The sequence below is a fragment of the Pseudoalteromonas sp. MMG013 genome (assembly GCF_018100885.1).
Taxonomy (GTDB): Bacteria; Pseudomonadota; Gammaproteobacteria; order Enterobacterales; family Alteromonadaceae; genus Pseudoalteromonas; species Pseudoalteromonas aurantia.
In genome coordinates this window covers 1-57,671 of the sequence record NZ_JAGJEE010000006.1, presented here as the reverse complement: position 1 = coordinate 57,671, position 57,671 = coordinate 1, and the positions used below count along the sequence as shown (strand labels likewise).

The following is a 57,671-nucleotide window of genomic DNA, read 5'->3' as shown; positions in this document are numbered from 1 at the left end:
TAAATAATGCGCGCGTGCGTTTACCAATAACCGTTTCTGAGAGTGCGCCCATTGATTTGCCTTTATGGCGCGTACTTGCCCATAAAGCGCCCATATCATGCACGCCAGCAAAGAAAATTGTGCCTAAAACAACCCATAAGACCGCGGGTACCCATCCCCAATACACCGCTATCGCAGGCCCTACGATAGGTGCTGCTCCTGCCACAGACGTAAAATGATGCCCCCATAAAACAACTTTGTTGGTTGGCACATAATCAACACCATCGTTCAACTCATGGGCTGGAGTGACAAAGCCATCATCCATTTTAAATATTTTTTCAGCAATGAACTTCGAATACACAAACCATCCAAATATCATTCCAGCAATACCAAACAGTACAATCATAATCGATTGCATAGTGGGCTCCCGTTAATTATTATTTTTTGTTAACTTTACGTTATCATAAATACAGCCCACAGCACTTATCTTTTAGTCTAAATCAAATAAACCGAGTTGAGGTTGGCTGTGCTTTGAATCTAATAACCCAATCTGAATACCGATAAGCCGGACGGGTTTGTGTCGATAACGCGCCAATAACTCATTCAATAAGTTGCACAACACATTGGCATCTAACACATCGAATTGACACTCTTTGCTGACTTGTTGAAAATCGAAAAACTTAACTTTCACTCCTAACTTAGCAATACCCCGCTCTTGAATATGCTTGACAGCTCGACGATTGAGCTCTGGTAATAAATCATTGACTAAACGTGCTTTTAGTATTTCAAACTCACTCGTATCTTCACTAAATGTGGTTTCTACTCCTACTGATTTTCTTACTCTATGGGTCTCGACACCACGCTCATCAATCCCCTGACATCGACGCCATAACACGCCACCAAACTTGCCAAAGCGCTGAGTTAAAAAATGCTCTTCACACGCTTTGATGTCTTTTCCGTACGCCAACCCCATCGCTTGTAGCTTTTGTTGCGTCACCTTACCAACACCAGGTATTTTTTTAAGCGCGAGTGTATCAATGAAATCGCCCACCTCTGATGGGGTGATCACAAACTGTCCATTGGGTTTATTTTCATCACTGGCTATTTTGGCTAAAAACTTAATTGGGGCAACACCAGCAGAAGCCGTTAATCCGGTTGCATCAAAAATATCTGCACGAATTTTTTCAGCAATTAACGTCGCACTGCCAGCGCAGTGCCGACTGTCAGTCACATCTAAATATGCTTCATCTAACGACAGCGGTTCTATCAAATTTGTATATTTTGAAAACACCGCTCTAATTTGCACCGAAGCCTCTTTATAAACAGGCATTCGCCCCGGAACAATGACTAAGTTTGGACAGAGTTTCTTAGCCTGATAGTTAGACATAGCAGAACGAACACCAAACTCTCTTGCTAAGTAATTTGCCGTTGACAAGACACCTCGATGACTATTTCCACCAATAGCCATAGGCACATTTGCCAGCTCAGGGTTGTCTCGCATTTCCACCGCAGCATAAAAGCAATCCATATCAATGTGTATAAATTTACGCATCACAAACTAAACTGTATTTATATACAGTTATTATGACCCTAAATTTCCTATTTATGCAACTTTTCCTATTCCCTTATTTACACTACAATGTTAACTCTTCAGACTTATCACAGTCACTTCAATAACAACAAGGAGTTAGCATGCAATTTAGTCGTTTAGGTCGCAGCCAACTTAATGTCTCTCGCATCTGTTTAGGCAGCATGACTTGGGGTTTACAAAATAATCAACATGACGCCGATGAACAAATTAATTATGCATTAAGCAGAGGCGTAAACTTTATTGATACTGCTGAGATGTATGCTGTCCCCCCATCACCGCAAACTTATGGTAAAACAGAAGCGATTATTGGTAACTGGTTAACTCGCCACAAAGAGAAGCGTGACCAACTCATCATCGCCACTAAAATCGCAGGCCCAGGGCTCAGTTGGGTTAGAAATGGCGCACCTATCTCTGGCCAGTCTATTATCGAAGCCGTTGATGATTCATTAGCGCGCTTGAATACAGACTACATTGATGTGTACCAACTACATTGGCCCAACCGCAGTACACCCCACTTCGCCAAACACCAACCTGGTGAAATCAACTTTTCAAACGTGAATTCTGAGCAAGAAACTGCCGATATGCTGGATATTTTACAAGGGCTTGCACACTGTATTGAAGCCGGAAAAATTAGGCACTGGGGTCTATCCGATGACACAACATGGGGCATAAATACATACCTTAGACTTGCACGTGAACACAGCTTACCTGCGCCAGTATCTATTCAGAATGAATTTAGCTTATTACATGCTAAAGACTGGCCGTATCTCATTGAAAACTGTGTTCACGAAGATATCGCCTATTTACCATGGTCACCTTTAGCAGCCGGCATGCTGACAGGGAAATACATCGATGGTGCTCGCCCTGCTGGTAGTCGATGGACTTTGATGCAACGGCAAGGGCTATTTAGAGATACTGAATATAGTAACCAAGCGACGAAACTTTATGTCGATATCGCGAAAAGCCATGGATTAACGCCGGCTCAATTGGCGCTGGCATGGTGCAACCAAGTCGATGGTGTCACATCGACCATTATCGGTGCAACCAACATGTCACAACTCAAGGAAAACTTAAACGCGTTCGAGCAATCACTGGCGAGTGAAGTACTCGAAGAGATAACACAAGTATTTAAACAATACCCAGCACCGTTTTAAACCGCTACACGTCCCGACCAAGGAAAAAACACAACATTATTTTTTCCTTGGTTTTGTATCTGGCATCATTTTACGTATAATTGCGGGCTTTGTGATCATCGGCCCGTCTCTTTTTATGCGTAGTTTAAACTCAACCCCCGTAAAGCCTCTGCTGGGGACCCAATTTACCCGCCAAACAACGCGGGCTATCGTGCTCGATGGTGATAAAATATTACTCTTGTATACGGCTAGGTATGACGACTACACCCTGCCTGGTGGTGGCGTTGACTCTGGTGAATCTATCCAAGATGCGCTACTTAGGGAATTACAAGAAGAAACGGGAGTGAGGCAAATAACCCAGATTGAAGCTTTTGGCAGATATGAAGAGTATCGACCTTGGTACAAAAACGACTTTGATGTGATTCACATTGTTTCAGATTGCTACATATGTGATATTTGCGGTCACTTTGATACACCGAAAATGGAAGACTATGAAACCGCTAACGGTATGTCTCCAATGTGGGTTGATATAAGTACGGCAATCGAGCACAACAAAAAAACCCTCGCAAACAGTCAAAAGCAAGGCCTATCACTTATTAGGGAAATCTCTCTACTTGAGCAAATCAAAGATCACTATATGACAAGCAGCCATAGCAAATAGTGGTTAACGCCTTAACATAGAAATTCAGCATCGATACTTTATCGACCATAACAAAGGCTGTTTATTCAAGGTTCACAACTATGACTGGTGTAGGTTATGAGTAAAGCCCTTTGTCTAAAAGGAACTTTCTAGACACCTATTTGTCATAACGTCACTTTTGATATTGGGGTTTCTACGTGCAACTTACTATAAAAACAGTGCTTTACTCTGCTGTATTACACATTGCCGTTTTATACTTATTCAATTCACAAAACCACATTACGATTCCCCATTCGATAACCCCGGTGCTAAAAACTTATTTAGTTATAGAGACTAACAATAGACTTTATCAAGAAGAAAAAATAAAAAATATTGATACTTATCAAAACCTTAACATAGAAGCATCAGCACCATTCAAAAAAAGCCTCACACCAGATCCGAATAAAACACGTCCCATACCGACATCGCTCAAGCCAGTATCAGACTCCCAGCCTCATACCCCAAAAACCACAAAGATACCAACAACAAAATTTGATATTAATCCACGTAAGTTTCTACAACACGTTAAAGCTCAAGGTCTGGCGCATACGACCCCTCTTTCTTCGAGTCCACACAACCGTAAAAATAAACGCATCATCACACACACCCTAAATACGCTAAATAAGCAACCAAAAGTCATCGCAAAGAACCACACATTCACTGAATACCAGCATAATAATACGTGCTATAAAGTATTTAATGGTGACGTTAACAATCGCGTTGCAGACTCAGGGTTAACCACACAATGGCAAAGTTTACCTTATACCTGTAACAACACCAAGATAACTCAAGCATACGACAAAGTAATGAATAAATGGCTTAAAAAAAAGCCATAACACTTGCATTAAAAACAAGTAAACAGCTAATAAATAAGAACTTTAAATTAAAAATAGAATTACCTCTATCCCTTCACGATTAAATTCCCTACAATCAAAAATCAATATTGAGGAGGTAGGTGTATGCGCAGTACTCTTTATATTTTCATTTCCTTGCTTTTTCTCGAGGTAAAGCTCAGCTATGCGCAACCACTCGTATTTGTTGCTGAAGATTTACCTCCTTACCACTTTTCCGATAAAAATGGTAATGCTGCTGGCGCGCTCGTTGACATCACTAAAGCCGTCTTACATGAAGCGCAATTACAGGGGCAGTTTGAAATTATGCCGATGGCACGGGCTTATCATGAGTTACAAAGCAACCCCTTAGCATTAATGATGTCCCTACTTAAAACCTCCTCTCGCGCATCAAAATTTACTTGGCTTGGACAACTTTATTTCGCTGATGCTTATCTGGTTAGTTTAAAAGGCTCCCCTCATCATGTTTCTACGCTTAATGATGCACAACAATTTAGGGTCGGCACAATTAGAGGGTATTCTAGTGCGCGATATTTACAAAGTTCAGGCTTTGTAGAAGATAAAAATCTTCTTCTTGCCAGTCACTATCAACAATTATGGCATGTGTTATTTAAGCGCAGAGTTGATTTTGTGATGACAAATACCCTTACACTTGAAAAAGAGTTAAAAAATTCTGGGTATAGTGCCCTCAAAGTCGAAAAAAAGTTACATATTACCCACTTCCCTTCCGCTTTACATTTGGTAGCCAATCAGCAAATACCCAATAATATCTGCCAACGCCTCGCCACAGCACTGCAAAGCATAAAAAAGAAAGGGCTTTATCAACAAATACTGGCTAGGTGGAAACTCAAGGTCCCCCCCCAAAAAATGACTAATCCGCCAAGTAATACTCAACACTTGTTACAACCCGTACCAATTTAATATGTGGTGTATTACTGTCTCTATCACGAATACTAAATTGCCCCTGTCGAGCCGATTTAATTTTTCCTAGTTGAGAGTCTGAGTCTTTCGCAAACTTCAACGCAACTTCTCTCGCTTTTTGTGTCGCCAACTGCACCATCTCAGGTTTAATATCATTGAGCTGGGTAAACATATACTCTACCCTATTTTGATAATCATCTTGGGTAATAGCAATGCCCTGCTTTGCGAGCTGACTTAGCTGAGAAAATGCTGTTTTTACCTTATCTGGCGTATGACTAAATACGGTCATGCCTGCTTTGGCGACATAGCGAAAACCACGCTCGCTCTGGTTATATTCTTGTGCATATTTATCAACAATAGAAGGAGCAGACACGCTAATCTCTTCATCATCAAAACCTTGCAGTACTAGAAATGCGCGAATCGCCGAGTTTTTCTCATCAACACGCGCCATTAATGCATCTAGATTATTGTCTGCATCTTTGTAAAATACAGGCCAAATAACAGTATCCGCTGACACTTCATGCTCGGCTAACCCCTTAACCTGAACCGTTCTTTCCATTGCTTTAATATCAGCAATGGTATTGATGATCAGCCACGTACTCACAATAGCTCCCAAAGCCAGAACTATCGAAGCGCCTATGTGCTTTGTCATATCTACAGGCATGTCACTTTTCCCCTAAAATAAGTTGTCAGATCAAAGTCTAACCTTAATAGGCTAGATCGTCGCTAAAAAAATGATAGAGTGATACCTAACCGATGAGCCTAAGCTGAACTTGAATTATAATAAGGAATTCTTTTATGAGCGTGAAACGCATAAGCCAGTTTTTTTCCCCTCGTTCAGTTGCAGTGATTGGTGCCTCAAACAATCCAGGCCGCGCTGGTTATATCGTCATGAGAAATTTATTACAAGGGGGCTTCAAAGGACCTATTATGCCTGTCAGTCCCAAGCATAACGCTGTCCATGGAGTACTCGCTTACCCAAGTATTGAACACTTACCACATGTACCTAGCCTTGCTGTTATTTGCACGAATAAAGCCACTTTAAATACAGTGATCAGAGAGCTTGGCCGCCTTGGCTGTCAACACGCGATCATCATAGCAGCCGGCCTAAATACGCAGCAAAAAATATCTTTAAAGCACACAGCTAAATCAGCGAATGTAACACTACTTGGGTCTAACTGCCTTGGTTTACTAATCCCTCATTTGGGATTAAACGCAAGTTTTTCTCATACTGTTGCTCAGTCAGGTAGACTCGCGTTTGTTTCACAATCAGCCGCAGTGTGTTCAACTATTTTAGATTGGGCCAGAAACAAGCGTATTGGATTCTCTTACTTTGTCTCTGTTGGGGATTGCATTGACATTGACTTTGACGAGCTGCTCGACTTTTTAGGCCGAGACCCTAAAACCAAAGCAATTCTCTTATACATCGATAATATCGAAGATGTCAGACGGTTTATATCTGCTGCGCGTGCTGCTGCATTTAGTAAACCCGTCATCGTCATTAAAACAGGACGGACTCAAGCTGGTGCAGAAGCCGCTTTCATTCATACCGGGGGCAGCACTTCGGACGACGCAGTCTATGACGCTATGTTTCAGCGCGCGGGTATGCTGAGAGTGAATGACTTGCGAGAACTCTTTGCAGCGACACAAACATTAGCACTTCATCCCAAGCTCTTACAAATCGAACAGTTAACCATACTCACCAATGGCGGAGGCCCCGCAATTATGGCCGTTGATACGCTGTTACAACATTCAGGGAAGCTAACTCAGCTGTCTCAACAAACGCGAGATGCACTCAATAAAGTGATCCCACAATCGGATATGACATCAAATCCTGTCGATATTTTCGGAGATTCATCACCACAGCGTTATCAAAAAGCGTTAGATATTTTGCTCAAAGCACCTGAAGTAAGAAACCTACTCATAATACACACGCCTTCAGCTTTAGCGCCTAGTGAAGATTACGCAGAAATAATTGCCACGACACTCGATAAAATACATAAAATGGCTCGACCATATGTCATAACAAACTTTATGGGTGAAGAGGCGGCATACGAAGCACGATATGTATGCGCAGAACACGCTATTCCAACTTATCGGACACCCGAAGGCGCCGTAGGTGCATTTATGCACTTAGTCAGTTATCGTCGTAACCAAAAGCACTTAACACAAACTCCTGAGTCCACCAGCGATGATGATCAAATCGACAGTCAAGCTGCCAAACTACAGGTTGAACATTTCATATCTCACGGTTTTTCACACCTATCAACCCATTTAGCAAGCAAAATTCTCAGTCATTACGGGGTGCACTGCATTGAAACGCTCATAGCGCTCACACCCAGTGAAGCAAAAGAGCAAGCTCAAGCGTTAGGCTTTCCAATTGCACTTAAATTGATCAGTGCCTCGATCCCTTCAAAATCTGAAGTCGGTGGCGTAGTGTTAAACTTAAATGATGCGCATGAGGTAGAGCAAACCGCTTTTGCAATGCTGCTACGCATCAAAGAAACATATCCACATGCCGAAATCGAGGGGTTCTCCTTACAAAGGATGGCACCCAGAGCTGGTGTTCAAGAGCTAAGAATTGCCGTTAAAACAGAGCAAAACTTTGGCCCCGTTATTTTGCTAGGAGAAGCGGGTACTGGGCTCGAGTTTTCCCAAGCAGCCGTTGCACTTCCCCCATTAAACATGAATTTAGCCAAATATCTAATCGCTGCGGCTCACGATAAAGGGGTATTAAAAGAGCGCACATTACCCGATAAAGTTGATAAATATCGCCTATGTGCGCTATTAACCCGAGTCTCGCAGCTGGTTGTTGATCAACCTGACATTCACAGTATTGAACTAAATCCCATTTTGGCCAGTTCTGGCCAATTTCTTGTCTTGGATGCTGATATCACACTACGACCATACCAGCCTAAGCTTGGCAAAAAAAGGCTGGCAATTCGCCCTTACCCAAAGGAGCTTGTCACCCAAATCACACTTACAAACAATACCCATGCAATCCTCAGACCGATAAAACCTGAAGATGAGCGCACACACCAAGAATTTGATCAATCCCTCACGAAAGAGGATAGGTATAAACGGTTTTTTGGGGAGTTACCGCAGTTTAACCATGAACAACTCGCGAAGATGACACAAATTGACTATGATCGCGAAATGGCCTTTATAGTTTCTCAGCCCTATAAAAGCACATATAGAACACTGGGCGTTTCGAGAGTATTGATGGATCCAGATAACCACAATGCTGAATTTTCAGTTATCGTTAGGTCTGATTGTCAAGGACTTGGGCTTGGCAGAGTTCTTATGCAAGCGGTGATAAAACACTGCCAATCCATCGGTGTTGAAATGGTTGTAGGTATTACATTACCAGAAAACATAGGTATGATTGAGCTCTCAAAAAAATTAGGCTTTACTGTCACTCGTGATTTTTCTGAGGGTACAGTAGACATGCGATTAGAAATCAGCAAACTATGATGACAACATACAGAGAAAAAGTGGCTGCGCTGCTTGCAGGTCGCCGCCCCTATCAAAAAATGGGGGGATATTTAGATTTTTTTTTAATAGCGCTTATCATGATCAATGTGGTCGCTATTGTTTTAGAGTCGGTACCAGAGCTCACGGCACAGTATTATCACTATTTTTTACTACTTGAAGTCATATCTGTGGGTATTTTTAGCATTGAATATTTACTGAGGTTATGGTCTTGTGTCGATAATATTGATGCTAAACAACTTAGCGCCTCAAACTTAAAGAAGCGGCTAGCATACATTTTCTCTCCGCTCGCATTGATTGACTTAATGGCTATTTTACCCACTATTTTAATGATGTTCATTAGCTTTGACCTACGCTTTTTAAGGGTAATTCGGCTCTTCCGTATTTTTAAGCTCACTCGCTACTCAAGAGCAATGCAATTATTACTTGCCGCATTTAAAGAGGAAGGTAGTAGCTTACTCGCCGCATTTTTTATCATGTCTGTGGTATTAATAATGGCATCGTGCGGCATTTATTTATTAGAGCATGACGTACAACCTGATAAATTTGGTTCAATCCCTGATTCTATGTGGTGGGCAATGGCAACTCTCACTACCGTTGGCTATGGAGATGTCGTACCAATAACGCCTATTGGTCGCTTTTTTGGTGGTGTAATTACATTATTAAGTATGGGAATGGTCGCCATCCCCACAGGCTTATTAGCGTCAAGTTTTGCTGAACAACTCAGAAAGCGCAGAGATGCATTTAATGAAGCGGTTTTACACAGCCTACATGATGGCGTCTTAGATGAACAAGAGCGACAACATTTAGAAAGCTTGAGAGTAGAGCTTGGGCTCAGCCCAAGTGAAGCCAGCCAAGCAATAAAACTCATGAGTAGTCAACGCGCTTACGCGACATACTGTCGCCACTGTGGCAACAAACTCTAAAAGCGATGTTGCCAAGTCAAAGTAAGTAAATCTGCGATTTTCTCTCCCAGTATTGGCTCACTAAAATGTGAGCCTTGAAAATAATCACAACCAAGTAAGCGTAAAAATTTCATCTGGGTTTTATTTTCTATACCATCAGCAATGCATTGAATACCTAAGCTATGTGCCAGTGACAAAATAGAATGAATGATCACTTCGTGTTCATTATCTACACCTATGTCTTGAATAAAGCCTTTATCAATTTTAAGCACATCAACCGGTAACTTTTTCAAATACGTTAATGAGGCATAACTTGTACCAAAATCATCCATAAACAATCGACACCCTAATACCTTCAACTGGTACATTCGTTCCAACGCGTGAGGAATATCAGTCATCATCACAGGCTCTGAAATCTCAAAGACCACATGCTTCCCATCAACTTGCGTTCTTTTTAACGTATCCCCTATTTTGCTTATTAATTCTGGGTATTGAAAATCTAAAGGTGATAGGTTCACTGAAATATATAATTGCGGAGCGAACAAATGCCACTGTTTCAATTCAATTAATGCACGCTCTAAGGTTTGTAACATCAACTCACTAATTAACCCTGATTGCTCTGCTGCATCGGTCAATTCATCTCGCCGGTAAAGGGCATCTGTAGGCCAGTGTAACATCACCTCAAATCCATCAATGACTTTACTCGTACCATTGATAATAGGTTGGTACAAGTTGCAAAACTCATTCCGTTGATTCGCCAGCTCAAGCATTTTGCTTATTTCAATGCCTTTTTGCACCTGCAGGTTTAGCTCAGTTTGATAAAACTGATAGTGATTACCATAATGTTTCATTGCGTGGTTTAACGCTATTTTTGCTCGGTCACTTAATGTAAACGCATTTAGGGCATCTTCAGGATACATAGCCACGCCAATACTTAACTGTATATTACAACTATGTTCTAGTACTTTAACAGGAGGTTCAAAACGGTTCATCAGACAGTTGATATAGCGGGTAATTTGCGATATATCCTCTATTTGTTCCATTAATACGTAAAATTCTTGGCTCACTCCAATAGCCAGACTATCGTGATCTCGAAAACAGCACTTTAAGGTATTTGCCAATTGCTTAATAAGTACATCATAAAAATCGCTATCATAGCTATCCTGATAATGTTGTAAACGCTTAAACTTAATAGCCAGTACAGCCACTGGTTGCGTACCATACATTTGCTCTATTGCATGCTCTGTTCTGTCAATAAATAACGCTTTATTCGGTAACCCCGTCAAGGTGTCATAGTTTGCAAGTTGATATAATTCTTGCTCCGTTCGTTTTTGTGAAGAAATGTCAGTTAAAACGACCACATAGTTATGCAGTTCTCCATTCACACCTTCTACCGCACTTATCTTGATCAAAACATGGCAAATTTGACTATTTGCTAAAATCAGTTGATCTTCAGCACTTATGTGCTCACCCATTTTTAAATCGGTCATGCGTCGTAAATAACGCATTCTCGTCTGACGACTTAACCCCAAGTGTAAATTCGTACTCGACTTTGGCTCTGCTTCAATATTAAATGCTTGCTGTAATGCTGTGTTGCACGCTTGAATGCGTAAATTTTTATCTAGTATAAACACCCAATCTCGCGTTTTCTCAAACGCCGCACCAAATAGCCTAGCGCGCTCTTCAAACATACGTTCACGTGTCAAGTTGGTATAGGTACCCGTAACTCGTTCTGGGGTGCCTTCTTGCCACGCCATTACTTTGCCAAAATCTTTATACCAGCGCCAATGTCCCTTCGCATGCTTTAAACGATAAGTACAGTCAAATACACCTTTATTTGTGGAAACAAATTCAAGCCACTCTAATCTAAAAATAGCTCTATCGCTGGGATGGATAAGTTGTAAATAATCATCCAAACAAATATTATTCTGTGCGTATTCCAATTCAGAAAACAGCCTCGGTTGGTAAATTAGTTGGCTGTGCAGGTGCCAATCCCAAACGCCAGAGCCGCTACTTTCCAGCGCAAGTTTTAAACGTGCCTCACTGTTTTGAGTTTCTTTATGGGCAGCAATAATCATTTGCTCAATTCGGCTTTTTCGATAAAGCCAAAGGCCAAAAATAAACAAAACAAGCATCAAGTATATGGCTAAAGCAATAGGAGAGCGCCACATCGGATACCTCACACGAATGTTCAATTTCGCGGGTTGAGTGTAATCACCAGTTAAAGGGTCTTTGGCCCACACTTTCAGCTGGTAATTACCTGGATTAAGTTTAGGGAACGTCACTCGATTATTACCTCGAGTTAAGATTTTCTGACTCCCTGATATTTGATATTCATACACAATACTTTGTTGATAATTGAAGACCATGGCTGAAAAAGCCACCTCCAAACCAATATCATCATGGTTTAACACTATATCCCCAAACGTTTTCAAGCCATATGAATGCAACTTTCGTGACATGAGCTCTACTGAGGTAATATTTATGCGTGATAATAAAGGTTGCTTAGGGCGGTTTTCTCTTGGACTAAAAATAGTAAAGCCCTTCAATGAGCCATATACAACTCGACCATCTGATAACTTGATGGATGATCCGCCATTAAACTCATTAGTAAAAAGGCCATCCTTCGTCGTAAACTGCTGCAAATGCAAATTATCTGGGTCTAACCGCCAAATCCCTTTGTGAGAAGACATCCAAATCATATCCGCTCTGTCTTGGTGCATACCGTACATAGGAGTACCAAGATTAAGCTTTTTTAGATCAATTGTATGGATCACTTCAAACCCATCAAGCGATAAACCCACCAGACCAAAATTAGAAAAAGCCAACCAAAGCACGTTGTTTTTATCGACGGTGTAAGTGAGTAATGACACTGGTAAGTTTTCGTTAGCATCTGGCACTGCGTATATTTCTGTTAACTCAGATGTCTCTGGATTCAAGCGATATAATACCCCACCGGAGTAATAAAGCGGATATGACGGTTCATCTGGTAAAGGGGCTAGAAACGCATAGGATAAAAATGGGTTGCGCGCTGCAATGTCACCTTCAAGTTGTTTAAGTTCTTTATTATCAATATCATAATAATAAAAACCTTCACTAGGGTGAATAAAGTACAACCTCCCATTAGGCATTAGTAACATGCCATATAAATAGTCTTCAATCACTTTTTGGTGGGCTGCGGTTTGCACTTGAGGACGACTGACTTCATACGTATTCGGATCGAATACAAATAAACCTCGGCTCGATTCTAGCCAAATTTTATCTTTATATAAATAAGACCTTGATATAGAGAATTCAGGCATCACAGCCTCCCCCATATACCCTTTTAAATAAGTTTTTGTTTCATTTGTGCTTAAATCATAACTGGTTAATCCGTCATTGGTGCTCGCCCATATTACTCCTTTGTATTCTAACAAAGACCACACCGTTGAATGAGAAAACCCAGTACCTTTTACTGAACCATTGTTTACATTATGAAAATGTGTTTTTCGCTTGGGAATGTAAAAAGCACCATCTCGCTTAGTTGCAACCCACAATGCTCCGTACTTGTCTTCAAGAAAATCAATGATACTATTATCGGTCAACGTATAACGGCTTTTTGAGATCCGCTCATCTCTTGTCAATACACCATCTATGGTATTAAAGTGCATCAAACCTTTATCAGTGCCTAGCAATAATGAATTTGGTTTAACCACAATTTTCCAAATATTTAACTCTTTGATTAAATGCTGATTTTCCCATTGATAATTTTCATCTGTAAGATCACCCAATTGACTAATATCAACTTGATATAGGCCATTTACAGCGCCAATTAATAAAGTATTCTCCCCTTGCAGCGCAAATGATTTAGTATGTAATTGTAAATTGTGCTCTGGTGTATCAACATGGGTTATTCTTTTCAGTATTTTTGAGTCTAAATGATAAACGAACGCGCCTTCTGAGGTTGCAATAAACAAATATTCATTCTTGCGTAACAGTTTTCTAACGTGCCCAGATTGCTTATCTATTGGCAAATGAACCTCAATAGACACCTTACCGGTAGAAATGTCGAGCAATGCAACGTTATCTCCGCGCCCTAACCATAATTGCGTGTCACTTTTGGACAACATTTGATTCACCGACTGCTCAAGCATCTCTTCTTGCGACTGTGCGACTTCCAAATATTTTTGATATTTATCATGCTCGGGATCATAGCTGTAAAGCCCTAATCTACGAGAGGCTATCCAAATCCTATTTAATGGATCTTGATAAATACGATCAATCATCACCTCCTCAAGCTCTCCTTGAGGCCCTTTAACGCGTAAGACTTGATAACCGTCATAACGGTTTAGACCACCTTCGGTAGATAGCCATAAATATCCCTTATTATCAATAACTAAAGTATTAACATAACTTTGAGATAAGCCTTCTGAAGGAGATAATCGCGTGACTTCAGATGCCAGTATATTGGAAGGGAAAAGGCTCGAGGATATTAATGTAATTAGGATAAATATCAAATATCTCATAGGTGTTAACGATTGATTATTTATAAATACACATCGCCACAATATCACGTTTTTGTCTAATATAATTAGAGAAACTTACGGATAAGTGATGTGGTAAGTGAGGACTATATTCAAACCCCAACTGGCGATAAAAGCCATCTAGCTTTCTATATGCAAATGTATACAAGACTTCATTTTGAGATTGTAATACGCTTGTGAGCAAGCTCTTTGCAAAGCCCTGAGAACGATATTCAGGGTGAACAAATACCGTTGATAAGAGTAATGCATCGTCTTTACTTTGTATTCGACAGCCAGCAATTATCTCCGTTGATTTAACAACCCAGCACTGATCTTGCTTAGTCGCACGTCCTCGTACAGAGAATTGTTGGTAAAACTTATTTATCAGCGGAACAGACATTGGCGTGAGTTGTTTAACAACATACATTTTCTAACCTGCAAGCATAATACTAAGATAATACTCAAACCGCTGCTTTAAAACTGCCTGTTCAGATACGGGACGACTGTTAATTGTATCATATACCGTCTCTCGAGAACGTTTTCCTCGCTTAATTTGGTATGCCCAAAATGACGATTCATAGTCTAATTGAATTTGATACTTTTCATGTCGAGGTAATTTGCACAGATTAAAACTCATAGGTACATTATTGTGATTGTAAACGTTTCCCTAGTGTAACATAAATTATTAATTTGCTAGACTGACTTGAGCACCTTACTGAGAACTTAATAATTAATAAAACAAATATAGGATCTCCCATAATCATGCCTGTTATATATACGCTATGTTTTTTATTCTTTAGCTCGTTTGCATACAGTAATAATACATTGATATTTAATCGTCCTGTCGACACACCGCAATCTAGGTATGTTATTGAGCTAACACGGCTTGTGTATAAAAATATCGGTTATGATATAAAAATTATCGACTTTAACTATCAAAGTGCATTGGTCGCCGCAAATGCAGGTGTCTTAGATGGGCAACTTGGTCGGGTCGATGGCGCGTCACAGCAGTATCCATCACTCATAAAAGTGGACTTCCCGTTACTTTCTTTTAACCTTCAATTCTTGAGTCATTGTCAAACATGCTCAATACTAGACGCCCAATCGATTGTAATACAAGCATCACATTTGGCGCCAAAAGCGTATTTAGGCAAGCAAAATTACTTAGGTGAATTGATTCAAGTAAAAAGCAACTCTACACAGCTCAATTTACTAACCCAAAAAAAAGTCAGCGCGGCATTGGTAATCGGATTTCATATCAAAGAATACAAAGAAAAACTCCAGAAGCTCGGGATATTTAGCACAACACTAGATAAAATTAACCTGTACCACTATTTACATGAAAAGCACGCTCATCTAGTACCACGTATTATGACATCATTAATTGACTTAGATAAAAAAGGCACGGTATCCATGTTAAAAAATAAATATGGTATTTAAAAGTCCAACTGCTGCTGGTCGTCGGCTCCACTTTTTGGAGAAGTATTTGCGGTCTGCTTTGCCAAATAACGTTTATAACGCTGCTGGCATAAAGTAATAACATGCTTTTTTTGTTGCTCTGTCAATTGCCCCCATGCAAAACGCTCCTCCCTGCTGCGGTAACACCCTTTGCAATAACCCCGAATGTTTACTTCACATATGCCTTTACAGGGATTGGGGATCTCAAATATTTCAATTTGTTCCACATTAGCTCACAGTTCGTCTAGTCAATTCAGTGCACACATAGCTACATTACTTATTTGAAAGTATAACGATACGTATGTAAAAGATTTATCGTCTCTGATCAGTATAAACCTATTTTGAATAACAAATCATCTTCGTGAATTATCGCAAGCCAATCAAAACAAAAAAACGCCACTAAATAGTGGCGTTTATACTTCAACTCGTTTACCTATAACGCTTTACGTTTGAGCGGCTCTGCATACATAGCTAATACCTGTTGCTTAAGCTCTTCAGGCACTGACTCTAAACGTCCCATGAAATCCTGTTGCTCCTTAGGCGATACCTGTTGCTTATCTCCTGCCGCAATATAATTACTTGGATGTAAGTAATACTGCCCAATAATTTGTTTATCAATGGTTTCCGCTAACATCTCTGGCGAATCACACTCACCCTGAATTGGCTGACCAAAAGAAATATGTACATGGCCTTTATCAGAACGGATCCCTTCTAAAATGCTTTTTATGTCTTCACCATCCGCTTTAACATAGCTACCATGAAGCTGTTTATGTACAAGTTCTTTAGCTTTAGCAACGGCACATGGCTCATATTGATATGAAATCGAAACTGGCACTATCTTGAGCTGCTTAACGTACTCATCAAACGAAAGCTTCTGTTTTCGCCCATATAATTGTAGCATTTTCAGCAAAGCCGGATCGGTTTGATCGACCCCATCTTTTGCCCGCCCCTCTTTTTGGGCAATCCAAATTGATTGACCTGAGCTCAATGAATCAAAAATATAGCTTGATAAATGTGTTAGTGCTCTTAACATCTCTTTTGGCGCTTTTGCTGAACGCTTAACTATAAAGCTCTTATTGAGTCGCATTAGCTCAGTAATATAAGGCACTTGCAATAAGTTATCACCTATCGCTATACGTACGGTATTCATATTATGACTGTGCAAGCCCCAGTTCATTAAAGCGGGGTCCAACACAATGTCTCTATGGTTTGAAATAAACAAATAGGCCGATTCTTTATCAAGTGTCTCCAAGCCTGAGTAGGTCACTTTACTCGTCGTTTTTTTTACTAGCATATCAAGGTAACGTGCGACTTCGTCTTGCACCTGCTTAACAGAATTAAAACGACCCCATTTTCGACGTAACTTATAACGTACAAATGGACGGCATAACATAGACCATTTACTCAGCCACTCTGGCAAAGTGTATTTTACAATCACATCAATGAAGCTATTGTCAGCTACTAATCGACCTAAGGCCGATGCAACTTCTTCATCATTGTACGGTCTTATATCTGCGTATTTATCCACTAAACTGCTCTTTTTGTTAAAAATTAAACGAAATAACGGGACTATTTTATCGCGCTATTGACTGTTAAGCTAAGATTAACAAGTCTGACCACCCTGCTACTAACATTAAGCGATTGATGCTTTAAGCTTTTTGCTAATATCAAGCAGCACTAATCGTAACATCAATAAACACAATAATACGCCACTGAGAGTTGATATCCAAGTCGGTAGTATATCGTGCTGCATTGCCACCGCCGTCTTCACATTAAAGTCATACGCCATAACTAAGTAATCTGTTAAATAACCGAATAGGATCGCAACCCCTATGACACCGATTAAATAAGCAATCACCGCTCGTCGACCTAGCTCTTTGCCAACGACCCCTAATGTCGCAATATTCGTCGCGGGTCCAGCTAACATAAAGACCAACACAGCGCCTGGAGAAACGCCCGCCATCAACAAACCCGCAGCAATAGGCGTTGAGGCGGTAGCACAAATATACATAGGGATACTCACAAGAATCACAGCCACCATTGCCATCATGCCACTCCCCCATTGGCTTAAAAATGATGTAGGTAAAAAGGTCTGCACAAGTGCAGCAAAAAACAACCCTATTATCAGCCACAACATTGTATCTGATAACAGTTTATTACAACTAAATTTAATTGCTTGCCACACTTTACCTAAAAATTGCATTTTTTCTGGTTTTGATGAAGCACAACAGGTACTTTTCTTTTCGACCTGTGCCTGCTTAGGCGCGCAACAACTATCATGCACATGTTGTTGTGTGTCATGACAGTGTGATGAGTTAGACGGCTCATGCACAGGAGGTGCAATATCTGACTTATCTCTTCCAACTAGTACGCCTGCAACAACCGCACTGCACACAGCCGCAACAGGCCTAATAATAGCCATAAATGGCCCTAATAAAACATACGAAATAGATACTGAATCAACCCCAGTTTCCGGTGTTGATACCAAAAATGCGGTCGTTGCACTTTTTGATGCACCAGCGCGTCTAAGACCAATCGCTGCGGGTATTACACCACACGAACAGAGCGGCATGGGGGCACCAATGAGGGCAGCCTTCAAAGTTGTCCAAAATCCTTCTTTACCCAAATGACGCTGCAGAAAATCTGTCGGAATAAACACATTTAATATTCCAGCAAGTAATAAACCAAGCATCAGCCAGGGCGCTGATACCAGAAATAATGTCCAAAAGTTATTTATAAGTAACATCTATATCCTCCAATGCTGTCAATATAGAACAATAGTCCGCACTCTCTTTACCGCCGCAGCAACGATTTGCCAGTATTGTGAGCGACTGCTCAAAGCGTTGTAAGTCTGAAATTTTTTGTCGTACCAAGTCACGTTTTTGTAGTGTAATCGCTTTTACTTCTTCACAACGGCGCTGCTGTTTTTCAATTTTTATTTGCAGCAGCTCCTGAATTTCTCGCAAACTAAATCCGACTTCTTTAGCGCGTAGGATAAAGTGCATTTGCTTTAGGTGGGTCTCATCGTACAAACGATACCCAGCGTCGTTTCGAGAAGAAGGCGTTAACAAACCATGCGTTTCGTAATAACGTAACGTGTCTGTCGTTACGCCTAATGCGTTAGATAATTGACCTATTCTCATATCTTTCTCCTTACTGTGGTACAGTATAAACCTTAGAGTAAACCCCAAGGTCAAGCATAGCAAAGGTCGTTTATGAAAATTGTGCTATTAGATGCGAAAACACTCGCAAATAACTCTCTGTTACCGCTAACGGTGCTCGGTGAATTAGTGACTTACCAGAACACGCCACTCGAACAAATAATTACCCGCTGCATTGACGCAGATGTGATAGTCAGTAATAAGGTTGTCATCAACAGTAAGGTACTCGCCTCACTGCCTAAATTAAAGTTAATTTGCGTTGCCGCCACAGGCACTAACAACATAGATTTACGTGCGGCCAAAAAACAAGGCATCGCGGTGTGTAATGTTGCTGGGTATTCAACTTCGGCGGTTGTCCAACACACCTTTACACTGCTGGGCAATTTAATGGGTAATATGCATCGATATATTGCTGATTGTAAAAATGGACAATGGCAAAGCAGCGATATATTTTGTCGTTTAGACTATCCAATAAAAGAAATCGCAGCCAAGAACTTCGCTATTATTGGCTATGGTACACTGGGCAAAGCCGTTGCAAACGTGGCTCAGGCTTTTGGTGCACACGTGATCATAGCTGAACGACCCAATGCGCGTTCAATCCGAGCGGGCAGAGTGGCATTCAAAGATGCCATTAAATCTGCTGATATCATTTCGATTCACTGTCCTCTCAATGATGAAACGAAAGATCTATTTAACGCATCCGTGTTGGCACAACTAAAACCTTCCGCCGTACTTATTAATACAGCTCGCGGTGGCATAGTAAATGAACTCGCATTAGTCAGTGCCTTAAATGAACAGCAACTTGCTGGTGCTGCGCTAGATGTACTATCCATTGAGCCCGCCCAAAAGAATAACCCGCTATTTGAATATTCAGGTCATAACCTACTACTAACGCCGCATAATGCGTGGGCTGCTGAAGAGTCTATTGATAGATTAATCCATTCTCTTGCTAACAATATCAAGTGCTTTTTAAATGGTGAACATATCAACCGTGTAGTATAAAACACTAATAAATCATCAAATTAACCATTTTTTGATTTCTATATAAATTCCTTTTAATAAAGAAAACTGTAAGCCTTTGATTTTTAATGTTGAAAATAATTGGCAAATTATTTGCAATTAAAAAAACACTATCTATCCAGGAACAAATAAAAATGAAGAAATTACTTATAGCCGCACTACTAACAACACCTTTCTTAAGTGGCTGTATTGTCGCAGTCTCAGATGGCGAAGCTGAACACAGCTGGGCTTCTGACTATAGCGGTTCTGGTTGGCAAAAACATCAGAAGTCTAATAGAGATAAAATTACCGGATTAAAGAACGGCGTTGCATATCAAACGGTTCTACAAGAATTCGATACGCCTGAGTTTTCTGATTTAGTCAATAAAGGTGATAACGTGTATCAAGTCTTGTATTTCGCCACAAACAGCAAACATTCAGACGGTAAAATTACCAAAGATGAATGCACGCCATTGGTATTTAAAAATGGCAAACTGGTTGGGTACGGCGCAAGTGCGGTGTCTGAATACCTTTAACTAGACGTCAAATAAAGCCTTGAATACGATTAATCAATAGGTGAGGATTTACCTATTGATTAATACTATACGTTCTTGATGTTGATGTGCCTGTTGTAAGGCGCTATCCGCTAACTTAAATACTTGCTGTTCATTGTCATTAAAGTTTGTGGTGATATGTACAATGCCGATACTTATACTTAAGTGAGCACAAATGGGCGACGTGCTATGGGTTATTAACAGGCTATCAACTGCATCATGCATCTGAGATGCAACTTTTTCGGCGCTGTCACTGGTACTTTCTGTAAGTATGGCCGCAAATCGAACGCCATCATAGCGCGCCACAAACCCTAGGTGCTCAATAGTCACATGCTCAAGTGCGCGTGCTACTTTAACCAAACACTCATCACCAGCAGAATAACCATAAAATTCATTAAACTCTTTGAAATAATCAATATCAATCAACAATAAGCTCAGCGTTTTTTCATATTCCGCACACATCTGGCAGTTTCTAGCCAGTGTTTCATCCAATAAACGTCTATTCGGAATCTCTGTCAAACCATCAATCGATGCTAACTTTTCAAGTAAATCATTCTTCTGCTTAATCGCTAGGTGGTTTTTCACCCTTGCTTTAACGATAAGCGGGCTGAATGGTTTAGTAATATAATCCATTGCTCCCATTTGTAAGCCTTTTGCTTCATCATTATAGCTATTACTTGCAGAAATAATAATGACTGGAATTGCGTAAGTATGTTGCTGTGTTTTTAGTTTTTCTAATAAATCATAACCAGACATCCCTGGCATCCGAATATCTGAAATAATGAGATCTATCTCATGACTAGATAGAAACGCCAGCGCCTGCTCTGCACTTTCACATTGTGATATTTGATAATCTTCAGATAACGTGTTGTCTAGAACCACGCGGTTAAGCGGATCATCATCAACAATCAAAATACGAGCAATCTTTGGCATTTAATCCCCTAGACTTCCTATCGTTAAAAATAACTCAACTTGCTGTAATCTCATTTTTAGATCTGTAACAAGCACCTCATCTGGTATTTTATTCAAGGTTTTTATATGTAATTCTAGTACCTTAGCTGCCTCGGCTAATCGGCAAAACCCCAACCCTGCAGCTGCGCCTTTGATACTATGAGCTAATAATGAAACCTCTTTATGACTTTCACAATTATCTAACTGATGTAAATACTCTGTACTTAGCTTAGCAAACTTTTCTAACATTGTGATTAAAAACGGTTCTTTACCCATTACTTGCTCAAGCGCAAATACGCGATCAAAAAACCGAATTTCTGCGGTAACATAAAGAGCTAATGTCTCACTTAATAACCCTTTTTCAACGGGTTTAATTAAGTAATCATTCATGCCAACACTCAGCGCTTTATTGACTTCACCAACATTATCATTGGCGGTTAATGCAATAATGGCAACAGGTTGCTCTGGCAACGCTTTGCGCAATAGCTCTGTTGCTTGGTAGCCATCTAATTCTGGCATTTGTACATCCATTAGAATCACATCTGGCTGTAACTTGGATACTATTTCAACAATATTTTGCGCGCCATTCAATCGTACGATATTTACACACACCTGTTGTAACAAATTGCTTGTGATATCTAAATTTAGTTCATTATCATCAACAATTAAACATAAGCTACCCGTTACATTGACATCTTGACATCTTGATTGTGGCTTTTGCTTCAACTGCTGTTCAATATCTTTTGATATTCTCTGAGCATAGCCAACATGAGGAAACTGCTTAATCTTATTGCTGATCACTTTAAAATTCTCTATCGGTGTGCTTTCTGCCACATAGACACTAACAAGCTTATCGAGCCAACCCTGCTCACAGTGCACATTTAGCATATCAAGTTGCACCGCGCTCTCGCAGACTAGATATGAAGCTGGTTGATCATTTAGATGTTGTAACACACTCATTTTATCCTGCTCTATACATACATTAAGATCAGAACAAACGAACCTCATACTATTACCCGTAAACCAAAGAACATCGGTCTTTCTACAAAGTAATGGCACCACTTCCAATGGTAATGAGAAGTAAAATTCACTGCCTTGTCCATATTGACTGTTCAGCTGAATTTCTCCACCTAGTAATGCAACTTCTTGCTTTACTATGGCAAGGCCAAGCCCGATCCCGTCATGTTTACGAGACAAGGATTCATCAACTTGAGTAAACGCATCGAACAGCCGCTCTTGATCCACCTCTTTAATCCCTTGCCCGGTATCTATAACACTGAATTTAGTACGTTGCTCGCCGCTATTTTGCTGCTCTTGAATAATGGCCAATACAACTTTCCCTCTTTGGGTATACTTTATGGCATTGTTCAATAAGTTAATTAAGATTTGTTTTATTTTTTGCATATCACCTTTGAACGTGGGCGGCACTGAGTGTTTCAGCTCAATAGTGAGTTGTAGACCCTTTTGAGCGCATAAGGGCGCCATCAATTTATAGCAATCATCAACGAGTGTTACTATCTCAAACTCATGAACTCTTACGCTCTCTTGGTGCCTTTCCACTTTAGCAAATGCTAAAATACTGTTCAGCATATCGAGTAATTGCTGAGCCGCGTAACTCACTTGACCCATTTGTGCATTTTGGGTTTCATTTAAGCCTTGCTCTTTGACTATATCAACCAGTCCAAGTACGACGTTAATTGGCGTACGAATTTCATGACTAATATTCGCAATAAAGCGGCTTTTTGCTAAAGTAGCTCGCTCCGCATCGAGTTTAGCCCTTGTTAACTGAGTAATGTTTTGTAGATGAATAACAAAGTATTTTGGCTGACGCTGCTTATCCCACACCAAAGAAATACTTAATTGCAGCCACATGTAAGGTCCTGACTGAGGCATCGTAAGTTCAGCCGCCTTTTTATTTTGCTCTAGTAATACCGCAAATGTTTCAGTTAACGCCTTGTAGCTTTGCTCATCAAATAATCTGGATAACAAGGATCCCACTTTCGGTTGATGCTTTGTTAAATACCGTTTTGCTGCTTTATTTAAACTCAACACTTTTCCATCAATCGAGGCTAAGATCACACCATTTGGTGCATACTCCATTGCCGCTTTAAAGTTCTCTTCTGAGGTCTGCAATGATTTAAGCACTTGCTGTTGTTCGGTGACGTCCCGAGCTACTCCAAAGCTACCTATTAATCTATGTTGTTCATTGTAAAATGGCGCCACGGTAAACATGTAGCTCTTATCTTGCAAAAGCAATGTTTCTGTCAGCGAGTGCCGTTGCTCTCGCATACATTGCTCTAGCATGGTCAATTCTACAAATCTATCTGTAACCTCGTGCAACTCTTTGCCAACCAGTTCACTTTTATTAACTTTAAGAAATGCTTCAAAAGCTGCGTTACACCCAATAAATGACCCATCGATATTTTTAAAGTAAATTAAATCTGGAATGTTATCTAACATGGTATTCAGTAAAGCTGCTTGACGCTCTTTTATATCAAGCGAGCGCGCAAGCTGTTTCTTCTGCGTTTGCACTTGCTCATCTAAAACATCATTATGCTGCTTTAATTGCTCGAGTAATTCTTGCTTTTGCGTCACTACCCGTTTAATTTTTGCAAACCAAGGCTGCCAGTCCTCAGGAATTATATAATCGAACGTTGTTTTTGGTGCCTGCTCTTGCAGCGTAAGGTACCGTACAAAATGACTTACCGGACGAATAAATATCCGATTACTCAGCCACGTAACTGCCAGGAATGTAGCCCCTATGAAGCTGGCTAAAAAAAGTAACTCTAGTGCTATCTCATATAGAATTGGCGTTCTAAAATCTTGCTCTGTTTGCTTAAACGCTAAATCAATTGGCCTTGTTGATTTTTCACTATAAAGGTGAATTCCACCTAACCACGGTGCAACCCGTTCGTGCTGTTGCTGTGATTCAGTTAAAAACTCATGGTGGGTCAGTAAGTTTTGCTGGTGTTTATTTAATAATGTAGCAACCGTTTTAGGTAGACCGACTTGATTCAACCACGCCAACACTTTTTGCGTATTATAAACCAGTAAAACATGCTCATTTGACGTACTTGAACGACGCTGTCCTATCGCAAAATAGGTTCTACCGTTAATTTCTACTACACCAGTACTACTATACATTTGCTCAGAAAAATCAGGTGACAACTTCCCCTCTAGTAATGCCGTCAGTAAATGACTTTCATTGTGATAACGGCGCTTTACAAATGCAAAACCATTATCTTTGACGTAAGCGAGTGCATCTACCGGTAAGATTAACGCTAACGCTGTATTAAAAGCAGGCCCTAGTGCCATAACCTGTTGCCATTGTCGATAAGCTTGGGGGTTATTTAAAAAGCGCCCCTGCCCTATCACCTCACCTGCACCATGCGGCAATTTTCGATAATAGTAATCTGCCCGTTGATCAATTGTCGCCATGATAAATGGATCAAAATGATAACTGAGCGGCTGTTCAAGGCTAATAAAGACACTTTGAAATACAGTTTCAGCCGCAGACATAGCTTGATCTAACTGCCCATTTAAACGCTGAAAGTGCACAACCTTGTCATTATAACTTCGCTCAAGTTTAATATGGTACAAGTGCAGGCATAAAATTGCGGCCACAAGCATCGCGATACTTAAAGTCACAGCAATCGCTTGATGATATTTTTTTAAAGGTAAGAACGCTTGATCAAAGTCCATAAAGGATAGCTAAATGATTCCCTATGCCCAACACAATAACGAGCAAGGTAATGATAAGCAAGGCTCAACAGTGAAACACCTTGCTTTTGGTAAAATAAAAGGCCACCACCGTTCCGTGGCCTAAGACTGCAAGAACTATAGATTTTCCTCAGCGAAAGACGCCAATCTACTACGTACAACCCCATTTAAATTAATTGTTGCGCTGCCTTCAAAGTGTTTGAAACGCTCAACAATATAGGTCAAACCAGATGTTAAAGGCGTCAGATAATTACTATCTATTTGGGCTAAGTTACCCGTGCATATTAACTTGGTCCCTTCTCCACAACGCGTAATAATCGTTTTTAACTGCGATGCGGTTAAATTCTGGCTTTCATCTAAAATCACTACGGCGTTTTGAATACTGCGACCACGCATAAAATTGACCGATTTAAACTGAATATTGGCTTTCTCCATTATATAATTACGACTTGAAATAGGGCTTTCATCATTTTTATGAAGTACCTCAAGTGTATCAGTAATGGCTGCAAGCCAAGGCGCCATTTTCTCTTCTTCGGTACCTGGTAAAAACCCAATACTCTCTGCGATTTCAGGCGTATTTCTCGTAACGATAACCTTATCATATACCCCTTTTTCAATGATCATTTCCAGCGCACTGGCAAGTGCTAACAGTGTTTTCCCACACCCGGCTGGGCCTGTTAATATGACCAATTCAATGTTTGGATCAAGCAATGCATCCATTGCCATACCTTGATACACATTTTTTGGTTGCACGCCCCAAGCACTCTGATGCATTAACCGCTCTACCCCCAAGTCCTTAAAGGTAATGTTCGTCTCATCGTAATGGGTGATCCGTGCCGCAAAGTGCTCACTGTCATCGACTAAATATTCATTACAAAAAACATCTGGCAACAAACTTTTAGGCACATGGTGCAACGTATATCTGCCTTGCTGCTCTGATGTGCAATCTCCTACACTTTGCCAAAAGTCACCCGTGAATTTTTTATACCCTAAACTCAATAACTTAATATCATCAATCAATTGATCCGTTCGGTAGTCTTCTACAAACTGCAGCCCAGCACCCTTGGCCTTGAGGCGCATATTAATATCTTTGGTGACTAAAACCACCTTAGTGTGTGCATGTTGTTTTTGTAATCTGACGGCGCAATTTATAATAATGTGATCATTCTCATTACCTGGCAGGCCTGAAATACTATCAGGGAATAAATGATCATTGACAATAATCAATTTTCCACGCGACAAAGGCCCAGACTCATTACTCGATTGTACGCTTGGTAAACGTACACCATCTAACATTTCCTCTGGGGATGCATCTTTGAGTACACCATCTAAACTACGAATTGCAATTCTAGCGTCACGACTCACGTCGCGCTTTCTGTCTTTGATATGATCTAGCTCTTCAAGTACTGTCATTGGTATGACAACATCATGTTCTTGAAAAGATAGATAAGCGAGGGGTTCATGAAGCAGCACGTTGGTGTCAAGTACGTACATTTTTTTGTCGAGTTCTTGATCTTTTCCCATAGCGTCATCCTATCGTTTGCAAATATTCATGCTATACCCAATACTCTTGATGAAATATCAAACGTACTGGCTATAACCCAAGTTTAGTCTATTTGTCATAAAAGTCCGTTTTATGACAAACCGAAAGTGAATTTATGTTCTTATTACAAATAGATCTCAATAATTTAGAAGAACTGTAAAAAGAATAGAGATAGGCACATTCGCAATGAATAAACAAGATTGAACAAGCTTAAATGAACGGGTAACATAGCCGCCTTTTTTCGGGTTAAACGAGACGAACATGAATTTTTCCTTAGGTCAGCGCTGGATAAGTGACACTGAGTCAGATTTAGGCTTAGGTACCATCGTGGCATTAGAAGGCCGCCAAGTGACAATATTATTCCCCGCCAGTGGAGAAAACCGCGTTTACTCAATGCAAGAAGCGCCTGTAACGCGTGTGGTATTCAATCCAGGTGATATTATTCGCAGTGCCGATGAGTGGGAGCTACAAGTCGAAACAATTGAACCTGTTGGTGAATTATTGTGTTACCACGGTATTCGTCTTGATACCGAAGAAAAAACGACTTTAAAAGAAACGTTTCTTGATCACTTTATTAAATTTAATAAACCACAAGACCGTTTATTTGCAGGCCAGGTCGACCGATTTGACCGCTACACGTTACGATACCAAACGTGGCAACATCAGTTTGCACGCCAACAGTCACATTTAAAAGGCGTTGTAGGCCAACGAGCCAGCTTGATCCCACACCAACTTTACATTGCAGATGAAGTGGGCAAACGCTTTGCTCCCCGCGTATTACTCTCTGACGAAGTTGGTTTAGGTAAAACCATCGAAGCAGGTATGATTTTACATCAGCAACTCCTGACCGGGCGTGCAAATCGCGTCTTAATTGTTGTGCCTGAAAATTTACAACACCAATGGTTAGTAGAAATGCTTCGTCGCTTTAATTTACGCTTCTCAATTTTTGATGAAGAGCGATGCGATGAAGCCTTTGCTGATTCTCCAAACGTATTCGAAACCGAGCAGCTCGTACTGGTGAGTCTGGAGTTCATTGCAAAAAAACGTCGCTGGTTTGAACAAGCAACCTTAGCCGATTGGGATTTACTCGTCATTGATGAAGCACATCATTTAACAATCGAGAATAATAAGCCCAGTACTGAATATGCTCGTATGGCTGAACTTGCCCAAGATATTCCAGGCCTGATCCTACTCACGGCAACGCCTGACCAATTAGGTCACCGAAGCCACTTTGCTCGATTACAGTTGTTAGACCCTGATAGATTCTACGATTACGACGCATTCGTTGCGGAAGAAAGCCAATACAAAGAAGTGGCAGAGGCGGCCAATCAACTGTTACAAGATGGGGCGCTAGACGACCAAGCAGAAGCAACCCTTGTTAACTTGCTACAAGAAACCGATATCAGTACGCTATTGGTCAACGCACAATCTGGTGATGAGCAAGCTAAGCAAGAAGTTCTATCAATGTTGTTAGATCGTCACGGCACAGGGCGAATTTTATTCCGTAACAGTCGCAGCGGTATTGATGGATATCCGGGTCGAAAGTTACACAGTTACCCTGTTGAAATTCCGAAGCAATACAAAACAGCGATGTCGGTCCTTGGAAATATGGGTGGTATCCAAAGTGCTGAAAAATCCGCTTTAAGGGCTTTGTTCCCAGAAAAGATTTTTCAGGAATTCGAAGGTGAAGGGAGTGGCTGGGCCGCATTTGACCCGCGCGTCGACTGGTTAATTGACACTCTAAAGTCACTTAAACATGAAAAAGTTTTGTTGATCTGTGCTGAAGCACAAACTGCAATCAGTCTTGAACAAACCCTACGTGAACGAGAAGCCATTAAAGCTGCGGTGTTCCATGAGGGCATGTCTATTGTTGAACGTGACCGTGCTGCGGCGTTTTTCGCTGATGAATACGACTCAGCGCAAATATTGTTGTGTTCTGAAATAGGCTCCGAGGGTCGTAATTTCCAGTTTTCACATCATTTGGTGTTGTTTGATTTACCCCTCAACCCTGACTTACTCGAACAACGTATTGGACGATTAGATCGTATTGGCCAAAAGTACGATGTGAATATCCACGTACCTTACTTTGAAAATACAGCACAAGAAGTCTTACTCCGCTGGTATAACGAAGGGTTAGATGCGTTTGAAACTACCAGTACGACAGGGCAAATGCTCTATAAAGAGTTTAGCGAAGACTTACTTGAATTTATTGGTGGGCATAACTGTGATGAAGAGGAGCTTGATCCACTTCTTGAACAAGCCGCCAAACAAAACCAAGTATTACGTGCTCAAATGGAGCAAGGTCGTGACCGACTGCTTGAACTTCACTCCAGCGGTCAGGGCCGCGCTGACTCTTTGGTTGCTGAAATTGAGAAACTGGATAATGGCGTGATCTTACCAGGGTACATGATCAACGTATTCGACACCTTTGGTGTAAACCAAGAAGATAAAGGTGAAAATACCATCATTCTTAAGCCGACTGAACATATGCTCAACCCCTCTTTCCCATGTTTAAAAGAGGATGGTATTACCGTCACATTTGATCGAGATACTTCTTTGTCGCAAGAGGATGCACACTTTATCAGCTGGGATCACCCAATGGTACAGGGTGCCATGGATATGATCTGTGATGATGACTTTGGTTGTGCATCTGTCGCCTTGCTGAAAAATAAGAAATTACCAGCTGGGACTTTTTTCGTTGAGCTTATCTATATTGCCGAAGCATCAGCACCTAAAGTGCTACAGGTTGGTCGCTTTTTACCGCCAACACCAGTGCGTGTATTACTCGATAAAGCAGGTAACAACCTGGCTGAAAATGTTGCGTTCGATGCTTTTAATAGTCAATTATCTGCTGTTGGTCGTCAAACAGCAAGTAAACTGGCTAATGCATTGCAAAGTGCCATTCACCCACTCATTACGCAAGCGACTGAATTAGCAAATGTTCAGTTAGATACTCTGAGGGGAGATGCAATAACAAAAATGCACGCAACTATGAGTGAAGAGCAATCTCGTTTAGCGGCATTAAAAGCGATTAACCCTAATATCCGCGATGAAGAAGTTCAAGTCTTTGAAAAGCAAAGAACCGAACTTGGCGTTTACATAGAAAAAGCACAATTAAAACTTGACGCTATACGCTTAATCGTTGTGTCTCATTAAAACGCATTCATAATGTAAAACCACTATTAATCAAAAGCCACGCCCTTAATGACGTGGCTTTTTGCACTTTGTTAATTGCTGCGCTGTCATGATTTAAAATTTCATAATATTGTCCCAACGCTCCCATAACTTGAAAACAGCCGTACACTCAAACACGGTCATATCATCTAACGACGAAACATGCTTAACCTGCAATAACCCGTATTCAAACATAAAACTTGATGCTTCAAGATAAGTATGGGCTACTTCCATGGAGATAATCGGAGTAGACAATAATATCGCTTTCAATTCGTGCCAGCCGGCAGGCATTGCTTTAGATTGCAGTATGGCATCAAAGTCATCATTAAAGGCCTGTAAAGCATGATGAATGTATCGTTGCTTATCCGCTAACCATTCAAATTTTACTTCCCATCGTGAAATCAAGTTTCCAAGATCACTAAAACCACCTTCTGTTGTACTGTGGCATCCATTTAGATAGTAAAATTTTGGGCTCAGCCAGTAACTTTTTTCTGCTCGCAAATCGCTCAGCCTTGCTTCCAAAAATACGTTTTCCAATAATGTACAGCCACCTGCGGGGTTTCGGATCATGCATAATTGTTCGTAGGATATGAGCGTACGTTCTATACCCTGTGATTTATTGACATAGTCAAACCAATCATCTAGCCAATTAGGGTCAATATTACAGTCATGCTCTCGTTCAGTAACGGGCCATGAACTCGCATTTTCAACGGCAAATTTATCACCCCGGTGCAAAAGCCATTCTAAATGGCGAATTATTCCATGCTCCCACCCTGAATGAGATTTCCCCTTTCGCTTCGCCCACTCTATTGCACGATAATTTTGCTGTACTTGAGACCATTGGTTTTTAATATCAAGCTGTTGTGAAGGCACACCAATCGCATGCAGTGCTAACGCTTTATGAAAATCATGATGATATTCAGCAACGTCTAACTCTGATTGAAAGTAGCGTAAGAAAAATAGTTGATGATTGATGTTAATTGAATACTTATTTAACTGCAATAACGCACTTTGTAAGCGTGGTGAGGCTTTTAACTTTTCGTGTTTGATACTTTCAAAAACGCTACTTCTGTCCAAATTTAAACCGAATTTAGGTACTAAAACGTCATAAGTTTCCATATTATTTATTTGTGCCATAACACCTAAGTAACGTGTTCGGCACTGCCTCCTCATCCATTTGTAAGCATAACGCTAAATCTTTTACCCGCTACCAAAATGTCGGTAGCCTCTTCCATTAAGTTGTATATTTTTCAATAACCCATCAACAAGGTACGGTATGTTGTTAATGGGCAGAATATTAACTTTTACATAAAACAGCGTAATCAGCGAGTAAAAGATGGTAAAAGTTAAAGTAAAAAAGGAAAATAACCTAGATACTCTGGTAAATTTGCTAAAAAAATAGGTAACATTGCTATATTAAAAAAAAATACACGTAAAAGTACATGAATGATCGCGCCAAACAACTAGCCCCAGTAAATGTAATAGATCAAATATATCGAGGTGTCTGGATATCTGATTTATTTATTTGTTTTGAAACGCGTAAAGTGTACCGTGATAAATATGATCTAAATCTTTCTGAACTATCTTATAAGCTACTGATTTGTTTGATCAATAATTCACCAAACCCTATTCCAACAAATCGACTACTTACACTTGTTTGGGGTGATGTTGTCACTGGCGATGAAAACGTCAAGCAACGAATAAGTATTTTGAGAAAGCAATTAGATCACCCACAGCAGTATGACTATATAAAAAATAGGCGAGGTCAAGGTTACTTTATAGACTCACCTCTAAAATACAAAAAAAAGCCAATTTATCAAAGGTTTAATTTAGTAAAAACACAAAAAATTTCATTTTTACTATTGCTACTAATGATGTTCATGCTCGCACTATACTGGAAAGATAGTAGCAACACGGCAATATCCACGTCATATATTTCGAAAATTACGGATAGTAGTATTCATCTGGCTACCCCCACTGATAACTTAGCGTTTTGTTTAGATGGATACGATGATTATGTGGAATTACCTGACCAAGATATTTTAGACGTTTCCGAAGGGGATTTCTCTATCTCAACATGGGTCAGAACGCGCTCACTTGGTCAACACCTGATAATAGATAAACGTTTTGAGAATCAAATCGATAATGTTCATGGCTACGCATTTTATATTGATGATGGATACCTAGCGCTACAATTGGCCGACGGTGGAGGCACATGGTATTGTCAAAAGCCCAATTCATCCTGCACCTTTTACGACTCAAGTGCATTCGTTGCGACTAATGAATGGCAACATATTGCGGTTTCAATCGACAGAGATGCTGCTCAAGGGATCCGCTTTTACCGCAACGGCAGTTATATTGATAGTCACAACCCTACCGACCGTCAGGGCTCACTAGCCAATGATATGCCGTTACGTATTGGTAGCCGTTCATCATACTTATCAGGGTTATTCCAAGGTGCTATTGGAGAAATCTCACTACACCACAAAGTACTCACCTCTGAAGACATACGGGCGGATTATTTAAAAGGTAACCCTCGTCATTGCTACAACATTGCGCATAAGGGTGGCAAGCTCTAACCTCGTTGGTGACTAAAAGAACCCCCTTATTCAACTTTAATGAACTATCGATGCATTAAACACTATGTAATCCCCTAAAAGGTCGCTAAAATGGCGCGCTTAATTTTATCTGGGGTAATAAACTGTGCTTTTGAACTATGCGCCACCACTGGACCCATATTTAGAAATTCTATATCAAGATGATCACATGCTCGTCATTAATAAGCCTAGTGGTTTATTAACAGTACCTGGTAAAGATCCTAAACATGCCGACTGTGCTATTACTCGCGTAAACACCGTTTTTCCGACGGCACGAATTGTTCATCGTTTAGATATGGCGACATCTGGCGTCTTGTGTTTAGCAATGAGTAAAGAAGCCCACCGCTTTCTCAGTATTCAATTTCAAGATAGGCTCACAAACAAACATTATATTGCACGCGTGCATGGTGCAATGAAACACGCCACCGGCTCTGTTGATTTGCCCTTGATATGTGATTGGCCGAATAGACCAAAACAAATGGTATGTCATGACAAAGGCAAACCATCTCTAACCCATTATGAAGTCCTCAAAAATGAGCATAACGTAACCCGTGTCAAACTAACCCCCATTACGGGTCGTTCTCATCAATTGCGGGTACACATGTTGTCACTTGGCAATGTAATACTTGGTGATCGACTTTATGCAAAAGGTGACGCGCTGGCCGGTGCTGAGCGGTTGCAATTACATGCTGAAATGCTACAGATTTGCCACCCTCTTACCGAACAGTTAATGACATTTGAAGCTCCTACACCTTTCTAGTAAATGCCCCAAGTAACCTCAGGTTTGGATAAGGGTTTTGGAATAGAAAATGTTGTATAAACAAACTTACGTACAATCCACTAATGATATTTTGTTCAATCTCAAGGCGCCTTTGTGCAGTAATAGCGGGCTATTACAAATGAAAGCAACGCCGAGAGTGAGAAAAATAGCTTTATTGGGCAAATTCGCTTATCCAGAGCTGAGGTTAAGTACTCTAATAAGTATACTGGGTATTTATAAGAGTACTTTAGGGGCTGTTGATCTTTCAGGTTCATTTTTGCAGCAGTTTGATTGGATTTTATACCAGGCAGAGGCTACATAGCATGGTTATTCCATGTGAGTCAGCCGATAACATAGTAGAAAAGCCAATCAAGCGCTGCCTACTGGTTCTTTTGAGCGCCCTTTTCCCTTTGTTGCTTAATATTCGCTTAGATCACTAAGCCACACATTAAGCGCCGCGATAAAAGCACGCTCAAAGAGAACAAAAATAGAACAGCAAAGTTCAACAGCCCCTAGCGTTTTATTATTTACTTGTAGATTGATTAAATAAATCCAGAGCACTGGCTGTCATTGCCCGCACACCCGTTTTAATGGTCAATGGGTAATCTGGTGCAAATTGACTTGAGTGCAAAGAAGGTAAGGTGTCACCATTTTTAACGCTTGTTGCGTAAGATTGAGGCTCAACACCGCCTAGCCAAAAGATAGTGATTGGTAAGTTCTCATCGGTACGGCCATACATCCCAAAGTCTTCACCCGCCATAACCGGTTCAGCTTTCACCACATTCTCCTCACCCAGCTCCGCTTTTATACTAGCCGTCATCACATTGGCTAATTCTGGATTGTTGTAAGTCGATGGAATAGTTTCATCTTTATGCACATATACCTCGGGGGCTAATGCCTTTGGTAACCCTGCGCTTAACGCTATCCCCTGTGTTAATCGTTTTATTGCAGCAATTTGTTGTGCTCTCACTTTTGGATTATACGAGCGTAGCGTCAACTGTAATGTGACTTCGTTTGAGATGATATTGTGCTTTGAACCGCCATGTATGGAGCCAACCGTGATCACAGAAGGTTCCAGCGGGGAAATTTCTCTACTGGCTATAGTTTGTAATGCAAGTACAATCCTTGACGCAATGACCACTGGGTCTATTGTCGTATGAGGATACGCCCCATGCCCGCCTTTACCTTTGACTGTGATATCGACCGAATCTACATTGGCCAGCGCGTAACCGGGGGCTATTGCGACTTTACCAGCTGGGAGTGATGCGCTGACATGTAAACCAAGCACATGATCTGGCTGTGCAAAGCGACTAAACAGCCCCTCTTTGAGCATTGCCTTGGCCCCTCCCCCCACTTCCTCAGCTGGTTGAGCAACCATCATTAAAGTACCTTGCCACTGCGCCTTATGCATCACTAACTGTTGCGCTGTACCTATAAAGCTAGTCATGTGGATATCATGACCACACCCGTGCATTACGCCCACTTCATTATTATTAGCATCAAGTGTTTTTACCTTTGAGGCGTAAGGTTTGCCTGTTTGCTCTATGATTGGTAAACCATCAGTATCTGAACGGATCATAATAGTAGGACCAATGCCATTCTCTAGCATGCCAACAACACCAAATCCGCCGACGCCCTCGGTCACGGTGAAACCCAAAGCAGTTAACTCTTTTGCTAAACGTTGTCCTGTTTTCTGCTCTTTATATGAAAGTTCAGGGTGTTGATGTAAGTGCAAATATAACGATTCTAAGTCAGGCAATTGCTTTAACACTGATTTAGATAAATCAATATCATGTGCGTTAACGTGACTTGCAAGTATTAAAAGTAAGCTTGAAGTGAATAATTTCATTATCGTAATTATAGTTGTTGTAAGAACCATCAAGGTAGCAACTTCATTGATAAGCAGCAATGACTATTCAAACCCAACGGTTGTATTTTTAATTGGCGCAGCATATTTTATTTTTGTATTTATGCTAGAATGGCACGCTTGCTGGCACACGGAAGCGCTTAAACGTATTCAACTAACTTGTGCTGCTATTTATGAAAGTTTTATTCTTTTTCCTATGTATTGTTATCAGCTTATTACCTCTGAGCACGCAAGCATCTATCCCTAACTGGTTCAGTCAATACGAACAAACTCTCAGCCAATCGCCACAAGACACTCTTGAAACACTCGTGCAACAACACCGTACAATGCAACCAGGGTTAGAGCGAATATACTTAACAACGGTTGCTGTAAAGCTCGCCGAGCAATTATCAAAGCCGCTATTAATTCACCTTGAGCCACACTCCCCACTTACTGAGGTAGAGCAACGCTTATTACACGCAATACAAGCATCAATGCAGAATAAACACCAACTCAGTGAGAGTAAGTTCAAGGAAGTGCAAAACCTCATCAATGAAAAAACGCACCAAGAGTTGGCATCACTGGTATTGCAACACATCGTTTGGGATCACATTAAAAAAGGCAACTATCATAGTATTACGCGACATCTTGATAAAATGAATGCCTTAGCGGAAGCGATAGATAAACCGATAATAGATCCAAAGTATCGTTGGAACTTATCTGCGATTGTTGCGAATCAGCATGGGTATCACAATAAAGCGTTAACCTTGTACAAAAAAATCTTAGGCACTCGCCCTAACCCTTCAAGGCAAGCGGTCACCTTTAATAATATAGGGTTAACTCTAATGGATATGGGGCAATATGATAATGCAATCACGCACTTTAAAAATGCATTAGAGTTACGCACATTAGCGAATAACCAACAAAAAATAGCACTCACCCAATTAAATCTTGGTATTGCGTATCGGAAAAACTTAGCTTTTGAGCAAGCCTCATCTCTACTACTCAGCGCTCAACGCACATTTACGAAGCTAAACAATAATTATGGCGTAGCCAATAGTAATATCCAATTAGCAAAATTACACTTAGCGTACGAAGAACCAAGCCAAGCATTAACCTTGCTAATCGACACATTGAATATACTTGATGCAGAACAGCACGCTACATTGCTATTTGATACCCACTTAACACTCGCCAAAACACATCTACAATTGCAACAGTATGACTGGGCATTAAAAGCCGCGACATGGTCACTACAGTTAATTAAAAAAGGGAATGACATTACACATCAATTGAGTGCCCTTGGGGTGATCATACAAATTCATGCCAAACTGAACCAGTTCGAGCAAGCTTACTTATTTCAAGAGAAATACATTGCTTTGGAGAAAACACATGCTAAAAGCCAAAATCAGCAAGCGTTAATTGCCGTTCAAGCAGAACTAAAAATGTCAAAAGCTGAATTGAAAACGATTCGCCTTGAACAAAAAAACCTACAACAAACACATAAAATACAGCAGTTGCAATACAATCAGTATCGGCTCTGGCTGACGATAGCTTGTATTACTTTAATTGTCATATTTGTCTGGCGTTCACGTAATAAACAGCGCTATTTAGCAGAACATGATACTTTAACTGGCGCATTCAACCGTGCAGCCATGTATAAAGCACTGTCTAAATATGCTGCACCTATCGAGTCAGAATACGCTCACGCACTAATACTACTCGATTTAGACCACTTCAAAAAAATTAATGACACATATGGACATCCAGCAGGTGACCAAACTTTAATTCAGTGTTGTCACACTATAAAAAAGGCCATCACACAACCTCACTTTATTTCTAGGATAGGTGGAGAGGAGTTCGTTGTCTTTATTCCACACATTAAAAAAACAAACATTTTGAATATCGTTGAAAGTGCAAGGCAGACGCTAAGTAGTCAACCTGTAACATTAGCCGATCATACTTCCATTACAGTCACTGCTAGTTTCGCTTACTATGCAACTAACGGACTTGAGCATACCAAATTTGCTTCAATTTATAGCGCACTCGATATCGGGCTATATCAAGCAAAAAAACAAGGCAGGAACTGCGCGGTTGAAGTCGTTGACATCAACGTGTCGTAATGGGTTCACCATAATTAACATGAAAATGTAAATGCTTTGAATCTTGGTAGTTACCTAAATTCGTTAATACTCGACATGCACCGTGCTGCGCCTCAACTTGCTGAGCGACTTGCGTTACCACAGCCATAATTTTGTGAACAATCGATACGTCGTGCTCACCTAAATCGGTTAAAGATGGCACATGAGCTTTGGGTATAACCACGATATGTACAGGCCAAAATGCCCGAGTATGGTGGAACGCCAGCACATCGCTCGTTTCCATGACAATATCAACGGATACTTTATTACTCAGTACTTGTTCACAATAAAAATCGTCCATGCCATTTTCTCCTTCATAATACACTTTTGAATAAGATATATATTCGCCTACGGCTGCTCACGCTACGCTAAATCCTTCCCAATCCAAACCACCTTGCCAATGATCTCTAGCTGATCGAGTTCATGCGCTTGCACATGTTGCTCCACATACTCTTTGTTATCACTAATAAGGCGTACAGAGCCATCAATATATTGCTGCAAACGTTTCGCATAAAGCTCTTCACCTAAGCGCACCACATAAATAAGCCCTTCACTGAGTTTCTTGTCTGATAGATCAACCAAAATTGTGTTGTTGTTATGTATGGTCGGCTCCATAGAATCACCTTTTGCAAACACAACGGCTAATTGACTCTTATCTAGGTTTTTATAATCAATCCACTTCTTACGAAAAGCTAAGTGTCGCTCAACTAACGCTGCATCGTTAAATGCACCATATCCAGTACTGACTGAAATATGATAACCCGGAACCAGTACAAACTTTTCTTGGAACTCATCAACATTCACGACACTTTGACTTAATAATGGAGAAACCAAACTATCTTGACTTTGCTCGCCTTCTCCTTTTACTAACCATAGGAAGTCTGTGTTTGATTCTCGCGCAATACGTTCAGTAATACTTAACTTAGGGTCTTCGCCCTTTAAAATTCTACGCAAAGTACCTTCCGAAACACCTATTTTTGACGCAAACGTGCGTATACTATCAGGTTTGATTGCTTGCTCGACACGCGTGGCAAATGACGCATGCTGATGCTCATCACCACAACTATTTTCATTATAATTTTCAGTCATGTAAGTTAGGCCTTCTAAAAAATCAAATAACAAAAAATGAATTTATGCGCCTATAAGAAAAAAACAAGGCTCAAAAAATTAAAAATAACATTTGTAATGCGTAATTTTTAAAACTATAATTTAAAAAAATACGCAACCAACTGATGTTTACATAAAGAGAGTAACAACTAGATGCGTATTTAATGCTGCATTATACACCTATTTATAGCAACTTTCATACTATAAATACATTAATGCGTAATAAATGAAGGAGAATATAAATTATGCAAAAAAGTGCACCAGCAAGAATTAATCGTACACCTCGCGGATCAGATATCCTTAAGTTTGCTCGTAAAAGTCGAGGCTATACCCAAGCCGAGTCTGCCGCAAACTACGGCATTGAAGAACGCACTTTGCGCCGTTGGGAAAATAATGAGTTCAACCCTCGTTGGAATGATGTCATTGGGTTAGTTGAAGATGTCTATTTACTTGATATTACCAACATTATCATTGGTATGAAAAAACCCAATTAATAAGGTTTGATATTATGCTACAGTGCAAAGAAAAGAAGGTTGCAATATGCAGCACCCACTTAGACAACATCAAATCCCGAAAGAAGTCCCTCGTACAAATAACCGTTTTGGGCAGTTAATTGGTTCGCTCACATTAAAAGCTTTTGGCTGGCAAGTGACAGGGGAGTTTCCACAGTCAGCAAAATTTATTGCCGCGGTTGCGCCCCATACGTCTAACTGGGATTTTGTCATAGCCATTGCAGTTAAATTTAAACTCGGACTCCAAGTGAAATTCCTTGGAAAACACAGTATTTTTGTTGGACCATTTGCCTATATTCTAAAAAAAATGGGTGGGATCCCTGTTGATAGAAGAACGACCAATGGTATCGTTAATCAAGCTACCCGCATTTTTCATGAACAAGATGCATTAATCTTAGGCTTAGCCCCTGAAGGGACTCGTAAATATACCCAACAATGGAAAACGGGGTTTATTTATATGGCACATTCAGCCAACGTCCCCATTGTACCTATGCTCATTGACTATCGTTCAAAAACATTTGTGATACTCCCTGCTATAACGGTAACGGATGATGTGCAGGCTGAGTTAATACGAATAAAACAACAATACCCCAAAAGCGCGGCAAAATATCCAGCCCAAGTATCCGATTAATCAGGGCATTTAACGTGTACCCTTTGGCTTGGTATTTTGACTTACTCTATACTGTCAATAAGTAGACAACCGGATAAGAAAAAACACTATGAAATCAACATACGCCATACTTGCATGTGCCCTCGCCTACGCATCATCAGCTTACGCTCAAACAACCTTATTAACCGCAAAAGCTTACCTCGATGTACACACTGGACAACTCATTAATAACCCCACATTACTTATTAAAGACGACAAAATTGTACGCATCACAACAAACGGACAACTGCGCCCACCAAAAGGTGCGCTGACCATCAACCTACCAAATAAAATTTTGCTACCGGGCTTGATGGATATGCATGTTCATCTTACGTCAGATGCTGCCGATAACTTTTTAGCATCTCGAAATTACTCCATTCCACGCCAAACAGTTAAAGCCGTCAAAAATGCGAAAACCACATTACTAGCCGGGTTTACAACGGTACGTAATTTGGGCGCGTCAGGATATAGCGTCATTGCTACGCGTGATGGGATCAACGCGAAAGAGATCCCTGGTCCACGTATTTTTAGCGCCGGGCATTCTATTTCAATTACAGGGGGACACTGTGATGATAATTTTAGTGCCCCTGAAAAAAAATCTCTCTCCGCAGGCGTTGCCGATGGCCCTTGGGCTGTGCGTGCGAAAGTACGAGAAAATATTAAATATGGCGCTAATACAATAAAAATTTGTGCAACAGGTGGAGTATTTTCAAAAGGCACTAAGGTTGGCGTACAACAGTTTAGCGAACAAGAACTTAAAGCTGCGGCTGACGAAGCACATTTGAGAGGTCTAGTGATCGCAGCACATGCTCATGGCACCAGTGGTATCAAAGCCGCTATCCGTGCCGGCATAGACAGTATAGAACATTGTAGCTTTATGGATAAAGAAGCCATTCAGTTAGCACTTAAACATGGCACTTATTTATCCTGTGACATTTACAACACCGAATATACACTGGCATTTGGTGAAGCCAATGGTGTTCCACAAGAGAATATTAATAAAGAGAAACTTGTCTCAAAAGCACAACGCGAGAGTTTTACGAAAGCTGTCAACGCAGGTGTAAAAATGGTGTTTGGCTCAGATGCTGCAATTTACCCTCATGGCGACAATGCCAAACAATTTTCACGCATGGTTAAATTTGGCATGACCCCATTGCAAGCAATTCAGTCGTCAACAATTCATAGTGCTGCTTTGCTTAAGCTCAATAATGTAGGGCAAATCAAAGCCGATTTTATTGCTGATATTATCGCTGTAGATGATAACCCACTTCGCGATATCAGCACGCTTGAAAACGTCCGCTTTGTAATGAAAGAAGGCACTGTTTTTAAACACTAAATACATATTGTGATCAAAAAAGCCTTTATGGGTCTACCATAAAGGCTTTGATTAACAATAAAGTCGATACTAAAAAATCATCGCTTATTTACATAGACCTAAATCTGTCCACACTTTCCAATTATTACCCACATTAGAGTTTTGCTCTGGGTTCTTATTGCTGTGCCACCAGTTGTTGCTATATTTTTTACCATTATATGAAACCAGTGTGCCAGCCTTGGTATATGTTTTATTAGCTGACCAAGCTGTAATACCATCACACCCTTCACTCACATTTCCCTCTGTTACGGTCACCGCTTTATTAAAGTTGGCTGTCGCGCCCTCATTATCTGTCACTGTGAGTTTAACCGAGTAAGTGCCAGCTTGGGGGAAAGTATGACTGGCTTGCTTGCCTACTACATTTTGACCATTAATAATCCAATCAAAGCGTGATATTGTGCCATCAGTATCTCGGCTGCCACTTGCATCAAATGAACAACTTAAACCTGTACATTGGCTATTAAACTGCGCAATTGGCACTTGGTTTTGAATGGTTCCCGCACAGCCATTTTGCGTTAAATAATCTGCTGCGGCCTTCGCTTGCACTAAACCATAACCAAATAAATGATCTCGTCCTGCATCACCTAAATCAATGGCCGTGGCATTCAGTGCGTTTCTAATTTCAACGTTAGTACATTGACTATGATTACTCCAAACAAGCGCTGCGACACCCGCGACATGTGGGCTTGCCATTGAAGTACCCGATTTAACATCGTAATCTGAAATACTCTCTAGCTGAGCCGTAACTTGTTTTGAAAGGTGGGCTTTTAAACTGTTACCTGTTACTTGCGTCAACGCTAGCACGGGGATTGTCACACCATGATTAGCATCGCCTAATGTTCCACCAAAAGATCCTGCGGCGTTATTGTATACCAGTGCTGCAACACCACCACCTGCTTCACAGTTTTGCGCTTTTTTCGCGAATGTAGCCCCGCCTCGTTCAATTAAGCAAATTTTTGCAGGCGCTGTACAGGTCGTAAGCGCTTGGCCACAATCAGCCAATTCAGCGCTCAGTTTACCCTCAACTGAATGCGTCATACCCGCCGCTTCGAATGCGCCAGCACCTTGAACTGTGACACCCGCAACGATACCAGTACCCCTTGGTACTGTAGATAAAACATCCGTACCTGGACCTGAAATTTCAACTTGTGCATTAAATTGTGATGAATCGTTTTTATTGCGGTCTTTATCGATATTGGCCACCGATACAACGCTATCATAACTTGCTGGATAACTTAAGGTCGCATCACCACCGTTACCAGCTGCAGCAATAATCAACACACCTTGATCATAGGCCGCATTTAGACGTTCTTCCAAGTATTGGCTTTTTGATGCGCCACCTAGACTCATATTAATGACATTCGCACCGTGTTCTACACAATTATCTACTGCGCGACCAATTCGAGAGTTAAGGCCCTGTTTGCCTTCATCATCAAATACTCGAACCGCGTGAATACCCACTTTGTCACTCGGTAACACACCAACAACACCTACACTATTATTAATAGCAGCGATAGATCCAGCAACATGGGTGCCATGTCCAGATCCATCTTTGTACCATAAGCCAACCGCAGCATCCGCAAAGCCTGTTGCATTTTGCGGTAAATCAGGGTGGCCTAAGTCATAACCTGAGTCGATAACACATACTTTCACCTGATCAACATTTGCGTCAGATACCAAATTTGCTTGTACTTGGCCAATACCATATGGGCTTATTTGAGTTGATGAGAAAGGCGTGTATTCAAAGTCTTCTTCAATATAAACAAATTGATCTGAGGCTGTCATCAATGCAACTTGCTCTTCACTCAATACCATAGTAACAACTTGTTCTGAAACGGTTGAGACTAGCGTTTCAACAACATTATTACTAATAGCATCATTAATACGGTGTTGTGACTGACTTGATATATCCTGATTATGCGTTTGTAACCCGGTATTCATTTTGACGATATAGGTCTGTTCTGCATACGCTAGACTTGACACACTGCTGGCTGCTATTAGTGATAATGCCACTGCGCTGATTTTAAACTTGTTACTCATTATGAACTTCCTTCGTGCAAATTATTATTGTTATGGCGCATCCGCTGTGCAGGAGGTGGTCCTTTTTCTTGCCCTTCCTATATATTTATCTAAATAAGGAACGGTTATTTTAGGTACAAGCTACCGTAAGGAAATTTACTTTGCAATAAAAATTTAACCTTAAAGAATAATTATTTAAACATTAAATACTATTGAGCATCATATTTACCCATTTTAATTACTAGGAATGCCAGTATTTTGTATTTTTCTCGTTGTCAAAAAAACCATCAAATGTGTAAGGCGTCCAATATGTTGACGACATTATAAAATGTTACAGAAAATCAGGGTTGTCTCAGTTGCACTCTCGCCATAAAGTTTCTATAAAAGGCATTACAACGACCCGCAAATATACGAGCAGGCTGTATTACGCCTAAACTCCCCCCCTAATTTTAGGAACGCACACGTGCAAACTGATCCACTTACAGACAACAGCAAAAAATCAAGCAATAAAAAGCTCTCTATTTTGCTAGAATTAAAACGTTTTGTTCGCCCTTATTTCGCGCGCGTAGCCTTGGCAACAGCGGCACTCATTCTCACAGCAGGGTTGACCCTATCAATTGGCCAAGGCGTGAGAATGTTAATCGATCAAGGTTTTGCGGAGCAGTCGCTAGAACAATTGGAACGCGCAGTACAATTTATTTTAGTTATTACCGTACTAATTTCCGCCGGCACCTATCTACGCTTTTATTTGGTTTCTTGGATCGGTGAGAGAGTCAGTGCTGACATTCGCTTGGCGGTGTTTAATCATGTTATTTCGTTACATCCCAGCTATTTTGAAACCACCAAAAGCGGCGACATCATGTCTCGTTTAACCACAGATACAACTCTACTACAAAGTATTATTGGCTCGTCGTTATCAATGGCTATTCGCAGTGCTTTAATGCTGATTGGTGCGTTATTTATGCTATTCGCCACAAATATTAAATTAACCCTTGTGGTATTGTGCGCAGTCCCTTTCATTCTCATCCCTATTTTGTTTTATGGGAGAAAAGTACGAACGCTATCTAGGCAAAGTCAAGACTCAATGTCTGATGTTGGCAGCTATGCAGGTGAAGCCATTGAGCATATCAAAACAGTGCAAAGCTATACTCAAGAACCTCAAGAAAAGCAATCATTTAAAGATGAAGTTGAACAGGCTTTTACCATTGGTCGCCGTCGTATTCAGCAGCGAGCCACGCTCATTGCTGGCGTCATTGTTATCGTCTTTGGTGCGATCACCTGTATGCTGTGGGTCGGCGGCAGTGATGTGATTGCAGGTCATATGAGTGGTGGCGATCTCGGTGCTTTTGTTTTCTATGCCATTTTAGTTGCATCGTCTTTAGCCACCATTTCTGAAGTGATTGGTGAATTACAGCGCGCCGCAGGCGCGACCGAGCGTTTGATTGAGATCTTACAAGCAAAAAGCCTAATTCAGGCACCAACAAATCACCATGTTATTGCAGCCTCTTTACCTGCGCAACTCATCCTAAAAGAGGTTAGCTTCCATTACCCATCTCGTCCCAATCAGGCCGCTGCCGATAAATTGAATTTAATCATTGAACAAGGCAAGGTATTAGCACTCGTAGGGCCCTCTGGAGCTGGTAAAAGTACATTATTTGAACTCATTCAGCGCTTCTATGACCCACAATCAGGGGAAATCTTGCTAGGAGGTGTCGATATTCGAAGCATTACACCACAAGACTTACGACAGCAAATGGCCATAGTGCCACAACAACCCGCACTCTTTAGCAGCGATGTTATGCATAATATTCGCTATGGCAACCCTCTCGCCACTGATGAGCAAGTAATCGAAGCAGCAAAAAAAGCCCACGCACATGATTTTATTATGGAATTACCTGATGGATATCGTAGCTTTTTAGGCGAACGTGGCGTGCGATTATCGGGCGGTCAAAAACAACGCATTGCGATTGCCAGAGCAATTCTAAAAGACCCACACATCCTACTGCTTGATGAAGCAACCAGTGCTCTCGACAGTGAAAGTGAATATCATGTACAGCAAGCGTTAGATACGCTAATGCATAATCGCACAACGGTTATCATCGCCCATCGCCTTTCAACTATCCAGCATGCCGATAAAATAGCCGTATTAGAGGCCGGAAAGCTTGTAGAGATAGGCAGTCATCATGAGTTAATGCAAAACTGTGAACTTTATCAGCGACTAGTTCAATTGCAATTCAAATCTGTTTAAACTTTTAGCCCTCGGAGAATGACTGGCTCTTCATTCATTCTTCGTTTTGAACACAATAAAGTGTTTGCCTGTCAATTTAGTTTAAAAGCATCAAAAATAACAAAATTGCAACATTGAGTATTTATTCTAAACTTTATTTCCCAGTAAAATAAAGGAAGAATAATGAAAAGAATATGCCTTCTAAGTACATTGATCCTTAGCTCAATGCCAGCACATGCGCTCCCTAAATGCCCACAGCCTGAGATCATGGAGCACATTATTGCCCCGCCAAGCTTTGACCGTGCCCCTTATCAAAACACATTAAATCGTTTTATAACCTGGCTACCAAACTATCATATGATCCATGATGAAATTGCTGCATATGGCCAACCTATTACGGTGACTGCTAAGTTCGATTACGGCAGCATAGCCCATAAAGACTTAGAGTTTGAAACCGTTAACTTTTATTTGCGAGGTGAACATGATTCAGCGTGGCAATTTGTAACTCAAGCAACAACAAACCGAGATGGAAAAGCCAGTATCACTATACCACCCCTTACTGCCGGTCAATATCGCATATATGCTGCTGTTCCCGCCGATGGCACTGGCACACAAGGTTTTATTACCGTTGTTGAACCAAATACCCCTGCGATATTATTTGACATAGATGGAACATTAACTGAGTCTGACGCAGAACAAATCGGCGACTATACAGGCATTAAGTACGCAGACCCAAAAGAAGCTGCTTATGCCCTAGTCCGTCGATACATAGACCTTGGCTATCAACCTGTTTATTTAACTGCACGCGTATATTGGTATGCCAAAGGCACGCGCAGTTGGCTATCTTGGATGAATTTGCCCCAAGGGTATCTACGTACCTCGTTAACCAACGAAACCAGTCTGTTTCGTACCGCTGAATATAAAACACAACAAATCAATCAGCTAAAGGCTAAAGGACTCAATATTGTTAGGGCCTATGGCAATGCTAAAACGGATGCACAAGCCTTTATAAACGCGGGATTAAATCCGTTACAAAGCTTCACTATCGGCGAAGATGCAGGTCATTATGGTACCACTGCAATTAACGGCAACAGTTATCAAATTCATATCAATGAACAGGTAGATAACTTCCCAGCTGCACAATGTGAATAATTACGCCCAAGTCTAACCGACACGTTAGACTTTTTACTCCAAAAACAAGACTTACAAATAATTAACATTTATATCAGTCATAAGTTTGCCGAATAGTGTATTTTTCCTGATTTGGATTACGTTTATAGGCAGTTATAGCTACGTGTATAAAAAATGACATCCTTTTGTTACTTGAGCGTCATACTCAAGGTGAACAATGACGGTATCACTTTAAACCTTTCTAATTTTGCTTAATGCGGATTAGAAAACGTAGTGAAGGTTTGCAGTTAATTTGCTACAACAGATACGGAGTATCACTATGGAAAACCAACAAACAGCCATCGTCACAGGCGCATTTGGTGGCATTGGAACCGCCATTGCTAAACAGCTCGCTAACGCCAATTATTTTGTCATCGCAGTCGCAAGTGAACGTCGCTCGCAGGCTGACTATGATGCTTGGTTAAATCAAACTCAGATCAACCCTAATCAGGTCAAAGCACTTTTTTTAGATGTGACCAATGTACAAGCATGTGAAACACAACTTACAGAAGTCATTGTTGAACGTGGCCGTATTGATGTATTGGTTAACAACGCAGGGATCACCCGCGACACCTCATTTAAAAAAATGTCACATACGCAATGGAGCGAAGTAATTAACACGAACCTCAATGCGCTCTTTAATATGACGCACCCATTGTTTGCACACATGTGTGCCAACAAATATGGCCGAATAGTCAACATCTCCAGTGTTAATGGGCAAAAAGGCCAATTTGGCCAAGCAAACTACGCCGCGGCAAAAGCCGGTATGATCGGATTTACCAAATCATTAGCCTATGAAGGCGCCAGAGCTGGCGTGACCGTAAACGTGGTCGCACCGGGTTATACCGAAACGCCCATGGTTGCCGCAATGCGCCAAGACGTATTAGATAACATTAAAGCACAAGTCCCAATGCAGCGTCTGGCTTCTCCAGATGAAGTCGCTCATGCTGTTGTATATTTAGCATCAGAAAAAGCGGCTTATATTACCGGTGAAACGCTTGCGCTTAACGGCGGTTTATACATGAACTAAATCTTGGTGAAGCCAAAAATGGCCTCACGCAGATAACACATGCAGTATCAATTAATGAACGTTAAAAGGACCAGCAATCATGTACACAGATCTACTTAAAACATTTTCAGAGCAAAACGAAAAGTTCCTTTCACCTGTACTTAAGTTCAACCAACTGGTTGCACAAAACATTGAACAACTTGCAAATATTCAAGTCAATGCAGTACAAAACTTTTCGAATACGTCAGTGGCACAGGTTAAAGCAGCGGCCGATGTAAAAGATGCAAAATCTTTGGTTGATTTTAATGCAAGCCAAGTTACCGTATTGAATAACATCAGTCAGCAAATGATTGAAGATGGCCAAAAATTATCGCAACTAGGTCAAGAGTTCAAAGATAACCTAGAAACGTTGACTAAAGAAAACCTTCAAGCGGCTCAAACGCCAGCTTAAGCATTCATCGAGTAATTACACAACACAGTGATACCGTGGAATTATTCGACAACTTGAGGTGCGTATAACACTGTTGTTGAGTTATAACATCTAACTCAAAAGCGCACCTACTCCTTGTTGTTATTGATATTAACCAATGCCATTAGGATGACCGTAATGGATACCCAAGATAAAGATCTAAACCAAACCCTGAATGCGTGGTGGCAATACAATCAAGACATGTATACTGCATTCAATAATTCATTGTTTAATGATAATCCTGTGCAAAAAGCACTCTCAGAACAAAGTAACCGTGATTTCAGCGCATGGTTAGACGCCATAATAAAAAAACCTGAAGCCATGCAACAAAACCAGCTAGATTGGTGGCAAAACCAGCTACAGATCATTCAGCAAACGTTCGCACCTACAGAAATGGCTGACACCAAAGACCCCGTTACCGAAGAGCGTGGAGATAGACGCTTTAAAGCCGATGAATGGCAAGAAAACCCTTGGTTTAATTATATTAAACAAAGCTATTTACTATTCGGACAATCGCTACTGAGCTCTATCCGCGAAACCCCTGGACTTGACGATAAATTAAAAGAGCGGTTAGAGTTTTTTGCGCGTCAAACAGTCAACTCATTGTCGCCTTCCAACTTCATTTCGACGAATCCCGAGCTACTAAAACTCACCCTTGATTCTAATGGTCAAAACCTCATTGATGGCTTCGAGTTATTCAAAAAAGATTTAGAAAAAGGTGGGGACATGCTGCGGATCAGCATGACGGATGAAAGCGCTTTTGAGCTGGGTACAGACTTGGCGACAACGCCTGGGCGTGTTGTTTTCCAAAATCATTTATTTGAACTCATTCAATACAACGCCAGCAGCGACGACGTATACCAAGCCCCACTCTTGTTCGTACCGCCCTTTGTTAACAAATACTATATTCTCGACCTACAAAGTAATAACTCAATGGTCAAATGGGCCGTTGATCAAGGTCACACCGTCTTCATGATGTCGTGGAAAAATCCAGATGTTAGTATGAAAGATATTGGCTTCGAAGATTATGTCGTAGATGGGGTCATCGCTGCGGTCGATGCGGTTGAAAAACACACTGGCGAAAGTGATATAAACGCTATTGGCTATTGCATTGGCGGTACTTTGTTAGCCACAGCCATGGCCTACTTCGTATCAAAACGCATGAAACAAAGAATAAAAAGTGCCACCTTACTGACCACGTTATTGGACTTTTCTCAACCAGGTGAACTCGGGGTTTTTGTCAACGAACCGACCGTTACAGCATTAGAAGCATACAACACACAAAATGGTATTATGCACGGACACATGCTGGGAACTTCCTTCAGTATGCTCAGAGAGAATAGTTTGTATTGGAATTATTACGTTAATAATTACCTCAAGGGCAAAGCCCCCATGAGTATGGACTTACTGTATTGGAATAGCGATAGCACCAATCTCACCGCCAAAAGTCACAACTTTATGCTCCGAGAGTTGTATTTAGAAAATAAACTTATTGGTGAAAAGCAAGTCAGTATTCGTGGAACTAAAATCGACTTAAGCAAAATTAAACAACCACTTTATGTGCTATCGACCAGAGACGACCATATTGCACTGTGGCAAGGTACCTTTAAAGGCGCACAACAAACCAGCAAAAATATCACCTTTGTTCTGGGTGAATCCGGTCATATTGCTGGGGTAATTAACCCACCACAAGCAAATAAGTATGGTTATTGGTTTGGTCCTGACGTATCGGGCGAGCCTCAACAGTGGTTTGATAAAGCAAAGCACAACAAAGGCTCTTGGTGGACTCATTGGCAAAAATGGGTAACCAGCCACAACAGTGAGAAAGTCCCCGCAAGAATAACACATACCCAAGATACCCCAGGAATTTATGATGCCCCAGGTGAATATGTAAAAGTAAAATTGTAACGAGTCAATGAGCTGCTACACAGTATTGTAGCAGCTCATTGCTATGCTACTTTTTCATCTTTGTCGTGATGGTTACAAAGCAAAGAAAAACAACCCCATACTAACAAGCACGGTTAATAAAGTATTACGCGTCACCACTATCAATAAGCAAGCAATTATCGCCCCAACAAAATAACGATTTTGCAAACCAATATGTAATTGTTCACCCTCAATAAAAATTAACGGTGCAACAATCGCACTTAATACCGCAGGTGCTGAATATGTGAGTAACCTTTGTAAGTGAGGGCCAAGTACCATAGGTAATTTAGGCTCCAAAAAAACATAGCGACTCATAAAGATAATCACAGCCATACCCAACAATACAAACCAACTCATAATGCCTCCTTGGTATCACCACCGTATAAACATTCCGTCATATATCCAGCAAGCATGCCTAATACGGCTGATAATAATAAACCGACTTGCCATTGCCAAAGCGCAAAAAGCATTGCGGTATACGTTGCCACAGACACACATACCAACACGGCTGGCGTTTTAATACTGGGCACTATTAACGCAATAAAAGTAGCGACAATTGCAAAGTCTAAGCCTAAAGTATGCAGCTGTGGCATTGACGAGCCAAGTACAGTACCGAGCGCCGTTGCGAGATTCCATGACAGGTAAAAAAATCCTCCAGCCCCTAAAGCAAACCAAGGATCCGTTTTTAACGCTTTAAACTTATCTGACATAACAATGGCAAACAATTCATCGGTCAATAAAAAACCAAGTGTAATACGCCAGCGCATCGGCAACCCTTGCCATGTCGGGCGTAATGACAAGCTATATAATACATGTCGAGAGGTGATCAAAGTCGTCGTAAGTAAAACCCCAAGAGCACCAATGCCTGATGCTATTAAGCCTAATGCCGCAAGTTGTGCAGCTCCGGCAAAAACAAAAGCCGACATAGCCTGCGCTGTATACCAAGTTAAACCCACTTCAATGGCGTATGAGCCTGCGAGTATACCCCAAGGCACCACCGCCAGTGCCAACGGGAAAACAGCCAATGCGCCACGAAAAAGGGCATTATAATGGCCTGTGCTTGATGATATTCGAATTGTAGACCCTACTCTATGCATCATTATTTACCTGAAAAAAATCATGTAAATATCCTAAAACAATTGCTAACAAATAACTTGTACGTTATTGCTCGCAACCGCCTTGGCATAATGGCCTGGTGTCACGCCCATCATCCGCTTAAAATGCCGATGAAAATGACTTTGATCATGAAAACCACATGTTAGTGCAACATCCAGTTGATTGCGGCCCTGCCGTAAGAGTCTTTTTGCCATTCTAAGCCGCGCTTGAATTTGATACTTGTGTGGCGGCAAACCAAACTGTTTTTGAAACGCTCTTAACAAATGGCACGCACTCACTCCTGCTAACCCCGACAGTTCTCGTAAAGATACATCTGAGTCAGGATGCTCATCTAAGAACTGCTTTACCAGTCCCAGTGACACATTTGCACGGCTCAGCGGTAACCCCTTATCGAGTGATTTACTGTGCCTAACTACCAACTTAATGAGTGACGAATAAATCAAAGACTCTCTCACCAAACGATTATCCGACTCACCTAGCGTGGTAAACATGGCTCTCAATAAATTTGCTAAGTAAGGGTCATAAACGACCGCATCTGGAAAGTAAGGTGCGCCACGGCCAGTACCTAACTCTTCACTGATGGCTTCAAAAACGTGCGGTGTTGGATACATTGCTTGATATGCCCAACCAGACTCAGTGGCGGAGCAACCATTGTGCACTTCATCAGCATTCACTAAAATAATACTGTGTTGAGGTGCAATATGATTGCCGCCCGTGCGATAAAACTGTTGCGCTCCTGATTCAATCACCCCAATTGTATACCCTTCATGGCTGTGACGAGAAAAGTTCTGTTTTTGGTATTGTGCATTCAGCAATTCGATACCACCTAATTCAGAAGCATATGCAAAATCAGCAATTTCAGTGCGCTTTTTCATTGTGATTTCTCATTATGATACCTAACCGCCCCATTGACGCGTTAAAATTTCGCCTCGATTAACATATGTGATCGACGAACCTATGGCACATATCACAGTGCCGTTATTAACTTTAACCTCAGCTCTGGATAAGCGAATTTGCCCAATAAAGCTATTTTACTCACTCTCGGCGTTGCTTTCATTTGCAATAGCCCGCTATTACTGCATAAAAGCGCCTTGATATTGAACAAAATATCATCATTGGATTGTACGTAAGTTTGTTTGCAAAACATTTTCTATGCCAAAACCCTTATCCAAACCTGAGGTTACTTTAGCGTAAATTAAGCACTCGGTTTTGTACAAAAACGGCATATTCCAGTAATTTAATATCGCATTAATGGCTTATATTACCTATTAATGCATGTAATGCGGCTTTATGCCCTTGATATGCACTTCGACCTAGTGCCGTCAAAGACAGCCAAGTGCGTTTGTGCCCTGTTTCAGCTCGTTGTTTAGAAATGTCAATATAATCAGACTCCTCTAATACCTTCAAGTGCTTAGATAATACCGAATCACTGACTTCTAAATGCGCTTTTAGCGGTTGAAACTCCATTTCACTTACATTAGCGAGTAGAGCGCAAATTTGTAAACGTATCGGCGCATGAATAACCCTATCAAACTCAGCGTTATTCATTGGGGCCTCGCGTTGCACTTACTTCATTTAATGGATAGCAATACTGAGCTATCGCCATTAACATCATATTTGCAGCACTCCCCACATAAGCAGACCATATAACCCCTTCTAACAAATAAGCTCTAGAGAGTGTGATGATGACACCGAACGTCACCCCCAATCCAATAAAGTAAACGCCACCTAATGTAGACCTTGGTAACATCAATAATTTGATGCCTTTACGCTTCAAGTAATTTATGCCGAAATAACCCGCAGCCAGAAATACCGCAAAAAACATCATCGCCGCCAATGCCCATTCGTTGTCATGGGCCATATTGGCATAAGCAAATGTAAACAAACCATAACTTATCGAACATAGCAAAATAAGCCATATTGGAAATCGTGCTAAGGTTTCTAAACGCTGCTCTGTTGCTTCAATTAAGGCCAATGCTTCTTTCGCTTTACTAACATCTGTATTTTCCAATTCCATTTTCATGCTCACTTTGGTTACTCAACTTTCTTTCCACACTGGAAACTAAATTAATCCTAGCATCTACTTTCCAATATAGAAAGTAAATTTAAACCCAGATAAATTACTCAAATTTGCGTAGTTGATAACATTTATTTTCATAAAAACGTAATAAATTTGTAAAATACAGATAAATAAATTAACTTATCGGCTGTTTTTATGTGACAACAATAAAAGTACTTACAGCGTCTGACGCTGAATATTTCAAAGGAATAGTATGAAAATCAAAAACCTCAGTGCATGTCTGATCTTGCTCACCACCACAACCGCAAGTGCATTTACGCAATTAGGTGGTGGCGGCATTATGCCAATGGGACACGAATGGTTAACCCGTACAGCTGCATTAGAAGTCTTAGATGCGGAACACATTATAGATGTAGACCCAAATGATCCTCGTCAACATTGGCAGCAAGGCCTCGCTAAAAATATAGATATCAGCAACGCATTAGAAGAAATCAGCCGAATTCAAGCCTCTGCTAATCACAATACCAGTTACCAACCAAAATATGATGATGTTTACTCAGCAATAGTGGGCGAACGATGGGTCGATATTGCAGGCTTTAATGTCACCAACGCAAGTACCGATCCCACAGGCCCAAATTGTTTCAATGCTGTTTCACAAGAGCCGGCTGATTTACAACAAGACCATTTCATGCGTCGTTATGATGATATTGGTGGCCAAGGCGGGGTTAATGCCGCATACAGGGCACAAGCACGTTTTATCAATCATTTTGTTAATGCGGCGATGGCCAATGATAAGCGTATGAAAGTGTGGGATGGGGGCGGTACCTCAGCCAATACGGAAGTTGATCATAATTACTTTTTATTTGGTCGCGCAGTGCATTTATTTCAAGATTCTTTTAGCCCAGAACATACCGTTCGTTTAGCGGATGATAATTACGAAAAAGTATGGCAAGTAAAAGCTTACTTATGCTCACAAGGTGCTGAACAACATACCCATAATACTTCTGATGTTTTAAATTTCAGTAGCGGTGATGTTATTTGGAAAGAGCAAACGCTGGGGCAATCTGGCTGGGACACTTATAAAGCCAGTAACATGAAGCCCGTTGCTTTGGTTGCATTAGAAGCCAGTAAAGACTTATGGGCTGCGTTTATTCGAACGATGGCGGTCGACATGTCACAACGCGAAAGTCATGCAAAACTCGAAGCACAACAGTTGGTTAATAACTGGCTATCGTTTGATGAGCAAGCCATGTTGTCGTGGTATCAAAATCAACAACACCGAGACCATACCTATGTTTTAGCCCCCAATGATAGTGGTAAAGGCAAAACCCTCGCGGCATGCATGGCCGAACTCAATGTGGGAACTACTGACCAAAGTGCGCGAGTAGCACAGCTTGATGAAGAGCGTCGTCAGTGTTTATTTAATATTGAAGCGCAGCCAGGTTACAGTGATTTAAATGACCCTTATATGAGTATGCCGTATCACTGGCGCTGGAAATCGTTGACTTGGAAAACCCCGCCAAGCAACTGGCAGGCACCCAACATATCCGCTGATATAGGAAAAACCGTAACCATTCGTTCGGCCAGTGCGGGACGCGCAATGGCGAGTCAAAACTTAACCAATAATGCGCCTCTAACAGGTCACGCTACATCCGAGGTTACTTGGATAAAAGTCCCAGCAAACGACAACGCTTATTACTTTCGAAGCCAACAAGCGCCTAGCTTATTTCTCAGTTATAGCAGCGCTTCTTCGGGGTATGCCAAGTTATGGGATTCACCAAATCAAGCAGCGTACGAGCTCATCTATCAAGGAGGGGTTTGGAACATCAAAAATACCTATTGGCAACAATATATTTGGTATAACCCAAATGAAAGTAGACCACAATTAACACGCGCAGGTGCGCCACATAAAGCACATTCTAAATGGATAATTACTGAGCGTTAATACTTTGCTTGAGCGCTTTATTTTCCCTCCCTGCATTTAACATAGAATACTCCCAACCAGACCTAAAGGCTCATGACGAGCCTTTATTTCATGTTTACCGAACGTAAGGGATCATTAACTGTCCTTCACGGCCATTACCATATTCAATATCCATATAGTAACTGTGCCTATTAGGCTTTTTATATTGTGGGTCTTGTGTATCGATGGCTAAAACCACACGATGTCCCGCAGGTACGTCATACGCAGTTGTCGCCATTTCAAATTCAAGTTTCGTCACCCCTCCAGCCGCTGCTTTTGGCAATGTGTACACACCATGGGTGATTAGCTTTGCAACGCCAAACACATTCATATCGTACAAATAGGCGACCACTTGCGCCTGAGTTGCATGTGGTTGTACATAGATGCTTAACGCTGGGTTCCCCCTGATCTTCATCGTTTTAGCTGCCTTTGGCGATTGATAGTAAATGCTGCGAATATCTGATGCAGCATAGATATTACTGTAAATTGGGACGTCCAATTGCTCCAATAGTTGCGAGAGCACAGGAATACTGGTGGTAAATAGCGTGCCCGCCCATGCATTTAAAGTATTATCTTTACTGCTTTCTGCACCATATGGCGTAACCTCCAAGTCGCCATTATCAAACCAAGTACGGGGATGTAAAAAATACTGCTGAGTCTCAATTTCTGAACTTGATAGAGAAGTAAATTGATCGGTATTATCGCTAAACTTCACTTTCATATTGATGGGTTTTTCACTGGGTAACTGACTTGGTAATTGCTTTAAATGTATATCAAACCAGTGATATACATTTTCCCACACTCGGTTTTCTCCTATACCCAGTAGGTCGGGTAAAATCTCCGCCGTACCATGCGTACCTGGCAGCAAGTCGATGTATTTCGGGGTGGTTAATTGCTCAAATAGGGTCATTAAACTATTCGGCTGAAATAAATTATCGCCATAGCTTTTCGCTAAGTATATGGCTGTGCCATTGGCGTTTAACTTATCAATATATTCAGAGGGCGAGCGCACTAATGCCCAATCAATGACCTCCGGTAAGGTACTTTCATCGTGAGACTTTATTGCCTCCCAGTAACGTGGCACATTGGCATCAAGATTGCCAGTTAACTGACCAGACAGGGTTAATATTTCTCCCCAAGCCAGCCTCGGTGACTGATTGCCATACAATGAATCAACCAGACTGCCCCAACTACTTAACGCAGCCACTGCTTTGACCCGACTGTCGTGCGCTGCACCGATTAAACTAATGCCTGAACCATACGAAATACCACCAGTGCCAATCGCATTTTCATTGACGGGATAGTTATCAATGAGGAAATCAATTGCCCTGCTGTAATCTGCAATATCGTTGGGTCCTGCGGTATCCACCACACCTTCAGAACCACCAAAGCCACGCGTTGCGTAGCTCAGTACAATATATCCACGTTCAGCCAAATAAGCGGCTTGCTTAATATATTGGTACTCATTGAGTGCCCAACTATTAATGAATATCACCGCAGGGGCTTTTTCAACTAACTGCGTTGGTACAAATATATTGGCTTTTAGATGTAAACCATCCTCCGTTATGATCTCAATCGAATCGTCAATTGTGAATCGCTCTGAGCGAGGCAGGAGTATCTCTTGTGGCTTACTTAACCAATCAAGTATAGGTAAGTGTGAAGCCGCAATGGCGTTGTTACACACCAATAATACGCTAAGCTGCGTAATCAATAATATCGTAAATATGTGAGTCGTTATTTTCATTATCTGTCCTTAACTGTTGTCAATGAATCATAACTAGTGCAAAAACACCACTAGTTACAATTAATTTACTTTAGTAGGACATGCTGAAGTTGCAAACTTTCTGACAATCGTTGTACTTGTCACACTGCGCTCAAACATTCAATTCATTCAGCATTTTTATAAGCTATGCCACCAGCGGGTCTCTTGCGACTCACAACATCCCACGGTGGTCACCTCTCCCACAATCGGTGTATTTAGCACAACTGACTGTTTGTCCGCGGCACTCAGTGCTCGCTCTAATGGTTCATACCAAGCATGAAATGCCAAGTCGAAGGTGCTATTGTGAATAGGGATCATTACCTTTCCTTGCAAATCAATATGCGCTTGTACTGATTGTTCTGGGGTCATGTGTACGTCCGCCCAATCCTCATCATAAGCACCTGTTTCGAGTAAAGTGTAATCAAATGGACCATATTTATCACCGATGGTTTTAAACCCTGAAAAATACCCCGAGTCGCCGCTAAAATAGAGACTTTCATTATCCGTTTTTATAACCCAAGAGCCCCATAGCGTGGTGTTTGCATCACTCAGGCCGCGTCCTGAAAAATGCTGCGTTGGTGTAAATGCGACTAAAGTGTCTTTTGTCTCTAGCTCTTGCCACCAATCAAACGCCACTATCTTCTGCTTATCAACTCCCCACGCAGCTAAGTCACCTTCGACCCCTAGCGGCACCAAAAACTGAGCGGTTTTATGTGCCAACGCACGAACCGCCGCCTTATCTAAGTGATCATAATGATTATGCGAAATAATAACTTTATCTATATTCGGTAATGCGGCTATGGATATCGGCGCTGGTTGAAAGCGCTTTGGCCCCAAAAAACTAAAAGGTGACGCTCGCTCTGAAAATACCGGATCTAATAACCAGTATTCACCTTTCACCTTCAGTAAAATCGAAGAGTGACCAAGTTTGATAATATGTACTTTATCGTTACTGAGCGCTGCCAACGAATCCGCTGTAATCGTTGCCATAGGGAGGCGACTTGTCGGTTCTGTATCGACTCTGTTTTCAGTGATGTAGCGTTTTACGATCCCGAGGGTTTTACTGATTGATTGTGGTGCAATAGTCACTAAGTTATTGAACTGTTTACCGTCGTACTGAGCCGATTTGCGCTCTACCTCGACATTCGCGACCAAATTACTATTCACACTATACCCTCCTATCACCGCACATATTATTATGCTCAGTCCAATCCACAACATTCTCATATCACCACACTCAAAGTAAACTATACGGTGTAGTTTTTCACTAAAACAAATAAAAGTAAACTAATTAGTGCACTTTTTTAGTGGCTTGATAAAATATCTGACAATAGAGTTAAGGTATGTAACCTCAGCTCTGGATAAGCGAATTTGCCCAATAAAGCTATTT

The 57,671-nt window shown here is 41.0% G+C and carries 47 protein-coding genes (1 of these 47 running past the window's edge); 22 read left to right on the top strand and 25 right to left on the bottom strand.

What is annotated here, in order from left to right; translation table 11 throughout:
• Positions 1-397: the beginning of a carbon starvation protein A gene (locus J8L98_RS08140; protein ID WP_210996035.1), read on the bottom strand. 1,289 nt of this gene lie to the left of the window's left edge; 397 of the gene's 1,686 nt are visible here — the first part of the coding sequence; it begins with the start codon at positions 395-397; the stop codon falls past the left edge of the window.
• Between the two features lie 72 nt (positions 398-469).
• On the bottom strand, positions 470-1,531 hold the full coding sequence (gene dinB, locus J8L98_RS08135) for a DNA polymerase IV (RefSeq protein WP_210996034.1): 1,062 nt from the start codon (positions 1,529-1,531) through the stop codon (positions 470-472).
• Positions 1,532-1,671: 140 nt separating this feature from the next.
• On the opposite strand from dinB, the gene J8L98_RS08130 reads away from it, so the two are divergent.
• From J8L98_RS08130 to J8L98_RS08115, 4 genes are all read left to right on the top strand, one after another.
• Positions 1,672-2,724, top strand: a complete 1,053-nt coding sequence (locus tag J8L98_RS08130; RefSeq protein ID WP_210996033.1) for an aldo/keto reductase — start codon at positions 1,672-1,674, stop codon at positions 2,722-2,724.
• Between the two features lie 115 nt (positions 2,725-2,839).
• The gene (locus J8L98_RS08125; protein ID WP_210996032.1) at positions 2,840-3,364 is read left to right on the top strand and encodes an NUDIX domain-containing protein; all 525 of its coding nucleotides are present in this window, start codon (positions 2,840-2,842) and stop codon (positions 3,362-3,364) included.
• Positions 3,365-3,540: 176 nt separating this feature from the next.
• Positions 3,541-4,218, top strand: a complete 678-nt coding sequence (locus J8L98_RS08120; RefSeq protein ID WP_210996031.1) for a hypothetical protein — start codon at positions 3,541-3,543, stop codon at positions 4,216-4,218.
• Between the two features lie 123 nt (positions 4,219-4,341).
• Positions 4,342-5,154, top strand: a complete 813-nt coding sequence (locus J8L98_RS08115) for a transporter substrate-binding domain-containing protein (RefSeq protein WP_210996030.1) — start codon at positions 4,342-4,344, stop codon at positions 5,152-5,154.
• Here the strand turns inward: J8L98_RS08115 and J8L98_RS08110 are convergent.
• A complete protein-coding gene (locus tag J8L98_RS08110; RefSeq protein ID WP_210996029.1) occupies positions 5,105-5,818 on the bottom strand; it encodes an SIMPL domain-containing protein in 714 nt (237 codons plus the stop codon). The two genes, J8L98_RS08115 and J8L98_RS08110, sit on opposite strands and share 50 nt — an antisense overlap.
• Before the next feature lie 134 nt (positions 5,819-5,952).
• Between J8L98_RS08110 and J8L98_RS08105 the strand changes: the two genes are divergently transcribed.
• Both J8L98_RS08105 and J8L98_RS08100 read left to right on the top strand, forming a co-directional pair.
• On the top strand, positions 5,953-8,628 hold the full coding sequence (locus tag J8L98_RS08105) for a bifunctional acetate--CoA ligase family protein/GNAT family N-acetyltransferase (RefSeq protein WP_210996028.1): 2,676 nt from the start codon (positions 5,953-5,955) through the stop codon (positions 8,626-8,628).
• The gene (locus J8L98_RS08100) at positions 8,628-9,572 is read left to right on the top strand and encodes an ion transporter (RefSeq protein ID WP_210996144.1); all 945 of its coding nucleotides are present in this window, start codon (positions 8,628-8,630) and stop codon (positions 9,570-9,572) included. Before J8L98_RS08105 ends, J8L98_RS08100 begins: the two co-directional genes overlap by 1 nt.
• On the opposite strand, the gene J8L98_RS08095 is transcribed toward J8L98_RS08100, so the two are convergent.
• From J8L98_RS08095 to J8L98_RS08085, 3 genes are read right to left on the bottom strand one after another with little or no spacing between them, the layout of a single operon-like run.
• Positions 9,569-14,056 carry an EAL domain-containing protein gene (locus J8L98_RS08095; RefSeq protein ID WP_210996027.1) on the bottom strand — a complete coding sequence of 1,496 codons (4,488 nt, stop codon included), beginning with the start codon at positions 14,054-14,056 and terminating at the stop codon, positions 9,569-9,571. The two genes, J8L98_RS08100 and J8L98_RS08095, sit on opposite strands and share 4 nt — an antisense overlap.
• Before the next feature lie 16 nt (positions 14,057-14,072).
• Entirely contained in the window at positions 14,073-14,480 is a 408-nt protein-coding gene (locus tag J8L98_RS08090; protein ID WP_210996026.1) for a GNAT family N-acetyltransferase, read from the bottom strand.
• Between the two features lie 3 nt (positions 14,481-14,483).
• Entirely contained in the window at positions 14,484-14,690 is a 207-nt protein-coding gene (locus J8L98_RS08085; RefSeq protein WP_210996025.1) for a DUF3283 family protein, read from the bottom strand.
• A 125-nt stretch (positions 14,691-14,815) separates the two neighbouring features.
• Here J8L98_RS08085 and J8L98_RS08080 point away from each other — a divergent pair, with 125 nt between their 5' ends.
• A complete protein-coding gene (locus J8L98_RS08080; RefSeq protein WP_210996024.1) occupies positions 14,816-15,493 on the top strand; it encodes a hypothetical protein in 678 nt (225 codons plus the stop codon).
• On the opposite strand, the gene J8L98_RS08075 is transcribed toward J8L98_RS08080, so the two are convergent.
• The 4 genes from J8L98_RS08075 to zntR form a co-directional block, all read right to left on the bottom strand.
• A complete protein-coding gene (locus J8L98_RS08075; RefSeq protein ID WP_210996023.1) occupies positions 15,490-15,738 on the bottom strand; it encodes a DUF1289 domain-containing protein in 249 nt (82 codons plus the stop codon). The genes J8L98_RS08080 and J8L98_RS08075 overlap by 4 nt on opposite strands.
• Before the next feature lie 206 nt (positions 15,739-15,944).
• On the bottom strand, positions 15,945-17,039 hold the full coding sequence (locus J8L98_RS08070; protein ID WP_210996022.1) for a 1-acyl-sn-glycerol-3-phosphate acyltransferase: 1,095 nt from the start codon (positions 17,037-17,039) through the stop codon (positions 15,945-15,947).
• 105 nt (positions 17,040-17,144) lie between these two features.
• A complete protein-coding gene (locus J8L98_RS08065; RefSeq protein WP_210996021.1) occupies positions 17,145-18,257 on the bottom strand; it encodes an SO_0444 family Cu/Zn efflux transporter in 1,113 nt (370 codons plus the stop codon).
• Positions 18,241-18,654 carry a Zn(2+)-responsive transcriptional regulator gene (gene zntR / locus J8L98_RS08060; RefSeq protein WP_210996020.1) on the bottom strand — a complete coding sequence of 138 codons (414 nt, stop codon included), beginning with the start codon at positions 18,652-18,654 and terminating at the stop codon, positions 18,241-18,243. The genes J8L98_RS08065 and zntR overlap by 17 nt, the downstream gene beginning before the upstream one ends.
• 72 nt (positions 18,655-18,726) lie before the next feature.
• On the opposite strand from zntR, the gene J8L98_RS08055 reads away from it, so the two are divergent.
• Together J8L98_RS08055 and J8L98_RS08050 are read left to right on the top strand one after the other, a co-directional pair.
• Positions 18,727-19,674 (top strand): D-2-hydroxyacid dehydrogenase, encoded by a 948-nt coding sequence (locus tag J8L98_RS08055; protein WP_210996019.1) that lies wholly within the window; start codon positions 18,727-18,729, stop codon positions 19,672-19,674.
• A 152-nt stretch (positions 19,675-19,826) separates the two neighbouring features.
• Positions 19,827-20,207, top strand: coding sequence for a DUF3192 domain-containing protein (locus J8L98_RS08050; RefSeq protein ID WP_192506622.1), 381 nt, complete (start codon positions 19,827-19,829; stop codon positions 20,205-20,207).
• Between the two features lie 48 nt (positions 20,208-20,255).
• Here J8L98_RS08050 and J8L98_RS08045 read toward each other — a convergent pair whose 3' ends face one another.
• From J8L98_RS08045 to J8L98_RS08035, 3 genes are all read right to left on the bottom strand, one after another.
• The gene (locus J8L98_RS08045) at positions 20,256-21,158 is read right to left on the bottom strand and encodes a diguanylate cyclase (protein ID WP_210996018.1); all 903 of its coding nucleotides are present in this window, start codon (positions 21,156-21,158) and stop codon (positions 20,256-20,258) included.
• A complete protein-coding gene (locus J8L98_RS08040) occupies positions 21,159-24,878 on the bottom strand; it encodes an ATP-binding protein (protein ID WP_210996017.1) in 3,720 nt (1,239 codons plus the stop codon).
• A gap of 135 nt (positions 24,879-25,013) precedes the next feature.
• On the bottom strand, positions 25,014-26,420 hold the full coding sequence (locus tag J8L98_RS08035; protein WP_210996016.1) for a PhoH family protein: 1,407 nt from the start codon (positions 26,418-26,420) through the stop codon (positions 25,014-25,016).
• A 280-nt stretch (positions 26,421-26,700) separates the two neighbouring features.
• On the opposite strand from J8L98_RS08035, the gene rapA reads away from it, so the two are divergent.
• Complete coding sequence (rapA, locus tag J8L98_RS08030) at positions 26,701-29,595, top strand: RNA polymerase-associated protein RapA (RefSeq protein ID WP_210996015.1); 2,895 nt, start codon at positions 26,701-26,703, stop codon at positions 29,593-29,595.
• Between the two features lie 93 nt (positions 29,596-29,688).
• Here the strand turns inward: rapA and J8L98_RS08025 are convergent, their stop codons facing one another.
• On the bottom strand, positions 29,689-30,750 hold the full coding sequence (locus J8L98_RS08025; RefSeq protein ID WP_210996014.1) for a hypothetical protein: 1,062 nt from the start codon (positions 30,748-30,750) through the stop codon (positions 29,689-29,691).
• Positions 30,751-31,055: 305 nt separating this feature from the next.
• Here J8L98_RS08025 and J8L98_RS08020 point away from each other — a divergent pair, with 305 nt between their 5' ends.
• Complete coding sequence (locus J8L98_RS08020) at positions 31,056-32,192, top strand: LamG-like jellyroll fold domain-containing protein (RefSeq protein WP_210996013.1); 1,137 nt, start codon at positions 31,056-31,058, stop codon at positions 32,190-32,192.
• 124 nt (positions 32,193-32,316) lie between these two features.
• Complete coding sequence (rluA, locus tag J8L98_RS08015) at positions 32,317-32,970, top strand: bifunctional tRNA pseudouridine(32) synthase/23S rRNA pseudouridine(746) synthase RluA (RefSeq protein ID WP_210996012.1); 654 nt, start codon at positions 32,317-32,319, stop codon at positions 32,968-32,970.
• A gap of 523 nt (positions 32,971-33,493) precedes the next feature.
• Here the strand turns inward: rluA and J8L98_RS08010 are convergent.
• On the bottom strand, positions 33,494-34,819 hold the full coding sequence (locus tag J8L98_RS08010) for an amidohydrolase (protein WP_210996011.1): 1,326 nt from the start codon (positions 34,817-34,819) through the stop codon (positions 33,494-33,496).
• 191 nt (positions 34,820-35,010) lie between these two features.
• On the opposite strand from J8L98_RS08010, the gene J8L98_RS08005 reads away from it, so the two are divergent.
• Positions 35,011-36,939 carry a GGDEF domain-containing protein gene (locus J8L98_RS08005; protein WP_210996010.1) on the top strand — a complete coding sequence of 643 codons (1,929 nt, stop codon included), beginning with the start codon at positions 35,011-35,013 and terminating at the stop codon, positions 36,937-36,939.
• Here J8L98_RS08005 and J8L98_RS08000 read toward each other — a convergent pair.
• Both J8L98_RS08000 and J8L98_RS07995 read right to left on the bottom strand, forming a co-directional pair.
• Positions 36,926-37,258, bottom strand: coding sequence for an HIT domain-containing protein (locus J8L98_RS08000; RefSeq protein WP_192506612.1), 333 nt, complete (start codon positions 37,256-37,258; stop codon positions 36,926-36,928). The genes J8L98_RS08005 and J8L98_RS08000 overlap by 14 nt on opposite strands.
• A gap of 62 nt (positions 37,259-37,320) precedes the next feature.
• Positions 37,321-38,046, bottom strand: a complete 726-nt coding sequence (locus tag J8L98_RS07995) for a S24 family peptidase (RefSeq protein WP_210996009.1) — start codon at positions 38,044-38,046, stop codon at positions 37,321-37,323.
• Positions 38,047-38,309: 263 nt separating this feature from the next.
• Here J8L98_RS07995 and J8L98_RS07990 point away from each other — a divergent pair, with 263 nt between their 5' ends.
• From J8L98_RS07990 to J8L98_RS07980, 3 genes are all read left to right on the top strand, one after another.
• Entirely contained in the window at positions 38,310-38,558 is a 249-nt protein-coding gene (locus J8L98_RS07990; protein WP_192506610.1) for a helix-turn-helix transcriptional regulator, read from the top strand.
• 46 nt (positions 38,559-38,604) lie between these two features.
• On the top strand, positions 38,605-39,207 hold the full coding sequence (locus tag J8L98_RS07985) for a 1-acyl-sn-glycerol-3-phosphate acyltransferase (RefSeq protein ID WP_210996008.1): 603 nt from the start codon (positions 38,605-38,607) through the stop codon (positions 39,205-39,207).
• Positions 39,208-39,295: 88 nt separating this feature from the next.
• Positions 39,296-40,561, top strand: coding sequence for an amidohydrolase family protein (locus tag J8L98_RS07980; protein WP_210996007.1), 1,266 nt, complete (start codon positions 39,296-39,298; stop codon positions 40,559-40,561).
• Between the two features lie 84 nt (positions 40,562-40,645).
• Here J8L98_RS07980 and J8L98_RS07975 read toward each other — a convergent pair whose 3' ends face one another.
• A complete protein-coding gene (locus J8L98_RS07975; RefSeq protein WP_210996006.1) occupies positions 40,646-42,640 on the bottom strand; it encodes a S8 family serine peptidase in 1,995 nt (664 codons plus the stop codon).
• Between the two features lie 442 nt (positions 42,641-43,082).
• Here J8L98_RS07975 and J8L98_RS07970 point away from each other — a divergent pair, with 442 nt between their 5' ends.
• The 5 genes from J8L98_RS07970 (at position 43,083) to phaC (ending at position 49,402) form a co-directional block, all read left to right on the top strand.
• Positions 43,083-44,867 (top strand): ABC transporter transmembrane domain-containing protein, encoded by a 1,785-nt coding sequence (locus J8L98_RS07970; RefSeq protein WP_210996005.1) that lies wholly within the window; start codon positions 43,083-43,085, stop codon positions 44,865-44,867.
• 162 nt (positions 44,868-45,029) lie between these two features.
• On the top strand, positions 45,030-45,998 hold the full coding sequence (locus J8L98_RS07965) for a phosphatidylinositol transfer protein (RefSeq protein WP_210996004.1): 969 nt from the start codon (positions 45,030-45,032) through the stop codon (positions 45,996-45,998).
• A gap of 298 nt (positions 45,999-46,296) precedes the next feature.
• Positions 46,297-47,046 carry an acetoacetyl-CoA reductase gene (gene phbB / locus J8L98_RS07960; protein WP_210996003.1) on the top strand — a complete coding sequence of 250 codons (750 nt, stop codon included), beginning with the start codon at positions 46,297-46,299 and terminating at the stop codon, positions 47,044-47,046.
• Between the two features lie 79 nt (positions 47,047-47,125).
• Complete coding sequence (locus tag J8L98_RS07955) at positions 47,126-47,476, top strand: phasin family protein (RefSeq protein WP_192506603.1); 351 nt, start codon at positions 47,126-47,128, stop codon at positions 47,474-47,476.
• Between the two features lie 156 nt (positions 47,477-47,632).
• Positions 47,633-49,402, top strand: coding sequence for a class I poly(R)-hydroxyalkanoic acid synthase (gene phaC, locus J8L98_RS07950; RefSeq protein WP_210996002.1), 1,770 nt, complete (start codon positions 47,633-47,635; stop codon positions 49,400-49,402).
• A gap of 72 nt (positions 49,403-49,474) precedes the next feature.
• On the opposite strand, the gene J8L98_RS07945 is transcribed toward phaC, so the two are convergent.
• The 5 genes from J8L98_RS07945 to J8L98_RS07925 form a co-directional block, all read right to left on the bottom strand.
• Positions 49,475-49,777: an AzlD domain-containing protein gene (locus tag J8L98_RS07945; RefSeq protein WP_210996001.1), complete on the bottom strand. Its 303-nt coding sequence runs from the start codon at positions 49,775-49,777 to the stop codon at positions 49,475-49,477.
• Positions 49,774-50,520 carry an AzlC family ABC transporter permease gene (locus J8L98_RS07940; RefSeq protein WP_247682476.1) on the bottom strand — a complete coding sequence of 249 codons (747 nt, stop codon included), beginning with the start codon at positions 50,518-50,520 and terminating at the stop codon, positions 49,774-49,776. Before J8L98_RS07940 ends, J8L98_RS07945 begins: the two co-directional genes overlap by 4 nt.
• 42 nt (positions 50,521-50,562) lie before the next feature.
• Positions 50,563-51,411, bottom strand: a complete 849-nt coding sequence (locus tag J8L98_RS07935) for an AraC family transcriptional regulator (protein ID WP_210996000.1) — start codon at positions 51,409-51,411, stop codon at positions 50,563-50,565.
• A 373-nt stretch (positions 51,412-51,784) separates the two neighbouring features.
• On the bottom strand, positions 51,785-52,084 hold the full coding sequence (locus tag J8L98_RS07930) for a transcriptional regulator (protein WP_210995999.1): 300 nt from the start codon (positions 52,082-52,084) through the stop codon (positions 51,785-51,787).
• Complete coding sequence (locus tag J8L98_RS07925; protein ID WP_210995998.1) at positions 52,077-52,559, bottom strand: hypothetical protein; 483 nt, start codon at positions 52,557-52,559, stop codon at positions 52,077-52,079. Before J8L98_RS07925 ends, J8L98_RS07930 begins: the two co-directional genes overlap by 8 nt.
• A gap of 250 nt (positions 52,560-52,809) precedes the next feature.
• Here J8L98_RS07925 and J8L98_RS07920 point away from each other — a divergent pair, with 250 nt between their 5' ends.
• Positions 52,810-54,501 (top strand): hemolysin D, encoded by a 1,692-nt coding sequence (locus J8L98_RS07920; protein WP_210995997.1) that lies wholly within the window; start codon positions 52,810-52,812, stop codon positions 54,499-54,501.
• A gap of 94 nt (positions 54,502-54,595) precedes the next feature.
• Here J8L98_RS07920 and J8L98_RS07915 read toward each other — a convergent pair whose 3' ends face one another.
• Together J8L98_RS07915 and J8L98_RS07910 are read right to left on the bottom strand one after the other, a co-directional pair.
• A complete protein-coding gene (locus J8L98_RS07915; protein ID WP_210995996.1) occupies positions 54,596-56,263 on the bottom strand; it encodes an alpha/beta fold hydrolase in 1,668 nt (555 codons plus the stop codon).
• A gap of 156 nt (positions 56,264-56,419) precedes the next feature.
• Positions 56,420-57,508 (bottom strand): MBL fold metallo-hydrolase, encoded by a 1,089-nt coding sequence (locus J8L98_RS07910; protein ID WP_210995995.1) that lies wholly within the window; start codon positions 57,506-57,508, stop codon positions 56,420-56,422.
• Positions 57,509-57,671: the final 163 nt, after the last annotated feature.

Bases quoted from the DNA above. Each gene is read 5' to 3' on its own strand.
- dinB (WP_210996034.1), bottom strand. From the start codon at position 1,531: ATGCGTAAATTTATACACATTGATATGGATTGCTTTTATGCTGCGGTG.
- J8L98_RS08130 (WP_210996033.1), top strand. From the start codon at position 1,672: ATGCAATTTAGTCGTTTAGGTCGCAGCCAACTTAATGTCTCTCGCATC.
- J8L98_RS08125 (WP_210996032.1), top strand. From the start codon at position 2,840: ATGCGTAGTTTAAACTCAACCCCCGTAAAGCCTCTGCTGGGGACCCAA.
- J8L98_RS08115 (WP_210996030.1), top strand. From the start codon at position 4,342: ATGCGCAGTACTCTTTATATTTTCATTTCCTTGCTTTTTCTCGAGGTA.
- J8L98_RS08110 (WP_210996029.1), bottom strand. From the start codon at position 5,818: ATGCCTGTAGATATGACAAAGCACATAGGCGCTTCGATAGTTCTGGCT.
- J8L98_RS08105 (WP_210996028.1), top strand. From the start codon at position 5,953: ATGAGCGTGAAACGCATAAGCCAGTTTTTTTCCCCTCGTTCAGTTGCA.
- J8L98_RS08100 (WP_210996144.1), top strand. From the start codon at position 8,628: ATGACAACATACAGAGAAAAAGTGGCTGCGCTGCTTGCAGGTCGCCGC.
- J8L98_RS08095 (WP_210996027.1), bottom strand. From the start codon at position 14,056: ATGAGATATTTGATATTTATCCTAATTACATTAATATCCTCGAGCCTT.
- J8L98_RS08090 (WP_210996026.1), bottom strand. From the start codon at position 14,480: ATGTATGTTGTTAAACAACTCACGCCAATGTCTGTTCCGCTGATAAAT.
- J8L98_RS08085 (WP_210996025.1), bottom strand. From the start codon at position 14,690: ATGAGTTTTAATCTGTGCAAATTACCTCGACATGAAAAGTATCAAATT.
- J8L98_RS08080 (WP_210996024.1), top strand. From the start codon at position 14,816: ATGCCTGTTATATATACGCTATGTTTTTTATTCTTTAGCTCGTTTGCA.
- J8L98_RS08065 (WP_210996021.1), bottom strand. From the start codon at position 18,257: ATGTTACTTATAAATAACTTTTGGACATTATTTCTGGTATCAGCGCCC.
- zntR (WP_210996020.1), bottom strand. From the start codon at position 18,654: ATGAGAATAGGTCAATTATCTAACGCATTAGGCGTAACGACAGACACG.
- J8L98_RS08055 (WP_210996019.1), top strand. From the start codon at position 18,727: ATGAAAATTGTGCTATTAGATGCGAAAACACTCGCAAATAACTCTCTG.
- J8L98_RS08050 (WP_192506622.1), top strand. From the start codon at position 19,827: ATGAAGAAATTACTTATAGCCGCACTACTAACAACACCTTTCTTAAGT.
- J8L98_RS08045 (WP_210996018.1), bottom strand. From the start codon at position 21,158: ATGCCAAAGATTGCTCGTATTTTGATTGTTGATGATGATCCGCTTAAC.
- J8L98_RS08040 (WP_210996017.1), bottom strand. From the start codon at position 24,878: ATGGACTTTGATCAAGCGTTCTTACCTTTAAAAAAATATCATCAAGCG.
- J8L98_RS08035 (WP_210996016.1), bottom strand. From the start codon at position 26,420: ATGGGAAAAGATCAAGAACTCGACAAAAAAATGTACGTACTTGACACC.
- rapA (WP_210996015.1), top strand. From the start codon at position 26,701: ATGAATTTTTCCTTAGGTCAGCGCTGGATAAGTGACACTGAGTCAGAT.
- J8L98_RS08025 (WP_210996014.1), bottom strand. From the start codon at position 30,750: ATGGCACAAATAAATAATATGGAAACTTATGACGTTTTAGTACCTAAA.
- J8L98_RS08020 (WP_210996013.1), top strand. From the start codon at position 31,056: ATGAATGATCGCGCCAAACAACTAGCCCCAGTAAATGTAATAGATCAA.
- J8L98_RS08010 (WP_210996011.1), bottom strand. From the start codon at position 34,819: ATGAAATTATTCACTTCAAGCTTACTTTTAATACTTGCAAGTCACGTT.
- J8L98_RS08005 (WP_210996010.1), top strand. From the start codon at position 35,011: ATGAAAGTTTTATTCTTTTTCCTATGTATTGTTATCAGCTTATTACCT.
- J8L98_RS08000 (WP_192506612.1), bottom strand. From the start codon at position 37,258: ATGGACGATTTTTATTGTGAACAAGTACTGAGTAATAAAGTATCCGTT.
- J8L98_RS07995 (WP_210996009.1), bottom strand. From the start codon at position 38,046: ATGACTGAAAATTATAATGAAAATAGTTGTGGTGATGAGCATCAGCAT.
- J8L98_RS07990 (WP_192506610.1), top strand. From the start codon at position 38,310: ATGCAAAAAAGTGCACCAGCAAGAATTAATCGTACACCTCGCGGATCA.
- J8L98_RS07985 (WP_210996008.1), top strand. From the start codon at position 38,605: ATGCAGCACCCACTTAGACAACATCAAATCCCGAAAGAAGTCCCTCGT.
- J8L98_RS07980 (WP_210996007.1), top strand. From the start codon at position 39,296: ATGAAATCAACATACGCCATACTTGCATGTGCCCTCGCCTACGCATCA.
- J8L98_RS07975 (WP_210996006.1), bottom strand. From the start codon at position 42,640: ATGAGTAACAAGTTTAAAATCAGCGCAGTGGCATTATCACTAATAGCA.
- J8L98_RS07965 (WP_210996004.1), top strand. From the start codon at position 45,030: ATGAAAAGAATATGCCTTCTAAGTACATTGATCCTTAGCTCAATGCCA.
- phbB (WP_210996003.1), top strand. From the start codon at position 46,297: ATGGAAAACCAACAAACAGCCATCGTCACAGGCGCATTTGGTGGCATT.
- J8L98_RS07955 (WP_192506603.1), top strand. From the start codon at position 47,126: ATGTACACAGATCTACTTAAAACATTTTCAGAGCAAAACGAAAAGTTC.
- phaC (WP_210996002.1), top strand. From the start codon at position 47,633: ATGGATACCCAAGATAAAGATCTAAACCAAACCCTGAATGCGTGGTGG.
- J8L98_RS07945 (WP_210996001.1), bottom strand. From the start codon at position 49,777: ATGAGTTGGTTTGTATTGTTGGGTATGGCTGTGATTATCTTTATGAGT.
- J8L98_RS07940 (WP_247682476.1), bottom strand. From the start codon at position 50,520: ATGATGCATAGAGTAGGGTCTACAATTCGAATATCATCAAGCACAGGC.
- J8L98_RS07935 (WP_210996000.1), bottom strand. From the start codon at position 51,411: ATGAAAAAGCGCACTGAAATTGCTGATTTTGCATATGCTTCTGAATTA.
- J8L98_RS07930 (WP_210995999.1), bottom strand. From the start codon at position 52,084: ATGAATAACGCTGAGTTTGATAGGGTTATTCATGCGCCGATACGTTTA.
- J8L98_RS07925 (WP_210995998.1), bottom strand. From the start codon at position 52,559: ATGAAAATGGAATTGGAAAATACAGATGTTAGTAAAGCGAAAGAAGCA.
- J8L98_RS07920 (WP_210995997.1), top strand. From the start codon at position 52,810: ATGAAAATCAAAAACCTCAGTGCATGTCTGATCTTGCTCACCACCACA.
- J8L98_RS07915 (WP_210995996.1), bottom strand. From the start codon at position 56,263: ATGAAAATAACGACTCACATATTTACGATATTATTGATTACGCAGCTT.
- J8L98_RS07910 (WP_210995995.1), bottom strand. From the start codon at position 57,508: ATGAGAATGTTGTGGATTGGACTGAGCATAATAATATGTGCGGTGATA.